The sequence below is a fragment of the Pseudoalteromonas sp. T1lg75 genome (assembly GCF_002964705.1).
In the GTDB taxonomy this organism is placed as follows: domain Bacteria; phylum Pseudomonadota; class Gammaproteobacteria; order Enterobacterales; family Alteromonadaceae; genus Pseudoalteromonas.
In genome coordinates, this window is the sequence record NZ_PQCD01000036.1 from 57,672 (window position 1) to 102,794 (window position 45,123).

Consider the following 45,123-nt stretch of genomic DNA (forward strand, 5'->3'; position numbering starts at 1 on the left):
AGGGGAGTCCTATTACCAAGAGGCCGGCGACCTGGATTTTCACTACCGCATCATTAAGGGCTCGAAAAACGAGCACCTATTTAATTTGCTAATTCACGATTTATATCAGCTTATTCGCATGTACCGAGTGCAAATGGGGATGACGGGCCCTCGAGTTTCCAAAGCATTTGACGAGCATTTGGCTATTATTAACGCCATTGAAAATCGTGATGGCGAATTGGCTGAGATGTTGATGAAGCGACATATCAGCTATTCAATGAATAACATAGAAAACAAATTTAACGCGGCGCAATAACCGCAACAGTTCACAGAGCAGGAGTTTACAATGTCCGCAGGAAAAAAATTTAGAGACGCATTAACGGCCAATCAGCCATTGCAGATTGTTGGCACTATCAATGCTTATTGTGCCATGATGGCCAAACAACTAGGCCACCAAGCTATTTATCTGTCCGGCGGTGGCGTGGCCAACGCCTCATACGGTCTGCCTGACTTAGGCATGACTTCATTGAACGATGTGATTGCCGATGTACAGCGTATTACCTCGGCCTGCGACTTACCGCTAATGGTGGATATCGACACGGGTTGGGGCGGTGCATTTAATATTGCCAAGACCATCCGCGATATGGAAAAAGCCGGTGCCGCTGCGGTGCACATCGAAGATCAGGTGGCGCAAAAGCGTTGTGGTCACCGCCCAAATAAGGAAATCGTTCCCGTTGAAGAAATGGTCGACCGTATTAAAGCGGCGGTGGATGCCCGTACCGACTCAGACTTCTTCATCATGGCCCGTACCGACTCATTTGCCCAAGAAGGCTTAGAAGCCGCTATTGCACGTGCCAAGGCTTATGTGGCCGCCGGTGCCGACGGTATCTTTGCCGAAGCGGTACAAACCGAAGAGCATTACCGCGCCTTTGCCGACGCGTTAGACGTGCCAATTCTGGCCAACATCACCGAGTTCGGTAAAACCGAATTGTGGAACTGCAAAGAGCTAGGCGAGTGGGGCGTGGACATGGTGCTTTACCCATTGTCGGCATTCCGTGCCATGAATAAGGCGGCAGAAAATGTGTACAAATCGATTCTAGCGAACGGCGATCAAAAAGCCGTAATAGACACCATGCAAACTCGTATGGAGCTATACGATTATCTTGGCTATCACGAATACGAACAAAAACTCGATGCCCTTTTTGCCGAAGGCAAGAATAAGTAACCGAGTTTCAACAGGAAAAATTCAGGAGAATTATTATGGTAGATAAAGCATTAGGTGGCGCGGGTCTGCGCGGTCAAGAAGCGGGTCAAACAGCCCTTTGTACGGTAGGTAAAACAGGTTCGGGCCTAACCTATTGTGGTTACGACATCAGTGAACTGGCGGATAAAGTACAGTTCGAAGAAGTGGCCTTTTTACTTTCGCGCGGCGAGCTACCTACCGCGGGTGAGCTGGTTGAATACAAAGCCAAACTTAAATCATTGCGCGGCCTACCGGCGGCACTTAAAACCGTGCTAGAGGCCATTCCAAAAGATGCCCACCCAATGGATGTGATGCGTACCGGCTGTTCTATGCTAGGTAACCTGGAAATGGAAACCGACTTCGACCAGGCCAATGACGCCATCGACCGCATGGTTGCTATTTTCCCAAGCATCATCTGTTACTGGTACCGCTTTAGCCACGATGGCGTGCGCATCGAAGTTGAAACCGATGACGATTCGGTGGGCGCTCACTTCCTGCATCTGTTGCATGACAAAGCGCCATCGCAGTTGTTTGCCGATGTGATGAACGTGTCTTTGATTCTCTATGCAGAGCACGAGTTTAACGCCTCAACCTTCACCGCCCGCGTATGTGCGTCAACATTGTCTGACATTCATTCATGTGTAACCGGTGCTATCGGTTCACTGCGTGGTCCATTGCACGGTGGTGCCAACGAAGCAGCGATGGAACTGATTGAGCGCTTCAGCAATGCCGATGAAGCCGAGCAGGAGCTGATGGGCATGCTTGAGCGTAAAGAGAAGATCATGGGCTTCGGTCATGCGATTTACCGCGAAAGCGATCCGCGTAATGTGATCATCAAAAAATGGTCAGAGCGTTTGGCCCAAGAGGTAGGCGATGATGTGCTTTACCCTGTGTCTGTACGTTGTGAAGAAGTGATGTGGCGCGAGAAGAAGCTATTCTGTAATGCCGATTTCTTCCACGCGTCGGCCTATCACTTTATGGGCATTCCAACCAAATTGTTTACGCCTATCTTTGTAATGAGTCGCGTAACGGGCTGGACTGCACACGTGAAAGAGCAGCGTGCTAACAACCGTATTATCCGCCCAAGTGCGGGTTATATCGGCCCAGAAGCGCGTCCAGTGCCCGAGCTAAGCGAGCGCTAAGCTACGGCTTAGCCACCTTGCCTGTCGGTGCGGCACATTCGTTGGCGCACCACATCCATTCGCAATGTAGAGAAGATTATGAATACCCAATACCGTAAGACGCTGCCGGGCTCAGAGCTGGTTTATTACGATACCCGAGCGGCGGTTGATGCAATCGAGCCAGGTGCCTACGATGGCTTGCCTTACACCTCAAAAGTGCTTGCCGAGAACCTGGTTCGCCGTTGTAACCCAGAAGATTTAACGCAAAGCCTTGAGCAACTTATTTATCGCAAGCGCGAGCATGATTTCCCTTGGTTCCCGGCGCGCGTAGTTTGTCACGATATTCTTGGTCAAACGGCGCTGGTGGATCTTGCCGGTCTGCGTGATGCCATTGCTGCCAAAGGCGGCGATCCGGCCAAGGTAAACCCAGTAGTGCCAACTCAATTGATCGTTGACCACTCGTTGGCGGTCGAAGCACCGGGCTTTGACCCAGACGCGTTCGAAAAGAACCGTGCCATTGAAGACCGTCGCAACGAAGACAGATTCCACTTTATTAACTGGACAAAAACAGCGTTTAAAAACGTTGATGTGATCCCGCCGGGTAACGGCATCATGCACCAGATCAACCTGGAGAAGATGTCGCCGGTGATCCAGGTACGTGATGGCGTGGCCTTCCCGGATACCCTGGTAGGTACCGACAGTCATACCCCGCATGTTGATGCGCTGGGCGTAATCGCCGTGGGTGTGGGTGGTCTTGAAGCCGAAAGCGTGATGCTGGGTCGTGCCTCTTACATGCGCTTGCCGGATATTATCGGTGTTGAGTTGACGGGTAAGCCGCAGCCGGGCATTACCGCCACCGATATCGTACTGGCGTTAACCGAATTCCTACGTAAAGAGCGTGTGGTTTCCAGCTACCTTGAGTTCTATGGTGAGGGTGCCTCGCATCTGACCCTGGGCGATCGTGCCACCATCTCGAATATGACACCGGAATACGGTGCCACGGCGGCCATGTTCTATATCGATGAGCAAACCATCGACTATTTGAAACTGACCGGTCGTGAAGACGAGCAGGTTAAGCTGGTTGAACAGTACGCCAAAGAAACTGGTTTGTGGGCCGATGCCATGACGGGTGCGAAATACGAGCGCGTATTAAGCTTTGATTTGTCATCTGTGGGTCGTAACCTGGCCGGTCCATCAAATCCGCATGCTCGTTTGGCGACGGCGGACTTGCAAGCCCGTGGTATCGCCAAGCATGTTGAGCAAGAAGAAGGCCTGATGCCGGATGGCGCGGTTATTATCGCGGCGATTACCAGTTGTACCAACACCTCTAACCCGCGTAACGTGATTGCCGCAGGTTTATTAGCCCGTAACGCCAATAAGTTTGGCTTGGTGCGCAAGCCCTGGGTGAAAACCTCACTGGCGCCAGGTTCTAAAGCGGTGAAACTCTATTTAGAAGAAGCGAACCTATTGCCTGAACTGGAAGCCCTGGGCTTTGGTGTGGTGGGTTTTGCCTGTACTTCATGTAACGGCATGAGTGGCGCCCTGGACCCGAAAATTCAGCAAGAGGTGATTGAGCGCGATATGTATGCGACTGCGGTACTCTCTGGCAACCGTAACTTTGACGGCCGTATCCACCCCTATGCCAAACAAGCCTTCCTGGCCTCACCGCCATTGGTGGTGGCGTATGCCATTGCCGGTACCATACGTTTCGATATCGAAAAAGATGCCCTGGGCTACGATAAGCAAGGTCAGCCTATTACCCTGAAGGATCTATGGCCAAGCGACGAAGAAATCGATGCGGTTATTGCCAAGAGCGTGAAGCCTGAGCACTTCCGCCAGGTGTACGAACCCATGTTCGATTTAGACGTGGATTACGGTGAAAAGAACAACCCCTTGTACGACTGGCGCGAAATGAGCACCTATATTCGTCGTCCACCTTATTGGGAAGGGGCACTGGCGGCACCACGCACCATGAAAGACATGCGTCCGCTGGCGGTGCTGGGTGACAACATCACCACCGACCACTTGTCGCCGTCGAATGCGATTCTGGCCAGCAGTGCGGCGGGTGAATACTTGGCGAAAATGGGTCTGCCTGAAGAAGACTTTAACTCGTACGCCACGCACCGTGGTGACCACCTAACGGCGCAACGTGCAACCTTCGCTAACCCGAAGCTGTTTAACGAAATGGTGCGCGATGAAAACGGTGAGGTGAAGCAGGGCTCACTGGCGCGTATTGAGCCAGAAGGCCAGGTTACCCGCATGTGGGAAGCCATTGAAACCTATATGGAGCGTAAGCAGCCGTTATGTATCGTTGCCGGTGCCGACTATGGTCAGGGTTCAAGCCGTGACTGGGCAGCCAAAGGCGTTCGCCTAGCGGGGGTGGAAGTGATCATCGCCGAAGGTTTCGAGCGTATTCACCGTACCAACCTGATTGGTATGGGTGTGTTACCTCTGGAGTTTAAAGCGGGTGAAAACCGCAAGACCTTCAACCTCGATGGCAGCGAAACCTATACGGTGTTAGGCGAGCCAGCACCGGGTGCCGACATGCAAGTGCAGATCACCCGAGCCAATGGTGAGCAGCTGACCATTACCACTAAATGTCGCCTTGATACCCAAGAGGAATTGTCTATCTACAGTGCAGGCGGTGTATTACAGCGTTTTGCGCAGGACTTCCTTGAAGGCTCAGTATAAATTGCAAAAGGTGGGCTCCCATTAGTGATGGGATCTCACCTTTTTTTGAGGTTAATAATGACACAACAGCTAAAAATACCGGCAACCTATATGCGCGGTGGCACCAGTAAAGGGGTGTTCTTTGCGCTGCAAGATTTGCCAGCACAAGCGCAGCAGCCGGGCGCCTATCGCGATGCCTTGCTTTTGCGCGTCATCGGCAGCCCGGATCCCTACGGCAAACATACCGATGGCATGGGCGGGGCGACATCCAGTACCAGTAAAACGGTGATCTTATCGAAAAGCGATAAAGCGGATCATGACGTTGACTACCTGTTTGGCCAGGTCGCCATCGACAAGCCCTTTATTGATTGGAGCGGCAATTGTGGCAACCTAACCGCTGCGGTGGGTGCCTTTGCCATTAATAACGGCTTGGTGGATGCAGCACGCATTTGCGAAAACGGTATCACCGAAGTGCGGATCTGGCAGGCCAATATCCATAAAACCATCATCGCTCATGTGCCTATGCGCGATGGCATGGTGCAAGAGCTTGGTGACTTCGAACTCGATGGCGTGACCTTTCCGGCCGCCGAGGTCAAAGTCGACTTTTTATCGCCTGTCGGTGATGGTGCGGTCCTGCCAACGGGTAATCTGGTTGATACTCTAGTCGTGCCGGGCGAGGGCGAGCTACAAGCGACCTTTATCAATGCCGGTATCCCCACGATTTTCGTGAATGCTAGTGAACTGGGTTACACCGGGGCCGAGTTGCAAGACGATATCAATAATGATGAGCAGGCATTGGCACGCTTTGAGCGCATTCGTGCCTTTGGTGCGGTGCAAATGGGGCTGATCAGCGATATTGAAGAGGCGAAAACCCGTCAGCATACGCCGAAGATTGCTATGGTGGCACCGCCAAGCAGCTATGTGGCCTCCAGTGGCAAGCACATTGATAGAGCGGATATAGACGTGCAAATTCGTGCCCTGTCTATGGGCAAACTGCACCATGCCATGATGGGCACGGCCGCCGTTGCTATCGCCACCGCCGCCGCTATTGAAGGCACCTTGGTGAATCTTGCCGCCGGTGGTGTGGCTCGTCAGTCACTGACCTTTGGTCACCCTTCGGGCACATTGCAAGTGGGTGCCTCGGTGAATATGAATGCGGGGCAGGTTGAAGTGCACAGCGTCAGTATGAGCCGCAGTGCCCGCCGCTTAATGGAAGGCTGGGTGCGAGTACCAGAGCCTGAATTAGGCGAGTAGACATAAAAAAAGCCGCTCAAAGCGGCTTTTTTTATTAAAGCAGAAGATGAATTACACAACACCGCGCGGTAGGCGACAGTCGTGGTCTTTCTCTGCAAGCTCTTTAATCCAAAATTCTTCGGCAGTGAAACCTTCTTTGTTTTCACTTACGACAGTAAAGGCAGCTTTCTTTTCGGTAGGTTTTGCCGCAGGAGCTGCTTTTTTGGTTGTTGTTTTTTTGCTTGCTTTGGCAGGTGCCTTTTCTTCTGCTTTAGCGACCGTTTCTGTTTTACCAGAAGTGAGTTCTTCAGTGAGAGCAGCTACGTCAGCAAGGCGCATGTTTTTGCCGCCATCAATGCTGTACCAGCCAGGCTTGGTGGTGATTTCTGGCTTTTTGCCATTCGCCGCTTCATAAGCAGCTTCAAAAGCAGCTAACACTTCTGTTTTGTCTAGTTTACTCATCAAAAGATCCTAGTCGTTAACGCAGGTTAATTTTATTACAAGTTTATATTTATACCCATTTGTCCCAAGATTTTCAATTTTTTGTGGCGAAATTACTAATTTCCTTTATTTTTTCCGCCAATGACGGGAGAATTTAGGCCTAAATTAGGTGCATGAGGTGATTATGAAACGCAATGAGCTACTCGCTATTTTGAATGCCAAGCTGGCGCCGGAGCAGATCAAAGACTTTTGTCCCAATGGCTTGCAGGTGGAAGGCACTGAACAGATCAAAAAAATCGTCACCGGAGTGACCGCCAGTCAGGCCCTGGTGGACAAGGCGGTGGAGCTGCAAGCAGATGCGCTTTTGGTACACCATGGTTACTTTTGGAAGGGTGAGTCACAAACCATCAGTGGCATGAAAAAGCGCCGCATAAAAGCGCTGCTGGCGGCGGATATTAACCTGTTCGCCTACCACTTACCTTTGGATGTGCACCCTGAGTTAGGCAACAACGCTCAGCTCGCTAAGTTATTGGGCATCGAGATCCAGGGCGGCATGGAGCCGGGAGCGACCAGCGTGCCGGTGTGGGGCAAACTCACAACGCCGGTCAGCGGTGCTGAGTTTGCCAAGCGCATCGAAACCGTGCTCGGGCGCACGCCGCTCAGCTCAGTGGTGCGCTCGGATGTGATTGAAACCATCGGCCTGTGTACCGGCGGTGGTCAGGGGTATATCGACCTGGCGGCGGCGCAAGGTTTGGATGCCTACCTGACCGGCGAGGCTTCGGAGCAAACCATACATAGTTCCACCGAGCAGGGCATAGATTTCTTTGCCGCCGGGCACCACGCCACCGAGCGCTATGGTGCTAAGGCGTTGGGGGAATTCTTAGCGGATGAATTCGGCTTGGATGTAACCTTTATTGACATCGACAATCCGGTATAAAGATTATACCAATTCACTTAAATAGCTAATCACCCTAGCGGGCTAAATATCGTGCTAACTGTGTTGAAATTTTTCTATGTACGCCTACACGGATGTAGGCGGTAGAGCGGCGCAGGAGCCAAAGCCGAGAATAACTACATAAGAAAAATTCCGCCTTGTTATCACATCATTTATCCAGCGCTATATCTGATCACATACTTAACAGAATTGGTATTAAAAGGAGCAGAGGCTCCTTTTTTACTGTTGTTGCACTGGCTTATTTGCGGCTGTTATTTTGCTTACAGGTATTGAGGAAGTGACGATAAACCGGGTTATCCTTCATTTCTTTTTTCATCGCCAAATACATGGGGCGGTTCAATCCCAGGGCGCCTAAAGGAATTGACTTGATCAAGCCCTGGGCTTCATAGGGTGTCACCAACCAATCCGGCAGGGCGGCCACGCCCATGCCTGCACTGACCAATTGGAAAATCAACAAGCCCTGATCCACGGTTTTTAAGGTGCCATCAAAACGGGCATTTTGAATAAAGTGTTTGAAGATATCCTGGCGCTCCCGCGGAATAGGGTAGGAGATGATGGTCTCGTCTTTTAAATCCAAGGCGGTGACATAGGCCTTGTTGGCCAAGGGGTGGTCCGGTGCCACGATCAGCTTAAGCTTAAAATCGAACAAATGGGCAAATTCCAAGCGATCCGGCTCACGAATGTCCGAAGTCAGGACCAGATCTAAATCACCATCCAGCAACTCGGGAATGGCGTCATAACTAAACCCGCGTTCATAATCCACATGTATATCCGGCCAGAAATTATTGAACTCCTTAATGGTCGGCAGCAACCAGTGAAAACAGGCGTGGCATTCCACACTTAGGCGCAGTTGCGAAATAGGCTGATTTAAACTTTCTTTAAGGCGGCATTTGGTGGCTTCGACCTTAGGTAACACCTCTTGCGCCAGTTCCAATAGCAGCATGCCTTGAGGGGTAAAGCGCACCGGATGGGTTTTACGCTCAAACAGCTGACAATCCAGCTTGTTTTCCAAGTCTTTGATTTGATGTGATAAAGCTGACTGGGTTAGAAATAATTCACGGGCGGTATTCACTAAAGAACCGGTTTCTTTCAAGGTGGCTATGGTTTTAAGGTGTTTAATTTCAATCATCTTTAGTAAATCTCATAAAAGCCAGTCACATATCTCATAATGATTGCGACTAAACCGCGCTGGATAAATGTATAAAAGTCTAGATGGCTAAAAAATTATCACTTTTATACTCGGTTGGCTATTAAAAGATAAAATTCATTGTGAAAAATGTCTATTTTCTCTGTTTTTAAATTTATTCAGCGGTGAGTTAACGCGCTGATATGAATTTAATTCATTAGCAATGTGAGTAAGCTTCGTTTGTGTCCCCAAGATCTGAGAGGTAATGTTTGGCCATCTAAACAGCTAAACGGATATTTACATCATGGCACGTATACATAACTTAGGTTTTCCCCGTATCGGCAAACGCCGCGAATTGAAATTTGCTATCGAGGCCTACTGGGCCGGCGATATTACTCAGGAAGAGCTGCGCCAGCGCGGTGCGCAAATCCGCCAAGAAAATTGGGCAATGCAAAGCGAGGCCGGCATAGAGCTTGTGCCGGTAGGCGACTTTGCCTGGTACGATCAGGTTTTATCTACCTCTATGCTGGTAGGAGCCATTCCGGCGCGCCATCAAAGCGACAGCAGCAATGCACTGGACACCCTGTTCCGTATCGGCCGCGGTCGCGCGCCAACGGGCTGCGCCTGTGCCGCCAGTGAGATGACCAAATGGTTTAATACCAATTACCACTATATTGTGCCCGAGCTAAGTGCCGAGCAGCAGTTTGCGCTGAGCTTTAACGAACTTTTTGAGCAGGTAGAAGAAGCGCAGAATTTAGGGCATAAGGTCAAGCCCGTGCTGGTTGGCCCGGTGACTTATTTGTACCTGGCCAAGTGCGCCGGGGAAGAGTTCGATAAGCTGAGCTTGTTGGAACGTCTATTGCCAGTGTATCAACAGGTGCTGGCCAAGTTGGCGGCACAAGGAGTGGAGTGGGTACAAATAGATGAGCCAATTTTGGCCTTGGAGCTGGATGCCCACTACCGCAGCGCTTTAACTAAAAGCTTCGCCGCCTTGGCAAATCAGGGCGTGAAGCTGCTGTTGGCGACCTATTTTGATGAGGTGAGCGCCTATCTGGAAGATATCAGTGAGTATGCCATTGATGGCGCCCATTTCGACCTGGTGGCCACACCGCAGAATATCGAAGCACTGGATGCGGCGCTTGGCGAGCAGCGGGTGTTGTCTCTTGGGGTGATCAACGGCCGTAATATTTGGCGCGCCGATCTCAGTGCCATCTATGAGCGAGTGAAAGAGGTTGCTGAGCGTCGTGGCGATTCGCTGTGGCTGGCGCCATCTTGCTCTTTATTGCATACCCCGGTGGACTTGGATCAAGAGCAATTGCTGGACGGTGAATTGAAAAGCTGGCTGGCCTTTGCCAAGCAAAAAGGCGAAGAGCTTAATTTGCTGAAAGTGGCTTTGGAGCGCAGCAACACGCAAGATATCGACACTTATAGTGCACCGGTGAAAAACCGTCGTACTTCAAGCAGGGTAAACAACGCACAAGTGCAGCAGCGTGTGGCTCAGTTAAGTTTGGATCACGGTCAACGTCGCAGCGAATTTGCGCTGCGTGCCGAAACACAGAAATCGGCCTTGCAACTGCCCTTGTTGCCGACCACCACCATAGGCTCCTTCCCGCAGACGGCGGACATTCGTAAGGCCCGTCGCGACTTTAAGGCAGGCGATTTGAGTGCCGAGGCATATGAGCAGCAGATGCAGGAGCAAATTCAATATGCGGTGCGCGAGCAAGAAGCATTGGATATAGATGTATTGGTCCATGGTGAGGCGGAGCGTAACGACATGGTTGAATACTTCGGTGAATTGCTCGATGGTTTTGCCTTTAGCCAGTTTGGCTGGGTGCAAAGCTATGGTACCCGTTGTGTGAAGCCGCCTTTGATTTGGGGCGATGTGTCTCGTGCTGCCCCCATGACCTTGCAATGGACCCAGTATGCCCAGTCGCTGACTGACAAGCATATGAAGGGCATGCTGACCGGTCCTGTGACCATTTTGTTCTGGTCCTTTGTACGCGATGATCTGGATAAACCGACTATTGCCAAACAAATCGCCCTGGCGCTGCGCGACGAGGTGGTGGATCTGCAGGATGCGGGCATCAAGGTGATTCAAATAGATGAACCGGCATTTCGCGAGGGTATGCCACTGAAGGCATGCCAGTGGCAAACGTATCTTGATTGGGCGGCCTATGCGTTCCGTGTGTCGGCCAGTGGCGTAGATGACAGCACGCAAATTCACACCCATATGTGTTACAGCGAGTTTAACGACATTATTGGCGCCATCGCCGCCATGGATGCGGATGTGATCACCATAGAGACATCGCGCTCTAATATGGAACTGCTCGATGCCTTTGAGCACTTCGATTACCCTAATGATATTGGCCCTGGGGTGTATGATATCCATACTCCGAATGTGCCCGAGGTCACATGGATCAAGGAGTTGATCCACAAGGCCGCAGCGAAAGTACCGGTTGAGCGTCTGTGGGTTAACCCAGATTGCGGCTTGAAAACGCGAGCCTGGCCGGAAACTCGTGAGGCCTTGCAAAACATGGTCATTGCGACCAAGGAATTGCGCCAGGAGTTAAGTGCCTAGTAAAAAGAGTCATAAAAGAGCGGACGTTATAAATGTCCGCTCTTTTTTAAGCCTTTCTCACCCTTTACTTTCACTGTCTTCCCCCCTAAGATCACACAAAATTTCTAGTGGATAAGCGCAATGACACATACCCCGCAACGTATTACCCTTACTCGTCCTGATGATTGGCACATTCACCTTCGTGATGGCGAACAACTAAAAGACACGGTAAGAGACGCCAGCCGCTATATGGGCCGCGCCATTATTATGCCTAACCTGGTACCACCGGCGACCTGTACCGATACGGCGCTAGCTTATCGTGATCGCATTATGGCTGCGGGGCCACAGGCGCATTTTGAACCCCTGATGGTGCTCTACCTAACGGATAACACCACGGCGGATGAAATTCGCAAGGCCAAGGCATCGGGTAAAATCGTTGCGGCTAAGCTGTATCCTGCCGGCGCGACCACCAACTCGGACTCGGGTGTGACCGATATCGAAAACATCTACCCTGTGCTTGAAGCCATGCAGGAAGTGGGCATGCTGTTGTTGGTTCACGGTGAAGTGACCGATTCCAGCATCGATATCTTCGACCGTGAAAAGGTCTTTATCGAAACCAAATTGAAGAAGGTAGTGAAGGACTTCCCTGAGCTTAAAGTGGTGTTAGAACACATCACCACCAAGGATGCCGTTGAGTTTGTGAGTTCGGCGTCAGCCAATGTGGCGGCGACCATTACCGCGCATCACCTGCTTTATAACCGCAATCACATGCTTGCCGGTGGTATTCGTCCACACTACTACTGTTTGCCTATTCTTAAGCGCAATACTCACCAGGAAGCCCTGATTGCGGCTGCCACCAGTGGTAACAGCAAGTTCTTCCTAGGTACCGACTCGGCGCCACACCTTAAGGACAAAAAAGAAGCGGCCTGTGGCTGTGCCGGTGCATATACGGCGCACGCGTCGCTTGAGCTCTATGCCGAAGCCTTTGAGCAGGCCGGTGCCCTGGATAAGCTTGAAGCCTTTGCCAGCCACTTCGGCCCAGATTTTTACGGTATGCCCCGTAATACGGACACAGTGACCCTAGTACGTGAGCCTTGGCAAGTGCCGCAAAGCTATCCGTTGGCTGAAGACAAGGTCATTCCTATTTGTGCCGGTGAAATGCTGAACTGGCAGGTGAAGGACTAAGGTCTATCCCGCCATGGTAAAAAAGCCCGATGTTTTGTCGGGTTTTTTTATGCCCGTAAGAACTGACCTCTAGGGTGGGGATGGGGTGTTGATCTGCGTCAAGCGAGTCGCACAGTGCGGGCGCGAGCGGACAATTGTCCTTATGATATAGAGTGGCTTTGACTAAGCTCTGGCGCTAAAATTAAGCACAGTCAGTGCTTCTCGCGCTATAACAAACAGGTGAAATAACCATGCACTTACCGACAGTGGACTATCAATCGCCGAACGCGCCAGCCGAATTTGTCGAATCGCTTCGCAATACCGGTTTTGGAGTGTTAACCAACCATCCGATCCCACAATCGCTGGTGGAGTCAATTTATCAGGATTGGCAGGCTTTTTTTAACTCAGAGCAAAAGCATGAGTTTCTTTTTGATAAACAAACTCAGGACGGTTATTTCCCCCCTGAGGTCAGTGAAGTGGCCAAGGGCTTTAAGGTTAAAGACATCAAAGAATACTACCATGTCTATCCTAAGGGCCGAGTACCAGAGCAACTGGAAGCGAACATTCGCGAGTATTATCGCTTGGCCAACGAGTTTGCCAGTGAACTGCTAAGCTGGGTACAAGAGCATGCGCCGGCGGATGTGCAGGCGAAGTTCTCTATTGACCTAAAAGACATGATCAAGGACTCGGAGCAAACTCTGCTGCGCATTTTGCACTACCCACCGATGACGGGCGATGAAGAGCCGGGCGCTATTCGTGCCGCCGCTCATGGCGATATCAACCTGCTGACCGTTTTGCCTGCGGCGAACGAGCCGGGTTTACAGGTACAAACCAAAGAGGGTGGCTGGCTGGATGTCCCTAGCGACTTTGGTAACCTGATCATCAATATCGGCGATATGCTGCAAGAGGCTTCTGGTGGTTACTTCCCATCGACCATACACAGGGTTATTAACCCAACGGGTAAGGCCTCGACCAAGTCGCGCATCTCGTTACCTCTGTTTTTGCACCCACGTCCGGATGTGGTGTTGTCTGAGCGTTACACCGCCGACAGCTATTTGCAGGAGCGTTTGCGCGAACTCGGCGTAAAATAACGCCCATAGAACAACCACAAAAAAGCCCGTTAAAAACGGGCTTTTTTGTTTTGGACTTGAATGCTTAGTTTATCAGCAAGGCGCATTAAGGAGCAGGAGGTTCACATCCAGTTTCTTATTTGATACGGGTTATTACTCTAGACTAGTCGCCTTGTTGAGCAAGCCATGGAAATATTTGGATGGGTGTCCCGATTTTTTCTCAATGGGAAAGTGGCTATTTGTGTATGTAGCTGGAGTCGTCCAGTAGAGCTTCTTGCTTTTACCAATATTGGCTACTATAACACTTTAGTAACAAATTAACTGCCTGTTGAAAGTTAATGGTTGTAGGGTGTTCGCGGGTATTTGGAATCAAATAATCTCAAGGATGATGATTAAATGTTTAATCTTGCACGCCTATATACTGTCTTAATTTTTCTCTTGTTTTCTTCTATTTCTCTTGCAGTTGCTGCGGAAGATGATTTGGAAGTTAACGTGGATTACACGGCTTTTCTAATTGAAGATTCTAGTGAGACAATTTATGTATCTCAGCTCGTAGACACCAATAATGAATACAAATATATTGATCATATTAACGTTGCACCTACAAATGGGGTCATTTTAATTGATCCAATCTACAAGCTACACATTACTTATACTCCTAATGCCGGATTTTGTGGCATTGATTCTAGCACTGTAGTGATAGAGGCATATGATGGCTCTGGCCCCTACAGCTCAATAGGAAACACAAATAACGACCCGAGTGTACAGGCAAAACCCCCCGTTATTATTGGCCCTTATCCAATACCAACATACAAACGGATTGAGTTTAATGTCGAATGCACAAACGATGCGCCAACAATTAGTCATATCGAGAATCAGAGCATCAATGAAGACAATAGTATTTCTGTAAGCTTTACAGTCGGTGATGAAGAAACCAGTGCTAATGACTTGGTCGTTTCGGCTGTAAATAGTTCGAATACTGAATTATTGCCTCTCGGAGCGGTAATTCTTGAAGGTAGTGGCTCGACACGCTCAATCTCGTTGACTCCAACGGCAAATCAATTTGGCTCATCGGATATTACCTTACGGGTTTCAGATGGTGAAGGATCTTTTCAGGATACGAGTTTTCGTTTAGATGTTACCAGCGTCAATGATGCCCCAGTAATAGTCGGCCCCAATTCAACTGAGTTGGCAATCAATGCACAAACCACACTAGATTTCCAACTGGATGATGTTGACTCGCCAATTGCGTCATTGTCTGGTTCAGTGAGTTCTTACAACGCGGCGCTGTTTGAGGCTCTTGAAGTTGCAGTCGCAGATGGAACCGCGCAGTTGAATATAGCCGCAGGTGCGTCTGAAGGTAGCACTAATATTTATTTAAATATCAGTGATCAAGACGGGCTTACGACTACTAAATCAATATTCGTACAAATACAAAGTGCGACTAACGAAGCCGCCGAAACCACTACTCAAGTACCAAATGATGCTGCCTTCGTGAATACATCGGCCCCTACTGTTAACTCTGTGGGTGCAATAAAAGGCTCAGCCAGTGTGAGTGGTGGTGCAGCAAAGTATCACATTCCTATTGCGACTCCCCCTGGGCGAGCGGGCATGCAGCCTCAGGTTTCTCTTAACTATTCATCTCGAAATGGCAATGGCGTAGCGGGAGTGGGTTGGGGGTTGTCAGCGGGATCCTCAATCACGCGATGCGCAGCTACAAACGCTCAAGATGGCTATTCCCACAACCCTAATTATGACGCCACTAAAGACCGCCTGTGCCTTGATGGAAGCCGGCTTATGGTTGCAACTGGAACATATGGCGCTTCAGGTGCAACCTATCGCACGGAAGTCGACTCGTTCGTACGGATTACTCAATATGGTTCGCTTAATAGCAGTTCAACGTGGTTTAAAGCCGAGTATAAGAATGGTCGTACAGCTTCTTATGGTAAGTCGTCCAACTCCCGTGTTGTTCACGGGGGGCAATCAGCCTCTTACGCCTGGCTGGTAGCGTTTGAGCACGATGCTACAGTGAAAAATTATATTCACTATGAATACCAAACTTACGGCCTTGGGGAGGTGTTACTCAAAGATATCACTTATACGGGCTATAGCGAAGTTGCTAAGGGGTGGCGAAAGGTTGTCTTTGAGTATGAAGCTCGTCCAGATATCCGCGGGAGTTATATTGCTCAAGGCCGAGTGTTAAATACCCAGCGTTTAGCAAGTATAGTGGCGCAGCACGCAAGCGACATACTTTATACATACACCCTGAGTTATGGCGACACCAGTTTATCAACTGAGCGGTCTTTGCTTAGGGAAATTGAGCAGTGCGCTCCCGGTGGGGCTTGTCTTCCCATTACCACCTTGAACTGGAATGAAGCACAAACGAAATACAGTTTTGAACCTATTGAGTTTAACAACAATGGCCAACAGCACGCGCCTGCCAATCGCCCATTTGTGGCTGACTTGGTGCCTCGTGGTGACATCAATGGTGATGGAACCCGAGATTGGCCGGCTTATGATGGAAATCAGGGTTTTTCAGCTAATGCTGAAGGGAATATCACCCACTTCACAACTGAGGAGTCGGGTTACTGCTTTAGGCCGCTGGTACAACGTGCCTGTCTGCTGATTTCAACCTTGATGGCAAAAGCGATCTCTTCACACTACCCGGCGGGTGGGGCGCGGAGAATTATTTACAAATAAAATTATCAGGGCAAAGCAATTGGATAACGACACCCATTTCGAAATCGACTTATCGAGAAGAGCCCATTGCTCTAGCTGATTTCAACGGTGATGGTTGGCCAGACTTTGTATATAGGCACCATGATGGTAGTGAATGGCAAACTAAAATCACTATCTTTTTCCATACGCAGAACCCGAGTGCACCATATAGCTTGAGTCAAACCCATGAGTTGATCGCAAATGCGGGATGGACTGGTGCAGGGTCTGTTTATAACTTTGTGAACTTACAATCGCTTGGCGACATGGATGGAAATGGCACAAATGACTTCGTGTTGTTCTCATCTGCGGGTAAGCGTACAGCATCTGTCCCGGATAAGTTGCTCTTAATTAGCCCTGACGGTCAAGGTGGGATAAATGTTAATGAGCAATCGTTTACGGGGCACTTCAATCACAATGACGCTGTGGCATACGGAAACATTGGTTTTTTCCATGACACCAATGGAGACGGGCTTCTTGATTGGATGAGTATAAATAATATCGGCAACCTGGCAGTGCGGATGAATACCGGTGGGGTTTTCGACCCAACGTGGCATGATTTAGGTATAAAACTACCCATGTACTTAAAAGGCTATTTGGCCTATCAGAACGAGCCAGACACAGTCATGTACCCCGTGTTAAGTCGAACATTTGCAATGGACTACAACTCTGATGGCGTACAGGAGCTAATGGTGGGTCGGGATGTTGTGGCCTCGGCGTGTTCACAGCAAAAACACTGGCGCTTGGAAGGCGGGCAGCAAATTTTAGCCAATGACTGGTTTTGTGATAATCAGCTCTGGAGTTTGGTACAAGGGCAGTACGACGCCTATATGTTGACAACCTTGCCAGGTGATGAGTTGGATGTGTCTGCGCGCCAATTTGAAGCGATTTCCTTCACTACAAACGCAAACTTAGTTCCATCGGCGCAAACTTTACAAACAGACATTATTGCAGCGGCCGGTCAGCATGCAGCCGTGGATGCAACGGGGGATGGATTGGTTGATGTGGTCACCACGTTTGAGTGTCAGCGCCCGAATTGTGTTTGGAATTTAGACACTGAAGGACTATCTAGCTCTACAGTACAAAATAGCAGCATTGAAAATGTACCTTACATTAACCGTAATTTAGGCAGTTGGCAGGGCGCTGCCAAAACGGCAAACCAGAACAACTATCAGAGCATTGACACCCTTTCCTCGGTGACAAATGGGGTGGGCTTTACTTCATCATGGAAACTTAAACCTTTGGCTTCCGGTAGGGCAGGGGCCGCGGGCTTTGCGCTATATGCAGTTGAGTCAGAAAATATCTCAGGGAGTGAGTTCAAGTTTTCTTCCAGCATGCTGGTAGTGAATGAATTTACGCAAGCCAATGGCATTGGCGGTGTTAAGACCACTAAATATTCATACAGAGATGCTGTGTTTAACCCTGAGGGTCGTGGTTTTATGGGCTTCAAAAGCATCATGGTCGAAGATGTAGACCGCGCTTTGGTAACGCAAACGGACTTTAAACAATCGTTCCCGTTCCAAGGCAAGCCTTATCGTCAAGCTGTGTTTAAACGCAGTGAGTTTAGTAATGGAGCACTGGGCGATAAAGCCACGGAGTGGAATGCCATAAACTACAGTCAGTTCGATTGGCAATTAAATGCGAGCAACCTAAATCACGTTTATCTATCCGGCAAGGAATCCCTTACCCGAGACTTAGCATCAAAAAACGAGTTGAGTCGTATTGTTGAATCTGTGTCGGCAATAGACCAGTACGGGAATGTGACCGAGAGAGCTCAAACTGTTTATGATGAGACGGGCGATACAACGACAACAACCAGCAAGGTATTTACATCCAACTTCACTACCTGGTGGCTCGACAAGTTAGATAGCGCAACGGTGGTAACCAGTGCGTTAAGTAACAGAGCCGTAAACGATCCGTTTAATGTTGTGGGGTTACCCGAATTAGATACAAAAACCTCGATCACCAATGACTATTCGCAGTATCACCCGAACAGAAAACCTCAAAGTATCGTTTTAACTGCGTCATCAGGTCGTGGCAATACAACATCATTGGCGTTTAATGACTACGGACTGCCGACAAGTAAAACTGTGAGTGCACAAGTGCGTGGCAGCGACGGTATTTGGGTACAAAGTAGCCGTAATTCGGAGCAATACACGTACTCAACCAATGGCACCACAGAGTCAGCCGATGGGTATTTTCCTTATAAGCTCCAAAATGCCAAAGGCCATATACGCTATCAACATACAGACCCTAAAACGGGCTTTGTTACAAAAACGCGAATTCAACTGCAAGGCTCTACATATCTAGAAACAACCAACACCCTGGACGCCTATTATCGCCCCTACAGCAGTGTTACTGATGGCCAACCGGTGGTGTACACTGCGGTACAATTGCCGGATGCTCAGGCGCCAAGTAACACTGCTCAGCAAATACTTAAGGTTTCCTCAGGGCAACCGACTCAAAAAGTCTATCAGGACAAACTTGGGCGGACCTTGCGGGTAGCAGTAGAAAGCTTTGACGGCAGCTGGGTGTTGACCGACACCGACTTTGATGGCCTTGGGCGCACGGTATTTGAATCGCAACCCTATTACAGTGACAGCACTCGCTACGGTGTAAGCTATTCTGGGTTTGACTCCCTCGACCGACCAACACAAAAAGTCACCAACCGCAGCTGCGGCGATATGACAACTACCTATGACTATGTCGATTTAGTTACGGATATTAATGTGCAAGAGGGGTGTTATGGGGCCGGTATTACAATGTCGCGCACTTATAACAGTCGTAAGCAACTCATTGAAACCATCGATGCAAAGCTTGGGATTACTCGCTACTCATACAATGGCCAAGGACTGCCTATTGTTATCGAAGATGCGAATCAGAATAGAATCACAGCCAAATATAATGCCTTTGGCCGCAAAGTGTGGGTGGACGACCCTAACCAAGGCACCTCCTCCTTCGCCTATAATGGCTTCGGTGAATTGCAATTAGAAACGCAGAGCACAGGCAAAGTGGTGAGCTACGTGACAGATGAGTTGGGGCGGGTAGTTAGCCGCTCAGCAACAGCCGAAGGAACGCTTAGTTATACCTACGACTTAGCCGCGTATGGCCTTGGCCAATTGCATTCTGAATCAGGCAATGGTGTAACCCGTACATATAGCTATGATGCGTTTGGAAGACCAACCACAACCCAGATATCCGGCGACGGTAAGAGTTACACTCTCACTAGTTTCTACGACGGTAATTATGGCCGCGTCAAAGCGCTTCGCTATCCTAATAACCTGACAATTGAGTATGGTTTTAAGGACAACGGTTACATCCAAAGCGTTAGCAACGCTGCAAACGGCTATGCATTCAGAACTGTGACCGCGCAAGATGTGTTTGGCAACATTGCTGCTGCTACCTTAGGGAATGGCCTATCTGAAAATAGCTTCCACTACAGCCAAGATAGCGCTATGGGTACCAAACAGGTAACTAAGGGTGGCAGTAATGTAATGCACCTGAATTACAGCGATTACGATGGGTTTGGAAATTTGCGTGCTGTGGATGTAACAACGGGCGCCATTGGTAACCAGCATACCTTTAATGAGAGATACGTTTACGATGACCTACATCGCCTAACATCCAATAGCGTCAATGGTATTGAAATAACTTCCTATGGCTATGACGCAATAGGTAATTTCACCAGTAAAAGTGATTATGCCAATCAGTATGACTACGTAAATGGTGCAAGTGGTGGCCCCAATGCGGTGAAACGTGTATTTAAAAATGGCGTGTGGGAGAACTTTAGCTACGACAACCGCGGCAATATGCTCAGTGGTGACACCCTAAGCTCAGCTTTGTACAACAGTTTGGATAAGCCAACACAGTTAGTGAAAAACGGCATAACCAGCAGCTTCGTGTACGGTCCTGACCACATGCGCTTTAAGCAATCCAACGGCAGCCGAGATACTTATTACGTTGATAAGCTTTATGAAGAAGAGGTCGAGGGCACTAAAACAACTTGGCGTGCTTACGTGGCCGATATTGCCATCGTTAGCCAGGCAACGAATGAAAGCGCTAAGGTTAGATACACCCACGCGGATAGATTGGGCTCAAACCGCCTATTTACCGATGGCAATGGTAACGTGCTTGCTGAGCGAAACTACGATCCATTTGGTAAGCCACGACAGCCAAGTGGTGGCCTTAAAACGCAAGCACGATTCAATGATATTGACGATGCTACCACCTATCGCGGCTTTACCGACCACGAGCACTTAGACGAGCAAGAGTTAATCCATATGAACGGTCGGGTGTACGATTATAACCTCGGCCGGTTCTTGAGTGTTGATCCGTTTATTCAAGGGCCAGGAAATACTCAATCAATAAATCCTTATTCTTACATATTAAACAATCCTATGGCAGGAATTGATCCAACTGGGTATTTGAGAGTTTGTGATACATTTTTAGTCTGCTCTACAGAGCAAATTAAAGATGAAAACTATAATAAGACAATTACGATTGGTGGCTCGAAAAATACTTCAAATGGTGAGCAAAACAGTAGTAGGAGCAATAAAAATACTGAGACGATGGACATCGGTTCTCCTCAAGACAAAAGTAATATAGAAGAATCACCCGGCCTGTACCATGTTGAGTGGAACACTGAATTAGATGCATGGGGAAATCCAGTTCCGGTAGATGAAGTGACAACGGAATATGCAGCAATTAATGGGATGCTTAACAATTTGGATCGTGCAAAAAGTTTAATGGGTGAGCATGTTAGACATGCCTACGGCAAAGATATCAATGAGTTCACTTTATTTCATAATCCGACAAAAGGGTTGGTGGCTGATAGCTGGGAAGCTTTGCGGGATAAAGTTGGCTTGACTACCGACATAACTAAACAGTTTTCTAGTGTTTTAGGCAAAACTCAAGCAAGTGGAATGAAAGTAAATTGGGTCGCCCATAGCCAAGGAGGGATAATATTTTCCGAAGCTGTTAGGTACAATGAGGGGAACTTATCAAATATGAGAGTTGCCTTTCATGCTGGTGGAAATAACAGATGGGTTACTAATCGGATACTAAAAAGTGCTAACGTATCAAATAAAGGATATTTGGATCACCCATATGATCCAGTGCCAGCGATTGGTGGTTTTAATACTTTAAACCCTATCAGAATTATTGGCTCTATTATGCAGTTGTACAATGTTGGGTATGGAACTCAACAAGAAAGCCCACATACGTTACCTTATAAGAAAGGAATCTATGAAAAATAGTTAGGAGGAGATTATGTATAGAATACTATGTTTATTTAGCCTAGCTATATCGTCATTTATAGGAGTTGCTATGGCAAGTACAATCGAGTGGAGAGAAACCAGAGTTGAATTTGATCGATATTCTCTTCAGATAGATTTACCAAATCGTGAAAGTAAGGACTTTCCTAGAAAGGAAGAGTTAGGTTCAATTAAAATTGGAGATAAAAGGTTCGATGAGGGGGCAAACTCCATAACTGCAATAGACAAGTATTGGGATTTTAATGGAGGTATTTTCAAAGCCGTGGATGGTACTCTGAACATTAAAATTAGGTTTAGAAAAGTTCCTACGAACAAAAAAATTGATGCAACTAACCATCATGAATTAGGTCACTTACTGCTGGAAATGCTTGCCGCTTCAGGGGTTACCATCCCTGACAATACAACAAATGAGTTCATTAATGATAATAAGTGGGTTTCATATAGACTTTCTGGGAAGCAAGACTTCTTAGTTTATGTTTATCCACTTAATAACCAATACTATCTGCAAGTCCAAGCTAATTTTATTAGTAATACGAAAGGTGAAAGTTCAAGTTGGCGTCATGAAGCTGAAGATATGTTTAATGCAGTATTAAACTCAGTAAAAATTGGTAGAAACTGATATAGCTGACTTATTATCTGTAGTATTCGTTTTCAAGAAACCAGAGTCGGCTGGTTTGCTTTGAGGTCAAAGCTAGAACCGATTGAAATACAACTCGATTGGCAGCAATATAGTCTTTATGTGTACTAGCTCAAATCTAAACTGACAGTCACCGATTGAAAAACGGGTAACTGTCAGATCTAGTCGGAACTAATTCACATGAGGCACAAATATTCTGACGAGAGAAAGTGTTTATTTTTTGGGAACCCCTTACAATAGGCTTTAGTATGCCCTTAGTTTAGGGAAGATTTACAGCTCCTTTTAGATTTTTAGGCTACCAGCAAGGCACGGGCCGTGAGGCCGATACCCAGGGTGATCACCACGCTGAGTAGAGTCCCCAACATCACGTATTCGGTGAGCTGCTTATCCTTGGCGTTGGTTAAATCGCCAAAGCGAAAGACCGACTTGGCGGCAAGCACAAATCCCACGCCAGCCAACTCGTCGATAATGATAAAGGTCAGCATAAGCAGCCGCTCCAACAGGCCTATGCTGTGCCCTGCCTGTGGCAGCGTTGTTGTCTTATCACCGGCGATGCTGGCAGGCAGGTGCCAGCGCTCAAGCAGCATACGAATGGCCACGGAGCTGGGATTAAGCACCAATAAATAGGCGAGCAGGAGCACATAGGTGTTGCTGTGCATTAGCTGAGCGCTAAACCATTGGCCGAGGAGTTCGGTGTCCGTTAGGTAACAGCTGAGCGCCACCAGAATCAGAATATGCGCCCCTTGATCGATAATAAAGGGCACAAAACCATGCTTGCTGTAGGATTTTGCGACATCAATCAACCAGTGACTCGCCATGATAATTGCCGTGGCCGCCAGGACGGGGAGCCATTCACCCAGGCCATAATAACACTCCCACACCCACAATAAGGCGCCGCTCAGCGCGCCGTGCACCAACATATGTAGCGCTAACTTAGGGGATTTAAAATGGCGTTCATTGCGCTGCATCACCCAGCTTAAGGGCTGCAAATAGAAATCAGCGATTACATGGGCCAACAACAGCGCTAACAGCAGCGCAATTTGTTCATTCATGCGTGTGCTCCTTGGCGGCGACCGCGAGAAATTCATCGAGCAAATGATATTGCCCGGCATTGAGTAATTTAGTGACATTGGCCCGTGAGCTGCCCATTTGAGCAGCGATGGCGGCATGATCTTGGTGTTCCAGCCAGTGATACCAGTACAGGGCCTGGGCCTGCTTTTGGCTGGTGTGGCTAACCAGGTGGTCAACGAAGCGGATGTTTAAGGCAAAGCTGGCGCTCAGGGGCTCCTCATAGAGGCTCAGGCTCAGGCGCTTGTTTTTAATCGTATCCAGCCCCTTGCCGGAGAGCAGCAGAGCGGCCCCTGTGGCGGTTTTTACATCCTGGCGGTAGTTATCAATTGGCCCCCGCGCCTCGCTAATGCGGGCATCTAGCCCATGGCTGCGTAGATAAAGGCGTAACATTAGTGTCGCCTGCAAAGGAACCGGAGTCTTGCCGAGAATACATTGAAACGCATCGCCACGGTAAATATTGAAGTGCCCATCGAAGCGCTCGCACAGGGCCCGCAAGCCTTGCTCCAGGGTATAAAGCAGGCCGTCATATTCTGGCCCCGCCTGCTTGCTGGAGCCGACAATATCGCCGCTTAGTACTGTGTAGTGCGTTGTGGACATAGGTTTCCATACAGTTTGGTTACTTGATTAAAAGTAACTTAAAATGGTTACATTTAATTTTGTAACTGAATATAGTTACTTAACCTTGAAAGTACAAGCTTTGCCTTATTTTTGCCAGGGACGTCTGTATTTTAGGTGCTTTTTGCCAGGCGCTTATAATTAGCTAATAACAAAGATATCAGATAGTTATACCCCTAAGGGGAATTTTGTTGGGAAATTTCAAAAAAGTTAATGACAACGCTGTCATTAATTGGGTAACATAATTTCAACATGATTCAGTAGGTGGTTACCGGCAAAGTGGCGTCAGCGATACTTTATCCCGGTTAAGTAAGGAATAGAGGTCTGGTAATGAGGGTAGACGCGACAACGCAGGAGCAGCTATTTATCGGTATTGACGGTGGGGGAACCAAATGCCGGGCGACCATCTATAGCCCCACTCAAGGAGTCTTGGGCACGGGGTTGGGTGGGCCTGCCAATCCCTTACATGGATTGGAGCGGACCCTGGAGTCGATCATGGTGTCGACTCAGCAGGCGCTGCGCGATGCCGGTATGAGCTTGCACCGTGTTCATGAGCTGGTGGCCGGTTTAGGCCTGGCCGGGGTCAACTTGCCAAGTCTGTATGAGCAAATCAGTGATTGGCAGCATCCCTTTAAAAAAATGTACCTGACCACGGATTTACACACCGCCTGTATTGGCGCCCATGAAGGGCAGGATGGGGCGGTGATCATTACCGGCACTGGTTCATGCGGCTTTGTCACCGTCCAGGGCAAGAGCAAAAGCTATGGAGGCCATGGGTTTGCCCAGGGCGATAAGGGCAGTGGTGCCTGGCTGGGGCTTGAAGCCCTTAAGGCGGTTTTGCTCGACCTCGATGGCCTGGGGCCACATACCCAACTTACGGCTATGTTTACCTTACACTTTAATACGCAGTCGGCGATGGCGATTGCCGAACAAATGGCAGGCCAACCCTCGAGTAGTTATGCTAAATTGGCACGTATGGTCCTCGATGCGGCGCAACAGGGCGATGCTCTGGCGAGTGCGATAGTTAAAGATGGAGCCCGTTATATCAGCATGATGGCCAAGCGCTTGTTGGCGTTTGAGCCGCCGCGTTTATCCATGATAGGCGGTTTGGCAGAGCCCTTACAGCCGTGGCTGGATGCGGACCTTGCCGCGCGCGTCGCACCGCCAAAACAGCCTCCGGAACTAGGAGCTGTCTATTTTGCGCAGCAATCATTAGCACAAGAATAACCTGGAACGAGTCACTTACAAATAAGAGTAACTGGTTACCACAAAGCCTAAGGGTATCAATACCATGAACACAAGCTACCATGCCCAGCGTTTATTTGATGGTGAACGCTTTTTGACTAACGTCTACTTTCAGGTGCGTGCGGGGAAAGTGCATTTTTTAACGCAGCCGCAAGAGCAGGCTGTCCGGCTTGAGGGCTTGGTTGCGCCCGGTTTTATCGATGTTCAGGTCAACGGCGGGGGCGGGGCGTTTTTTAATGCCGAGCCCAACCTAGCCTGTCTCCAGCAAATGGTACAGGCCCACGGTCAATATGGCACCACGGCCATGATGCCGACGCTGATCACCGATGATATTAAGGTGATGGGGGCGGCGGCCGATGCCGTTGCTCAGGCTATCAGCGCTCAGGTGCCGGGCATTGCCGGCGTGCATTTTGAAGGCCCACATTTAAGCCTGCCCAAAAAAGGCACCCACAGTGAACAATTTATTCGTGCGATCAGCACCGCAGAAATGGCCATTTATGAGCGCGACGATCTGGGCCTGAAAATGCTGACCCTGGCGCCGGAGAATGTCAGTACCGCCGACATCAAACGCCTGGTTGCCATGAAGGTTAAGGTCTCTCTGGGTCATACCAATGCGGATTACGCTACCACCATGGCGGCTCTTGATGCCGGCGCCGATGGCTTCACTCATTTATTTAATGCCATGTCTCCCTTTACCTCCCGTGAGCCGGGCGTGGTGGGCGCGGCTTTGTGGCATGACAACAGCTGGTGCGGGCTAATCGTGGATGGTCATCATCTTCACCCGGACTCCGCCAAGTTGGCTATTCGGACCAAGCAACGCGGCAAAATCATGCTGGTGACCGATGCCATGCCGCCGGTCGGTACCGACGCCACCGAGTTTGATTTCTTTGATGGTCGCAAGGTGTACCGCACCGGCGATCGTTTGAATTCCAGCACAGGTGAGCTGGCGGGCAGTGTGCTTGATATGGCCAGCGCCGTGCGCAATACGGTCAATACCCTGGATATCAGCCTGGGCGAAGCGCTGCGAATGGCCTCCCTTTATCCAGCGCACTACTTGGGTTTGCAGCGTACCAAGGGACGTCTGTTAGAAGGCTTTGATGCCGACTTTGTGGTGCTTGACGAGCACCTGCAGGCACAGGTGACCTACCTGGGCGGGCAATTAGCTTAACATTTCCTCCCTAAGACCCCGCATGCGGTAGCGCGGGGGCTTTTTACCGAGTATTTAATTGCCCCTGGCAAGTAGTGAGAAGATATGGCGACAACTGACACGGTTAAAAAGAAGCAACGCCTGGCCTCTTTGGATGCCTTACGCGGCTTTGATATGTTTTGGATCCTCGGCGGTCAGGGCATTTTCGCCGCACTTTTGGTGTTAACGGGTTGGCAAGGCTGGAAAGCATTCGAGGCGCATACGCTGCACTCTTCCTGGCATGGCTTCACCTTTTACGATCTGATTTTTCCGCTCTTTATATTTTTATCGGGCGTGGCCATGGGCTTAAGCCCTAAACGCATCGACCATTTACCCGTTAATGAGCGACGACCCTATTACCAAAAGGCTCTCAAACGACTCATCATGCTGTGTGCTTTTGGCGTGCTCTATAACCATGGTTGGGGCACCGGCATGCCTATGGCGCTGGATGAAATCCGCTATGCCAGCGTGCTTGGACGCATTGCCATTGCCTGGTTTATTGCCGCCATGCTAGTCTGGCACACCTCTATGCGCACTCAGGTGATGGTGGTCGTTGGCATCTTAGTGGGTTATTGGCTTTGGCTTTGTTTTATTCCCGTGCCCGGCGGGGTTGCCGGTGATCTAAGTGCGCCGGGCAGCTGGAACGCCTGGGTTGACCAACGCCTGTTACCGGGAATTACTTATCAAAATAGGCCGGTTGATCCTGAGGGACTATTGTCGAATATTCCCGCGGTGGCCAACGCCATGCTGGGAGTCTTTGCCGGGCGTCTGATTGCTCAAGCGCAAGAGCGTGGGCAGTGGCGAATTACCGCTATATTGCTGGGCTGCGGGCTTGTTAGCCTGCTCTTGGGCTGGCTATGGGACGGTATTTTTCCTGTTAACAAAGAGCTTTGGACCAGCTCCTTTGTGCTGGTGACCGTGGGCTGGAGTGCCGTGTTGCTGGCGGTATTCTACGCCTTGGTTGATGTCCTGGGTCTTCAACGGTGGGCTTATCCCTTTGCGATTATCGGCGCTAATTCCATCATTATTTACCTGGCCTCAAGCCTGGTGAGCTGGAGCCATGTATCGAAAAGCCTGTTTGGCGGCGTGATACGTGCCGTCCCTGAGCCTTGGCAGCCCTTGGTTGGTGTAATAGCGCTGCTGGGCGTACAGTTGCTGGTGCTACACTGGATGTATCGACGCAAGATCTTTGTCAGTGTCTAAGCCTTTATCCAGAGTAGGTAACAGCGAACAAAGCTAAAACAAAAATCCATGCCTGTTTCGTCGCTTTGGCTTTACAAGGGGAAATGAAAAAGGTAAAAATGACAGCGTTGTCATAATGGTGTGACCTAATAACCATCCCTATTAGGCGCTGATCTATGGTCAGGGGCCAATTGCACGGAGCGCTTGACCATAGATACCATTTTTTTCAACTTTAACAACGAGCTAGACATGCAAATTGTGATTCTAAAAGACGCGGCGGCGGTTGCTCACTATGGCTGTGAGCTGTTTGCGGCGCAGTTAAACAAACAGCCTGCCTCGGTATTGGGTTTAGCGACCGGTTCAACGCCCGTGGCCTTGTATCAAAACCTGATCAAGCTAAACCAGCAAGGGGATATAAGCTTTGCCCAGGCGCAGAGTTTTAACCTCGATGAATACCTGGGCTTGCCCGGTGAACATCCGCAAAGTTACCGCTACTTTATGAATCAGCAGTTGTTTAATCATATTGATATCGATATTAACAACACCCATGTGCCGCCAGGCAATGCGGACGATCCATTGACCGCGTGCGAGCAGTACGAGCGGCAAATAGCCGAGGCAGGTGGGATTGATTTGCAACTGCTTGGCATAGGTCGCAACGGCCATATTGGCTTTAATGAACCCTCGTCCGGCTTGACCTCACGTACCCGGGTAAAAACCCTGACCAAAGCAACCATTGCCGATAATGCGCGCTTCTTTGCCGAGGGCGAATACCAGCCCCATTTATCCATCACCATGGGTATAGGCACCATATTGGATGCCAAAAAGGTGGTATTACTGGCAACTGGCGAGAGTAAGGCTGCGGCCATTGCCGCCACGGTCGAAGGGCCGCTCAGTGCCGCTTGCCCGGCATCGGCGCTGCAAATGCATCAAAATGCGGTGCTGGTGATAGATGAAGCAGCGGCAAGTAAGTTGGCGGATGTGGATTTCTACAAACATATTGAAGCCGAAAACCAAAAGCTGTTAAAGCGCCTTGGCAAAAGATAACTTCTTCATTAGCTAGATTAAAAAGCCCTAATTAGGGCTTTTTTTGTCGCTGTCGATAGGCCGCAAATATGCTAGGGTAGAGGCATTCGATTTTTTGGCCCGTGTTTAGATTTAGATGTTGCAATACTCCCAGTTGCCCCTCGACCGTCACTCCAGTGACCGCAAAGACCCAAATTGGCTTATTAACAAGCGCCAAGGTGGGCGTTATGTGCTTATCAATAACGACCATAATTTGTTTGTTCCAGACTCACCCATCGCTGCTTTTGTCGATTATCAAGCCGTAAAAGAGTTTGATGTGGATAATGCCATCTATCTGGGCGAGCACGAGCAGCAGCATTACTTCGCCCTGGATGTCAGTGCACCGCTGGCCGAGATAAAGCAGTTCGCCGGCCATGAATTCGTTGATATCCGCAAGTATGGACCCGTGGTTGATGCCCATGATGCGGCCATTTTAGTGCTGGCTCGGGGCCTGTGCCACTGGCATAAAACTCACACATTTTGTGGTCGCTGCGGCACCCAAAACTTTGTCGCCGAGGCCGGTCATGCGCGTAAATGCAGCAATAAGAACTGTCGCCACTTAACCTTCCCAAGAACCGACCCTGCGGTGATCATGTTGGTTCATTATCCCTTTAGCGATGGTATTGAGCGTTGCTTATTGGGCCGTCAGGCGAGTTGGCCTCAAGGCGTTTATTCTACCTTGGCCGGATTTGTAGACCCGGGTGAAACGCTCGAAGCCGCCGTGGCCCGTGAGGTGATGGAAGAGGCGGGGGTGGAGGTGGAAAACCCCAGGTATATCGCCTCTCAGCCGTGGCCTTTTCCCAGCTCTTTAATGCTCGGCTATATGGCCAAAGCAAAAAGCACAGATATCTTTGTTGACCAGGACGAGCTCAGCGAGGCGAGATGGTTTTCCCGTCAGGAGCTGCGCGATTTTGGTAACTGGGGGGACGAGGGCGAGCATTTCAAATTGCCCCGTCAGGACTCTATCTCACGGTTTTTGATCGACTCTTGGATAGCACAGAATGAGGACCAGGAATGAAAAAAGAAACGCAGCTGATCGCCGCCGGGCGCAGTAAAAAGTACACTCAGGGGGGTGTGAACCCTGTATTGCAGCGGGCATCCACCGTGGTATTCGACAGCGTGGCCGAATTTAAAGAAGCGGCTAAAAATTGCGGTAATCGCGCCTTATTTTACGGTCGTCGCGGCACCAATACCCATTTTGCCCTGCAAGAAGCCATTGCCGAGCTAGAAGGCGGCGCCGGCTGTGCCTTGTATCCAAGCGGCGCGGCAGCCATTGCCAATACGCTGTTGTCATTTGTGAAGGCCGGGGATCATATCCTGATGATGGATACCGCTTATGAGCCAACCCGTGACTTTTGCAATAAGGTTCTGAGCGGACTAGGCGTAAGCACTACCTATTACGATCCCATGATAGGCGCAGGCATAAGCGAACTAATTCAGGACAACACCCGAGTGCTGTTTATGGAGTCTCCCGGGTCCATCACCATGGAGGTACAGGATGTGCCGGCCCTGGTTAAGGTGGCCAAGGAGCATGGCTTAATTACCATGCTCGATAATACGTACGGCAATGGCCTGCAGTTTCGCCCCTTGGATCACGGCGTCGATATTAGTATCCAGGCCGCCACCAAATATATTGTTGGCCACAGCGATGTGATGATGGGTGTCAGTGTTGCCAACGAGCGCTACTGGCCCACCTTGCGTGAGCAATCCTACCTGCTTGGTCAGTGCTGCAGCGCCGACGATGCTTATATGGCGCTGCGCGGTTTGCGCACCATGGCGGTGCGTTTGGCACAGCATGAGCAGGCGGCGCTAACGGTGGCAAACTGGATAAGCACCCACCCGCTGGTTGACCATGTGCGTCATCCGGCGTTACCAAGCTGTCCTGGGCATGAGCACTTTAAGCGTGATTTTCACGGCAGCAATGGTTTGTTCTCCGTGGTAATGAAAAAGGGCAATCAGCAGGCGCTGGATGCTTTGGTTGAAGCCTTGCATCACTTTAAAATGGGCTTTTCCTGGGGCGGGTATGAGAGTTTGATCACCACGGGGCTGACCATGGCGCCGCTGCGCAGCGTGACCGGTTGGGCGCATGGGCCGATTATTCGCCTGCATATTGGCTTAGAGAATGTGGATGACCTGATAGAGGATCTGAGTCAGGGTCTGGATGTGTATGCTAAGGTTTGTGCTCAGGCTTAGCCCACAAGCCGTAGACTTTACTGAAACATCTTTTTACAAGCGCTCATACTTTTGAGCGCTTTTTTCATTTATAGTGGTAAGCAACTAATAATACCAATTGCATTAAATAGATGGTCTATTATGGCGTCAGATAAATGGCCCAATGACAAGGCGAAAATTTCAGTATGTAGTTGTTCTACATCTGTAATTTTAAACGATGTAAGTGGGTTATTTAGCTCGCAAGAATGATAAGAACTTTAATAAAATTGGTATAATAATAAGGATAACGCCATGGACCCTGTGCGTATCGGCAAGCTTATGCAGTTTGAGCTAGCGCGGCATTTTTTAACTAAGAAAGCCTGGCTGGCACTGTTGGCCTTTGCCCTGGTGTGGCTGATGATTTACCGCTATGGCGTGTATGAAGCGGTGAATATCTTGGCTCAGCCGGAGTTTGAGCAGTTTATTTTAGCCGTGTTTGGCAACCTAGGTCTGCAAAGCCTGTTGCATTGGCCCGATGCCGAGATGGCGGTGTATTGCCTAATCGCCATGATCACCTTTCCGCCCTTTATCATCTATTTGTGCAGCGATCAGTTTGTCAGTGACCGTGAGCGCGGCACTCTGCGCTTTATTGCCTTGCGGGCCACACGCCTGGAAATAGTACTGGGACGTTTTTTCGGTCATGCCCTCAGTACCGCATTCTTAATTGCCATTAGTTTGTGTGGGGCGCTTATTTTGGTGGCGCTGCGCGATATCAGTATTCTTCCACAAGCGCTTTGGCATGCCTTGCAGTTTGAACTTCTGCTGCTGGTGAATTTAATGCCCTTTATTGCCCTGATGTCCTTGCTCAATACCGTGGCACGCTCATCGCGAATGGCGCTGATTTACGTGATTTTACTCTACACCCTGGGCTTACTGATCTTATCCATCTTGCAGGTGAAACTGGGTGTGCCCGAGGCGCTGGATTATTTGTTCCCCGGTGAGCCGCTCGACCAAATTGCCACCTTACGCCCGCCTTTAATGAGTGCGGTGTTGTGGCCGTTAGTGCAAACGGGGCTCTTCCTGGGGCTTGGCTTTTATAAATTTCAGCGAGGCAGTTTATGAGTTTGCTAATAGAAGCGAAGGGCATCAGTCATTTTTTTGGTGCCAAGCAAGCGCTGCAAGATGTGAATATCGAGTTGGCGGCGGGCAAACCTATAGCCCTGGTCGGCCCTAATGGTGCCGGTAAGACCACCTTGTTCAGCATGATATGCGGTTATTTGCAACCAAGCCAGGGGGAGATCCGAGTGCTTGGCCATAAGCCGGGCAGTGCGGCTCTGTTCGGCCAGCTTTCGGCGCTGCCACAAGATGCTTTACTCAGTCCGGATTTTAGCGTTGGTGAACAGCTAGGTCTGTTTGCGCGGCTGCAAGGGTTTAGTCGTGCCAAGGCGCGCAGCGAATGCGAGCGGGTATTGGAACTGGTGAACCTGTCCGAGACCCTCAATAACCGCCCCAATGAACTGTCACACGGCATGAAAAAGCGCATCTGTATCGCTCAGGCGCTGATCGGCTCACCTAAACTGGTGATGCTCGATGAAGCCACCGCCGGTCTCGATCCGGTCAATGCCAGGGCTATTCGCGAGTTGGTGAGTATGCACAGCGACCACACCACCTTTGTGCTCAGTTCTCATGATTTGTCCGAGCTCGAACGTTTGTGTGACCGCGTCTTGTATTTACGCCAGGGGCAACTGGCAACTCACGAACTTAATCAAGGCGGTGCGCAGCTTCGCTATCTTACCCTGCAATTGCGTGAACAAGATGAGCAGGTGTTAGCGCACCTGAACGCCCTTGATCAAGTTGTTGAGGTGAGTAATAGTCAACGTAATGAATTTGTGATTGGCTACAAACATCTGGCTGACACCGAGGCCATGGATATTCAGGTGCTAAGATTATGTCATCAGCAAGGATGGCAATACCGGGCGCTGGTCAATGGCCACACACTCGAAAACCAACTTTTTGCAACAGGAGCCTAATATGGGACTTTTAAGTGGATTAATGGGAAATGCCAGTGAAGTGGACGGCGAGGAGCTGGAAGCCCTGCTCGAAGAAATTCTGGCTCCGGGAGAGAACCTGGAAAAGGCTTACAAGGTGATCCGTGATTTATTCTTGTTTACCAACAAACGCTTAATCTTGGTGGACAAACAAGGGATGACGGGATCAAAAATGGAGGTGCTCAGCATTCCTTACGGGAAGATCACCAAGTTCAGTAAAGAAAGCGCCGGCCACTTTGATATGGATGCGGAGCTGAAGATCTGGATAGGCTCGGATAAGGAGCCGTTGACAAAGAACTTTAAGGCCGGTGACAACATTAATGAGGTTTATCGAATATTGTCACGCTACGCTTTGTAAGAATTTGTACCTATATCTAACAATACCTAACATTTATTTAAAACAATCAAATGGTTAGTTAAGTTATAATTCAGTTCAGCGGCGCTAGAGTGGCGCTGCTTTATTTAGATATAGGGAAATCTATTATGAAAAAACTAACTGTTGCCATCGCATCTGTACTTTTCTCAGGCGCTGCATTCGCCCAATCTTATCAGTCGATCACCGACCTTGAATACGTTAACTTCGACTCTGATGACTTTGTTTCTTTAAGCTCTAAGTACTATTTCGCGCCTAAGCAAGTACTTGGCCCGCTGGATCAGTTTGAATACATCAACAAAACAACCAATGTATATGGCGGTCTTGCTGATAGTGACTTTGCCACTAGCTACAATGTAGGCGGTGAATACTTCTACAATAGCTTTGTATTTGGCGCATCATACATCACCACTGACTACGACGACTTCGGTGACATCGATGGTTACACACTAAGCCTGGGTTACCTGGTAAACGACAACCTGTTGTTCAAGGTTGAGCGTGAAGATTATGAACAGGCAAGCGACGTTTTCTACTTTTCAGGTCAATACAATCACCAGCTAAACGCTACCGATTACATCGGTTTCACTGCAAAAGTTGATGACGGATTCGATCATCGTGAAGTAAGTGCAAAATACTTTAAAGATCTGCAGCATGGTAACTACCTAACGATTGAAGGGACATTTATCGATATTGAAGATGGAGACAGCTACTGGCAGCTTGGCTCTAGCTACTACTTCAGCAAAGCAACCTCTGCATTCGTTCAGTTTGATGAAGAAGACAACTATGGCTTCGGTGCTAAGCACTTCTTCACTACCAACTTTGCTGTGACTGCCGGTTATGGTAATAACTGGGATGACTCAGACCTAGATCAGTACTACCTAAAAGCGACGGCGCAGTTCTAATCTGCTCGGGATTCTAGGAATAAAAAAAGCCGCGATTATCGCGGCTTTTTTGTTATTTAACAGTAGCTTATTACCAGCCGCACTGACGGCCTTTGTTTTGCTCATCAAGGTAAGCTTGAAGCGGGGCAAAGTAATCAAGGATGGCTGTGGCATCCATTTCTTCTTTACCCGTCACGCTGGCCAGGGCTTCTTGCCATGGGCGGCTTGAACCCATCTCTAGCATGGCATTGAGCTTTTCACCTGCTTCTTTTGAGTTATAGACCGAACAGCGGTGAATCGCTTCTTTATTTCCGGCGATTTCGCACAGACTACGATGGAAATCGAACTGCAGAATATGCGCTAGGAAATAGCGAGTGTAGGGCGTATTGCCAGGAACATGGTATTTCGCACCGGGATCAAAGTCGGCTTCTGAGCGGGCGATAGGCGCTTGCACACCTTGGTATTTCTCACGCAGTTCCCACCAGGCTTTGTTGTACTCGGCAGGTGTAATTTCACCTGAGAATACCTTCCAGCGCCATTGGTCTACTAACAGACCGAAAGGAATAAAGGCAACCTTATCCAGCGCCATTTTCATCAGCAGGCCGATGTCTTTCGACTCATCTGGCACTTCATCAAGCAGGCCAATTTCTTTTAGGTAAGCCGGAGTTACGGATAGCGCGATGGTGTCACCAATGGCCTCGTGGAAACCATCGTTGGCGCTTTCCTGGTAGTACAGCGGCTGCGTATTATAGGCGCGTTGATAGAAGTTGTGGCCTAGCTCGTGGTGAATAACTGAGAATTCTTCACCGGTGCGCTGAATACACATCTTAATACGCAAATCGTCCTTGCTGTCGATGTTCCAGGCCGAGGCATGACATTGTACATCGCGGTCCTGCGGCTTAGTAAATAAGGAGCGCTCGTAGAAGGTTTGTGGTAGCGGTGCAAAGCCCATAGAAGTGAAGAACTTCTCCGCACCTTTGACCATCTTGATCTCGTCATAGTTGTGCTTGGCGAGTAGCTCGGTGACATCATAACCTGGATCGGCATTTTCCGGTGCAACCACATCATAAATGTTGCCCCAGGTTTGCGCCCACATATTACCTAGTAGGTGAGCTGGGATGGGTTGATCTTGCGGTACCTTGTCTTCGCCGTACTTTTCGCCCAATTTGGCGCGCACATGGCAGTGCAGTGAATCATAGAGCGGCTTTACCTGGCCCCATATGCGATCCAGCTCTTTGGCGAAGTCATCGGCCGGCATATCGTATTTGCTACGCCACATGGCGCCGGTATCGGCATAACCCAGCTCCTGGGCGCCTTCGTTGGTAAGCGCCACTTGCTGCTCGTAAAGAGGGCGCATGGGTCTAGAGACCTGACGCCAGCCTTGCCATAAATCCAGCAGCTCGTTGTAATCACGGCTGGTGGCCATGGTGGCGGTCATCTCGCCCAGACTTAAACAGGTACCGTCTTCTTTACAATATTTGCCTTTGCCATATAAACCGCCTAACTCGGCGACTAACTGCGACAGCTTAGCCGTTTTCTCGGCGTCCTGCGGAGCAGGCAGGGTTAAGGCGAGTTTCAGCTTGTCGAGCTTACGACGCGCATCGTAGTCGAGCTCTAAGTCATCAAACTTGGCCGCTTCATTGGCAAGGCGCACCACGGTTTCGGTCATCTTACGGTTTACTTCGGCAGAAAGCTCGGCGGTATCATGGGTAATGAAGTTGGCGTAAATCCACTCGGCGCGGCTTGACTCCAGATAGAGTGCCGCTAGGTCCTGCTCGGTTTTTTCTAAGAAACGCTCGGCATCGGCGGCACTAACCTGAGTCTGGGCAACACCTTGTTGTTTTGTTTCTGCGGTGTTGGCTTCTGAGCAGGCAGTTAGGCCTAACGCTGCACAGACAACCAAGGCGCTTAAGCTTGGTTTAAATGGCAATATGGTCATGAAGATTCCTCTTGTTGTTAGACCCGGGTTCATTAACCCGGTTAAAGCAGCAGAATAATAGCAGTGCGTTGCGAATTGGTACAATGCAGATGTCGCAAATGATTGTAAATCTTGATAGTTCGTCCCATACTGAGGGCTAAGATCGAGTATCAAGGAACAAAGCGATGAGTTGGTTATTTATCCTTATTTTGGTCGCCATTATTGTGGTGTTTGGGGTGCGTGATATTCGTATGAATATTATTACCCGGCCGGTGTTTAAATGGTTTAAAAAAGCGTTGCCGCCGTTATCGCAAACCGAGCGCGATGCCATGGAAGCGGGGGATATCTGGTGGGATGGCGAACTCTTTCGCGGCAATCCCAACTGGCATACCCTACACCAATATGCCACCACCAAACTCTCCAGCGAAGAGCGTGAGTTTATCGACAATCAGGTAGCCACCCTGTGCGGTATGCTCAATGACGATGAGATCACCCAAAACCAGGATTTAAGTGAACCCGTCTGGCAATACCTTAAAGACCAAGGTTTTTTTGCCCTGATCATTCCAAAAGAGCACGGTGGCCATGAATTTTCTGCCTTAGCGAACTCCACCATAGTGGCAAAAATTGCCACCAAAAGCTTAAGTGCAGCAGTGACCGTGATGGTGCCCAATAGTTTAGGACCAGCGGAGCTGTTACTGCACTACGGCACCCTGGATCAGCAGAACCATTGGCTACCCAAGCTGGCCAAGGGCGAGGAGTTGCCTTGTTTTGCCCTGACCGCGCCTGATGCGGGTTCAGATGCCGGGGCCATCCCGGATACGGGTATTGTTTGTAAAGGCGACTACCAGGGCGAAGAAGTAATTGGCTTAAGGTTAAATTGGTCAAAACGCTATATCACCTTGGCACCCAAGGCCACGGTATTGGGGCTGGCATTTAAGATGTTTGACCCGGATGGCCTTTTGGGACACACCAAAAATATCGGCATTACCTGCGCCCTGATCCCCACAGAGCATCCGGGCGTGAAGACTGGTATGCGTCATAAGCCGATGAATATGGGGTTTCTTAATGGCACCACCACGGGTGAGGACGTATTTATTCCCCTTGATTGGATTATTGGCGGTGAAGTGCAAGCCGGCAACGGTTGGCGCATGTTGGTCGAGTGCTTATCCGCAGGACGGGGCATTTCCCTACCTGCACTTAGCACGGCTACCGGGCATTTATGCGCCCGTACCAGTGGTGCTTACGCGGCGCTGCGCCAACAATTTGGTGTGGCCATCGGTGAGTTTGAAGGGGTGCAAGAAGCGCTTGCACGTATTGGTGGCTTAACCTATCAACTGGAGGCTGCTCGTGTCTTGACCGCGACGGCTATAGACCAGAAGCTCAGCCCAGCGGTGATCACCGCCATCGCCAAATACCATATGACGGAAATGGGCCGTCAGGTCATTAATGATGCCCTGGATATTCATGCCGGTAAGGGTATTCAAATGGGGCCAACGAACTATTTGGCGCACTGCTATATGGGTACGCCGGTGTCGATCACCGTAGAGGGCGCGAATATTCTCACGCGTAACCTGATGATCTTCGGTCAGGGTGCTATCCGCTGCCACCCTTATGTACTTGATGAAATGGCCGCCGCCGCAAACGAAGACGGTGAAAAAGGGGTGAAGGAGTTCGATCCCCTGTTGTGCCAACATATCCTCTATAGCGCTGGCAACGGGGCCATGGCCTTTGTTCATGCACTGAGTTGCAGCTATTTCGCAAGTACGCCTGTCGGTGGCGCGACGGCTCACTATTATCGCTATTTAGGTCGCTTCTCACGGGCGCTGGCATTTTGTGCCGACATCGCCATGCTGCGCTTTGGCGGTGAACTCAAGCGTAAAGAAATGCTCTCGGCCCGGTTGGGCGATGTATTGAGCCATCTCTACCTGGCCTCGGCGGTATTAAAGCGTTTTGAAGATGAGGGACATCAGCATGCCGACCTGCCTTTTGTTCAATACTCTGTGGAGCGTAGCCTGTATCTCTGTGCTAAGGCCTTCGATGAGTTTATTGCTAATGCCGGTGGATTGGCGCTGCGAGGCCTGCTGCGCCTAGTGGTTTTCCCGTTGGGCAATCATTTTAAAATGCCCAAAGACGAGGTCGCCAAAACGGTGGCTAAGCATATGACTCAGGTGGGGGTGGTGCGCGAGCGCTTAACCCACTTGTGTATGGTGGATGAAAATAATGGCACCGGCGTGCTTGAGGCGGCACTCGAAGCCCAGCATCAGGCGGCGTCGGCCTATAAGGCGTTTAATAAACTACGCAAAGAAAAAGAAATCCGTGGTTTAACCGTGGCGCAACAGCTTGACGATGCAGCCGAGAAAAATAAGCTCAGCGCCGAACAGTTAGCGCTCTTAAGACGGGCGGAGGAACTGAGGCAGCAGGTGATAGCCGTTGATGTTTTTGCCGCAGATGAATTTGTATAACGAAAAAGGGCCGAAAGGCCCTATTTTTATAAGTTTTTTCTCGTTGTTTTTGTTGGCCTAGCGGCCATAGGGGTCGGGGATAACTTCTGTCACCACCCAGGATATTCCGTCTCTGCTTAATTTTACACTGCGCATATCGTCGACCTTCTTACCCTGAAAGTCACCGGTGAACACCAGGTTGATGGTGGCATGATCCCCGTATTGCTCACGCACGCTCATTTCGGTGCGGTCGAGCTCAATACTAACCTGGTCAAATTGCATATTGAGCACGCTGCGGGTGAATTGCTCGGCGCTGCCATAGGCATACATGATACGGGTTAGTTTGGGGGCTGCGTGCTCGCTGGCTCGTTCCAGGCTATCGTGGTTAAAGAGAGCGAAAAAGTATTGACTGGCTACATAACCCGGGGAGTTAGGGTCGCCACTTATCTTGTCTTCTTGACCGCAGGCACTTAAAAGTACCAGTAACGAGGAGAATATAATGCGCTTCATACACTAGAGGTAAGATTGCTAAAAACTAAACGAAAGTGTGAAGTGCGGCGGTAGATAAGTAAAGAAAAAGGCGCCTAAGCGCCTTTTAATTACGAATAAAGAACCAGAACTTACGTTACTGTACCAATTCCTGGTCGCTAAACTCATCGGCAAACAGAGCACTGGATAGATAACGCTCAGCGGAGCTAGGTAAAATCACCACAATGTTTTTACCTGCGTTTTCCGGGCGCTCGGCAATGCGCTTGGCGGCCACTACGGCGGCGCCTGATGAAATGCCGGCAAGAATACCTTCGCGCTTCATCAGCTCATGGGCCATATCCATGGAGTCTTCATTGCTCACTTGTTCAACGCCATCGATCAATTCTAAATCCAGGTTTCCTGGAATAAAGCCGGCACCGATCCCCTGAATTTTATGGGGGCCAGGTTTAAGCTCTTCACCGGCCATGGTTTGGCTGATCACCGGTGAGTCGCTTGGTTCAACGGCGATAGACTTCACATCCAAGCCTTTTTCCTGCTTCAAATAGCGGCTCACACCCGTGATGGTACCACCGGTACCCACACCAGCGACAAAGAAGTCGATTTTGCCATCAAGGGCATCGTAGATTTCTGGGCCTGTGGTTTCGAAATGGATTTTTGGGTTCGCTGGGTTGTCGAACTGTTGCAATAAAATATATTTCGCAGGATCGCTATCGCGAATTTCTTTGGCTTTTTCGATAGCACCTTTCATGCCTTTAGCGCCATCGGTTAATACCAGGTTCGCACCGAGTGCTTTAAGCAGCTTGCGACGCTCTAAACTCATGGTGTTAGGCATGGTGAGAGTCAGCTTATAGCCACGAGAAGCGGCAACGAAGGCCAGGGCGATGCCCGTGTTACCCGAGGTAGGCTCAATCAGTTCTTTGTCTTTGGTTAGTTCGCCCGATTTTTCGGCTTCCCAAATCATGGACGCACCGATACGGCATTTAACACTAAAGCTGGGGTTACGCGCTTCGATTTTGGCGTAGACGTTGCCAGAGGTGACGCGGTTAAGTTTTACTAACGGGGTGTTTCCAATTGAAAGCGAATTATCTTCATAAATCTTTGACATATTCAGTACCTAGCTAAATGTGACCGTCTATTCGGTAATGCCTTCACTTTACTCTTTGAAGCGCAAAACTAAAGGAAAGATTAGCTATATCATATAGCCAATCGGTTATAACAGCAGGGTATAAAAATGACGCTTTATATATCTGATGTTATTGTGCTCTTTGCTTAACCCTAACGGGATTGAGCAATTTAATTCTGGCGCATGGGTTGGGGTTTCGCCAGTGGCTTGCGGTGGCACTTGTGAGGTATTTGAGGGCTTAAGTATACGGGCCTGCCTTTCCAGCCAAGGATAACAGGTACGAATTTGTCTAATTCTTACCCACCTAAAGAGTAATTGAACCGATTTATGCGTACATAAGTGTTAAAAGATGGTAAAACATTGGCATTGTTAAATTAGATTCTAATGTTATGAAGCTTATTGTTAAATTAATAGCCGGTATCCTTTTGGGGATTATTATTGGTGCCTTCGCACCAGAGGCGGTTGCACGGGTGTTGTATACGCTTAAAACCCTGATCGGCGAGCTGATTGGTTTTACCATTCCTTTGATTATCCTCTTCTATATCTGCTCGGGTATTGCCGGACTTCCCCGTGGAGCAAACCATTTGCTAGGTAAAACCGTGGGGTTTGCCTACGGTTCAACGGTGATTGCCGGTACTTGGCAACCCTGGTGATGATCTGGGCGGCGCCGCACCTAAGTGGCAGCATTAATTTTTCTGGCTCAGAAGAGAGCGCCCTAAAAAGCTTTATCGACATTAAAATTCCGCCCTTGTTGGGTGTGATGACGGCACTGGCCACCGCGTTCACCTTTGGTATTGCCATCAGCCAACGTCAGTTACGTGAGCTGCAAACGGTTGTTGACCAGGGACGTGAAGTGATTGATGCGCTGCTGGCCCGAGTAATTATTCCGGCACTCCCCTTTTATATTGCCGGTGTCTTTGCCGATATGACGGTAGCCGGTACCGTGGCCTCGACCTTGCAAACCTTTGCCGTGGTGTTGGCCATTGCCTTGATCATGCACTGGTTATGGTTAACCGTTTTGTATGTGGGTACCGGCATTCTGCTTGGCCGCTCGCCGCTAGAACTCATTAAGAACATGTTGCCAGCGTATTTAACCGCCTTAGGTACCATGTCCAGTGCAGCCACCATCCCAGTGTCGCTACAGGCAAGCAAAAACAATGGCGTGAAAGAAAATATAGCCAACTTCAGTGTGCCTCTGTGTGCCACCATCCACCTTTCAGGCTCGACCATCACCATAGTAACCTGTGCCATGGCGGTGATGGCGTTGTCGCCGGGTATGAGCGTGGGCGGGTTAACCGATATGCTGCCCTTTGTCTTTATGCTTGGTATCGTGATGATTGCAGCGCCAGGTGCACCAGGTGGTGCTGTAATGTCGGCATTGGGTCTGCTAACGAGCATGTTGGGCTTTAATGATGCGGCGATTGCGCTTATGATTGCCCTGTATTTAGCTCAAGACAGTTTTGGCACCGCCTGTAATGTAACCGGCGATGGCATCATAGCATTGTGGGTCGACCGTTTTTCTGTTAAAACAGAGGCTTGAGTAAGGTGTTTACAGGGACGCTCGGGCAACAAGGAGTCGCTTGAGCGTAGCTAAAGAGGGTAATCCCGTTGATTAATGTGTTACTAGTAGATGATCATGAACTGGTACGTACTGGCATTAGACGTATTCTTGATGATGTTCGTGGCTTTAAGGTAATAGGCGAAGCCAAGACCGGCGAAGAAGCGGTGCAGTTTTGCCGTCAGAATGCGCCTGATATTGTCTTAATGGATATGAATATGCCGGGTATTGGTGGCTTGGAAGCGACCAAGAAAATTTGCCGGTATTGCCCCGATGTGAAGGTCATCGTATTGACCGTGCACTGTGAAGACCCTTTCCCAAGCAAAGTGATGCAAATTGGTGCTCATGGTTACCTAACCAAGGGCGCCGGCCCGGAAGAGGTTATCAATGCGATCCGTGCCGTAAACTCGGGACAACGTTATATTGCCCCGGAAATTGCCCAGCAGATAGCCTTGGCACAGTTTAGCGGTCGCACCGATGAGAACCCGTTCCAAACCCTGTCAGATCGTGAGCTGCAAATTATGCTGATGATCACTAAGGGAGATAAGGCGCAAAGCATTGCCGAGCGCTTAAATTTGAGCTCTAAAACCGTCAACAGTTACCGTTATCGTATTTTCGAAAAACTCGCGGTAAATGGTGATGTAGAGCTGACACACTTGGCTATTCGCCATAAAATGATCGATATCGACAGCGATCACTGATCAAACCCTATGACCTTTGCTGCTGACCAGTTTCTTAAAACGGTCTCTGAAGAACCCGGCGTATACCGAATGCTCGATAAAGAAGAGCAGGTGATATACGTCGGTAAAGCGAAAAACCTAAAAAAGCGTCTTTCCAGTTATTTTCGTAAAACCGGTCTAGACACCAAGACCCAAGTTTTGGTGCGCAATATTTGCGATATTCAGGTCACCCTGACCAATACCGAAACCGAGGCCTTGCTGCTTGAAAATAACCTGATAAAAAAATATCAGCCGCGTTATAACATTCTGCTGCGTGACGACAAGTCGTACCCCTATATTCTGCTGACCAAGCATCAACACCCACGCTTAGCATTCCACCGCGGGGCTCGCAAAATAAAGGGCGAGTACTTTGGCCCATTTCCCAGTAGCAGTGCGGTGTCCGACAGCCTCAGGTTAATGCAAAAGTTGTTTCCTGTACGCCAGTGTGAAGATAGTTATTATAAGGCCCGCAGTCGGCCTTGTTTACAGTATCAACTAAAGCGCTGCAGTGCCCCCTGTGTGGGAAAAGTCAGTGATGAAGAATACGATGCCCAGGTAAACTTTGTACGTAAGTTTTTAGGCGGTAAATCTCAAGAGGTGATCGCCGAGTTGGTAGCGAAAATGGAGCAGGCCAGTGAGCAACTAGCCTTTGAAAAGGCGGCCAAGTATCGCGACCAAATTCAGTTGCTGCGCAAGGTGCAAGAACAACAATCTGTTTCGGGCAAGCATGCCGAGCTCGATGCCATCGGTTATTATTCTCATAATGGTTTGATTGCTATCCACATTCTAATGGTGCGCGATCACAAGGTATTGGGTAGTAAAACCCTTTATCCCAAGGTGCCTAAGGACAGCAGTGATGATGAAGTTTTGACCTCTTTCATTGCTCAGTACTACTGCACCCCCGGTGCCAGTGGACGCATCGCCAAGGAGCTGATCTTGCCCTTTGCCATCAATGAGCAAACCCAATTGGCAGCGGCCATGAGTGAACTCAAGTCCGCAATGGTTAAGCTGGTGACGGTGCAAAGGGGAGAGCGAGCCCAGTATCTACAGCTGGCCAATAAAAATGCCCGCAGTAGTCTGGAGGTTAAGCAAAGCACTCAGGATTCCATAAACAAACGCTATGCGCTGTTAAAAGATGCTCTGAATCTCGATGATATAACCCGTATGGAATGTTTCGACATCAGCCATACCATGGGTGAGAACACCGTAGCTTCGTGTGTGGTCTTTGACGCACAAGGGCCAAATAAGTCGCAATATCGCCGCTTTAACGTGACCGATATCACTCCCGGAGACGATTACGCGGCCATGGCCTTTGCCTTGAAAAAACGCTACTCCAAGCTAGTGGATGAAACCAAAATCCCCGATGTGATCTTTATCGATGGTGGTAAGGGACAGTTGAATCAGGCCGTAGAGTTCTTTAGTGATTGGCCGTTTGACAAGGAGCCCTTGCTTGTGGGAGTGGCCAAAGGCACTAGCCGCAAGCCTGGGTTGGAAACCTTATTAATCGATGCTGGGCGTAAAACCGTGAATCTAAGCAGTGATTCGCCGGCCTTACACCTAATTCAGCATATACGGGATGAGTCCCACCGTTTTGCCATCGCCGGGCATCGCAATAAGCGCCAGAAGCAACGTACTCGTTCGGTGCTCGAAGAGATCAGTGGTGTGGGCCAAAAACGGCGCCAGGCGCTGCTCAAATACCTAGGAGGAATGCAGGGAGTTAAGAATGCAACAAGGGAGCAGTTAAGCCAAGCTCCAGGGATCAGCCAAGCCATGGCTGAAAAGATATTTAACCATTTGCATGACAAGGCATAGCCCTTCGTGCGAATATTAATAAAAAGAAGACGCTAAGAACGCCTAGTAGTTATGTGGAACATTCCCAATACGTTAACAACCTTCAGGTTGTGCCTTATTCCGATTTTTTTAGTTATTTTTTATTTACCTTACCAATGGGCGTTTTTTGCAGCGGCATTTGTATTTTGGTTGGCATCGATCACCGATATTCTCGATGGATATTTGGCGCGACGTTTGAATCAATCCACTCCTTTTGGGGCTTTTCTTGACCCAGTGGCCGATAAGGTGATGGTGAGTGTCGCGTTAGTCGCTTTAGTGAGTCATTATCAAAGCGTCTGGATGACGGTGCCGGCGATCATTATCGTTTCGCGGGAAATTGTGATTTCGGCACTGCGTGAATGGATGGCCGAGCAGGGGAAACGTGGACAAGTCGCCGTATCCCAGCTTGGAAAAATCAAAACCGCAGCGCAGATGCTGGCCATTATTGGCTTAATTTGGCAGTTCCAGCCTTGGATGGTGAGTTTAAGCTATGTGCTGTTATACATTGCCACCTTGTTGACCTTCGGCTCCATGGTGCAATATTTAATGGCCGCACGTCATAGTTTATTGGCCAATAACGGCTAAATGTATAATTACACACCGTTTTAGATAAAATTTAAGCAAACGATTCAAAACTGACATTTTTTGTATTGACGCGTTTAATAATCTCTGTAGAATGCGTCGGTGTTGAGAGGGCGCTAGCCCAATCAAAGTAAAGCAGAAACCAAGTTTTTGCTGGGTGAGAGTTTCTCACCATAGGATGCGAGTATAGCTCAGCTGGTAGAGCGCAACCTTGCCAAGGTTGAGGTCACGAGTTCGAACCTCGTTACTCGCTCCAAACTTTGATGGCGGAATGGCAGAGTGGCCATGCAGCGGATTGCAAATCCGTCTACCTCGGTTCGACTCCGGGTTCCGCCTCCATTTTCTCAACATTTCCACATGCGCAAGCAACCCGATGCCCGGGTGGTGGAATTGGTAGACACAAGGGATTTAAAATCCCTCGCTGGTAACAGCGTGCCGGTTCAAGTCCGGCCCCGGGCACCATTT

General features: G+C 49.4%; 33 protein-coding genes, 3 tRNA genes and 1 pseudogene (1 of these 37 cut by a window edge). 30 read left to right on the forward strand and 7 right to left on the reverse strand.

What is annotated here, in order from left to right:
* The 5 genes from C2M36_RS09865 to prpF all read left to right on the forward strand — a co-directional run.
* Window positions 1–295: the end of a GntR family transcriptional regulator gene (locus tag C2M36_RS09865; RefSeq protein WP_234399146.1), read on the forward strand. The gene continues 389 nt to the left of window position 1, outside the view; only the last 295 of its 684 coding nucleotides appear in the window; its start codon lies off the left edge, out of view; its stop codon occupies window positions 293–295.
* Between the two features lie 30 nt (window positions 296–325).
* Entirely contained in the window at window positions 326–1,204 is an 879-nt protein-coding gene (gene prpB / locus C2M36_RS09870; RefSeq protein WP_105254775.1) for a methylisocitrate lyase, read from the forward strand.
* Window positions 1,205–1,239: 35 nt separating this feature from the next.
* A complete protein-coding gene (prpC, locus tag C2M36_RS09875; protein ID WP_105190724.1) occupies window positions 1,240–2,364 on the forward strand; it encodes a bifunctional 2-methylcitrate synthase/citrate synthase in 1,125 nt (374 codons plus the stop codon).
* Window positions 2,365–2,442: 78 nt separating this feature from the next.
* Entirely contained in the window at window positions 2,443–5,034 is a 2,592-nt protein-coding gene (gene acnD / locus C2M36_RS09880; RefSeq protein WP_105254776.1) for a Fe/S-dependent 2-methylisocitrate dehydratase AcnD, read from the forward strand.
* Between the two features lie 57 nt (window positions 5,035–5,091).
* Window positions 5,092–6,267: a 2-methylaconitate cis-trans isomerase PrpF gene (gene prpF, locus C2M36_RS09885; RefSeq protein ID WP_442792649.1), complete on the forward strand. Its 1,176-nt coding sequence runs from the start codon at window positions 5,092–5,094 to the stop codon at window positions 6,265–6,267.
* 51 nt (window positions 6,268–6,318) lie between these two features.
* Here prpF and C2M36_RS09890 read toward each other — a convergent pair whose 3' ends face one another.
* The gene (locus C2M36_RS09890) at window positions 6,319–6,708 is read right to left on the reverse strand and encodes a hypothetical protein (RefSeq protein ID WP_105254777.1); all 390 of its coding nucleotides are present in this window, start codon (window positions 6,706–6,708) and stop codon (window positions 6,319–6,321) included.
* A gap of 163 nt (window positions 6,709–6,871) precedes the next feature.
* Between C2M36_RS09890 and C2M36_RS09895 the strand changes: the two genes are divergently transcribed.
* Entirely contained in the window at window positions 6,872–7,624 is a 753-nt protein-coding gene (locus C2M36_RS09895) for a Nif3-like dinuclear metal center hexameric protein (RefSeq protein WP_105254778.1), read from the forward strand.
* A gap of 256 nt (window positions 7,625–7,880) precedes the next feature.
* Here the strand turns inward: C2M36_RS09895 and C2M36_RS09900 are convergent, their stop codons facing one another.
* Complete coding sequence (locus C2M36_RS09900) at window positions 7,881–8,771, reverse strand: LysR substrate-binding domain-containing protein (RefSeq protein ID WP_105254779.1); 891 nt, start codon at window positions 8,769–8,771, stop codon at window positions 7,881–7,883.
* A gap of 301 nt (window positions 8,772–9,072) precedes the next feature.
* On the opposite strand from C2M36_RS09900, the gene metE reads away from it, so the two are divergent.
* From metE to C2M36_RS09930, 6 genes are all read left to right on the forward strand, one after another.
* Window positions 9,073–11,346, forward strand: a complete 2,274-nt coding sequence (gene metE, locus C2M36_RS09905) for a 5-methyltetrahydropteroyltriglutamate--homocysteine S-methyltransferase (protein WP_105254780.1) — start codon at window positions 9,073–9,075, stop codon at window positions 11,344–11,346.
* 120 nt (window positions 11,347–11,466) lie between these two features.
* The gene (gene pyrC / locus C2M36_RS09910) at window positions 11,467–12,510 is read left to right on the forward strand and encodes a dihydroorotase (RefSeq protein ID WP_105254781.1); all 1,044 of its coding nucleotides are present in this window, start codon (window positions 11,467–11,469) and stop codon (window positions 12,508–12,510) included.
* Window positions 12,511–12,740: 230 nt separating this feature from the next.
* Complete coding sequence (locus C2M36_RS09915; protein WP_105254782.1) at window positions 12,741–13,580, forward strand: isopenicillin N synthase family dioxygenase; 840 nt, start codon at window positions 12,741–12,743, stop codon at window positions 13,578–13,580.
* A gap of 375 nt (window positions 13,581–13,955) precedes the next feature.
* Window positions 13,956–16,259 carry a SpvB/TcaC N-terminal domain-containing protein gene (locus C2M36_RS09920; RefSeq protein WP_105254783.1) on the forward strand — a complete coding sequence of 768 codons (2,304 nt, stop codon included), beginning with the start codon at window positions 13,956–13,958 and terminating at the stop codon, window positions 16,257–16,259.
* Window positions 16,175–21,529 carry an RHS repeat-associated core domain-containing protein gene (locus C2M36_RS09925; RefSeq protein WP_442792650.1) on the forward strand — a complete coding sequence of 1,785 codons (5,355 nt, stop codon included), beginning with the start codon at window positions 16,175–16,177 and terminating at the stop codon, window positions 21,527–21,529. Before C2M36_RS09920 ends, C2M36_RS09925 begins: the two co-directional genes overlap by 85 nt.
* A gap of 70 nt (window positions 21,530–21,599) precedes the next feature.
* A complete protein-coding gene (locus tag C2M36_RS09930) occupies window positions 21,600–22,166 on the forward strand; it encodes a hypothetical protein (protein WP_105254785.1) in 567 nt (188 codons plus the stop codon).
* 308 nt (window positions 22,167–22,474) lie between these two features.
* Here C2M36_RS09930 and C2M36_RS09935 read toward each other — a convergent pair whose 3' ends face one another.
* On the reverse strand, window positions 22,475–23,236 hold the full coding sequence (locus C2M36_RS09935; RefSeq protein WP_105254786.1) for a DUF3307 domain-containing protein: 762 nt from the start codon (window positions 23,234–23,236) through the stop codon (window positions 22,475–22,477).
* The gene (locus C2M36_RS09940) at window positions 23,229–23,852 is read right to left on the reverse strand and encodes a hypothetical protein (RefSeq protein WP_105254787.1); all 624 of its coding nucleotides are present in this window, start codon (window positions 23,850–23,852) and stop codon (window positions 23,229–23,231) included. Before C2M36_RS09940 ends, C2M36_RS09935 begins: the two co-directional genes overlap by 8 nt.
* 348 nt (window positions 23,853–24,200) lie before the next feature.
* On the opposite strand from C2M36_RS09940, the gene nagK reads away from it, so the two are divergent.
* The 10 genes from nagK to C2M36_RS09990 all read left to right on the forward strand — a co-directional run bounded on the left by nagK (window position 24,201) and on the right by C2M36_RS09990 (window position 34,019).
* Window positions 24,201–25,097 carry an N-acetylglucosamine kinase gene (gene nagK, locus C2M36_RS09945; protein WP_105254788.1) on the forward strand — a complete coding sequence of 299 codons (897 nt, stop codon included), beginning with the start codon at window positions 24,201–24,203 and terminating at the stop codon, window positions 25,095–25,097.
* A gap of 64 nt (window positions 25,098–25,161) precedes the next feature.
* On the forward strand, window positions 25,162–26,283 hold the full coding sequence (gene nagA, locus C2M36_RS09950; protein ID WP_105254789.1) for an N-acetylglucosamine-6-phosphate deacetylase: 1,122 nt from the start codon (window positions 25,162–25,164) through the stop codon (window positions 26,281–26,283).
* An 84-nt stretch (window positions 26,284–26,367) separates the two neighbouring features.
* Window positions 26,368–27,504, forward strand: a complete 1,137-nt coding sequence (nagX, locus tag C2M36_RS09955; protein WP_105254790.1) for a transmembrane glucosamine N-acetyltransferase NagX — start codon at window positions 26,368–26,370, stop codon at window positions 27,502–27,504.
* A gap of 228 nt (window positions 27,505–27,732) precedes the next feature.
* Window positions 27,733–28,527: a glucosamine-6-phosphate deaminase gene (gene nagB / locus C2M36_RS09960; RefSeq protein WP_105254810.1), complete on the forward strand. Its 795-nt coding sequence runs from the start codon at window positions 27,733–27,735 to the stop codon at window positions 28,525–28,527.
* 115 nt (window positions 28,528–28,642) lie between these two features.
* The gene (gene nudC / locus C2M36_RS09965) at window positions 28,643–29,563 is read left to right on the forward strand and encodes an NAD(+) diphosphatase (RefSeq protein ID WP_105254791.1); all 921 of its coding nucleotides are present in this window, start codon (window positions 28,643–28,645) and stop codon (window positions 29,561–29,563) included.
* A complete protein-coding gene (locus C2M36_RS09970; RefSeq protein ID WP_105254792.1) occupies window positions 29,560–30,738 on the forward strand; it encodes a cystathionine beta-lyase in 1,179 nt (392 codons plus the stop codon). The genes nudC and C2M36_RS09970 overlap by 4 nt, the downstream gene beginning before the upstream one ends.
* Before the next feature lie 270 nt (window positions 30,739–31,008).
* Complete coding sequence (locus C2M36_RS09975) at window positions 31,009–31,818, forward strand: ABC transporter permease (RefSeq protein WP_105190708.1); 810 nt, start codon at window positions 31,009–31,011, stop codon at window positions 31,816–31,818.
* The gene (locus tag C2M36_RS09980) at window positions 31,815–32,726 is read left to right on the forward strand and encodes an ABC transporter ATP-binding protein (RefSeq protein ID WP_105254793.1); all 912 of its coding nucleotides are present in this window, start codon (window positions 31,815–31,817) and stop codon (window positions 32,724–32,726) included. Before C2M36_RS09975 ends, C2M36_RS09980 begins: the two co-directional genes overlap by 4 nt.
* Before the next feature lies 1 nt (window position 32,727).
* The gene (locus C2M36_RS09985; protein ID WP_105254794.1) at window positions 32,728–33,102 is read left to right on the forward strand and encodes a PH domain-containing protein; all 375 of its coding nucleotides are present in this window, start codon (window positions 32,728–32,730) and stop codon (window positions 33,100–33,102) included.
* A gap of 125 nt (window positions 33,103–33,227) precedes the next feature.
* Complete coding sequence (locus tag C2M36_RS09990; protein ID WP_105254795.1) at window positions 33,228–34,019, forward strand: putative porin; 792 nt, start codon at window positions 33,228–33,230, stop codon at window positions 34,017–34,019.
* Between the two features lie 70 nt (window positions 34,020–34,089).
* Here C2M36_RS09990 and C2M36_RS09995 read toward each other — a convergent pair whose 3' ends face one another.
* Window positions 34,090–35,937 (reverse strand): M2 family metallopeptidase, encoded by a 1,848-nt coding sequence (locus C2M36_RS09995; protein ID WP_199774896.1) that lies wholly within the window; start codon window positions 35,935–35,937, stop codon window positions 34,090–34,092.
* 164 nt (window positions 35,938–36,101) lie between these two features.
* Here C2M36_RS09995 and C2M36_RS10000 point away from each other — a divergent pair, with 164 nt between their 5' ends.
* Window positions 36,102–38,378, forward strand: coding sequence for an acyl-CoA dehydrogenase (locus C2M36_RS10000; protein ID WP_105254796.1), 2,277 nt, complete (start codon window positions 36,102–36,104; stop codon window positions 38,376–38,378).
* A 57-nt stretch (window positions 38,379–38,435) separates the two neighbouring features.
* Here the strand turns inward: C2M36_RS10000 and C2M36_RS10005 are convergent, their stop codons facing one another.
* Window positions 38,436–38,867: a hypothetical protein gene (locus tag C2M36_RS10005; RefSeq protein WP_105254797.1), complete on the reverse strand. Its 432-nt coding sequence runs from the start codon at window positions 38,865–38,867 to the stop codon at window positions 38,436–38,438.
* A gap of 115 nt (window positions 38,868–38,982) precedes the next feature.
* Window positions 38,983–39,951 (reverse strand): cysteine synthase A, encoded by a 969-nt coding sequence (gene cysK / locus C2M36_RS10010; protein ID WP_105254798.1) that lies wholly within the window; start codon window positions 39,949–39,951, stop codon window positions 38,983–38,985.
* Between the two features lie 407 nt (window positions 39,952–40,358).
* Here cysK and C2M36_RS10015 point away from each other — a divergent pair.
* From C2M36_RS10015 to C2M36_RS10045, 7 genes and pseudogenes are all read left to right on the forward strand, one after another.
* Window positions 40,359–41,509, forward strand: a pseudogene (locus C2M36_RS10015) (dicarboxylate/amino acid:cation symporter).
* 68 nt (window positions 41,510–41,577) lie between these two features.
* Window positions 41,578–42,228 carry a UvrY/SirA/GacA family response regulator transcription factor gene (gene uvrY / locus C2M36_RS10020; RefSeq protein WP_105254799.1) on the forward strand — a complete coding sequence of 217 codons (651 nt, stop codon included), beginning with the start codon at window positions 41,578–41,580 and terminating at the stop codon, window positions 42,226–42,228.
* Between the two features lie 9 nt (window positions 42,229–42,237).
* Window positions 42,238–44,058 carry an excinuclease ABC subunit UvrC gene (uvrC, locus tag C2M36_RS10025; protein WP_105254800.1) on the forward strand — a complete coding sequence of 607 codons (1,821 nt, stop codon included), beginning with the start codon at window positions 42,238–42,240 and terminating at the stop codon, window positions 44,056–44,058.
* A gap of 51 nt (window positions 44,059–44,109) precedes the next feature.
* On the forward strand, window positions 44,110–44,661 hold the full coding sequence (gene pgsA / locus C2M36_RS10030) for a CDP-diacylglycerol--glycerol-3-phosphate 3-phosphatidyltransferase (protein WP_105254801.1): 552 nt from the start codon (window positions 44,110–44,112) through the stop codon (window positions 44,659–44,661).
* Between the two features lie 177 nt (window positions 44,662–44,838).
* A tRNA-Gly gene (locus tag C2M36_RS10035) sits at window positions 44,839–44,914 on the forward strand.
* 9 nt (window positions 44,915–44,923) lie between these two features.
* Window positions 44,924–44,997 (forward strand) — tRNA-Cys (locus C2M36_RS10040).
* Window positions 44,998–45,033: 36 nt separating this feature from the next.
* Window positions 45,034–45,120, forward strand: a tRNA-Leu gene (locus C2M36_RS10045).
* The last annotated feature ends 3 nt before the right edge of the window (window positions 45,121–45,123 follow it).

Coding starts and splice junctions, on each gene's coding strand:
- C2M36_RS09915 (WP_105254782.1), top strand. CDS start 12,741: ATGCACTTACCGACAGTGGACTATCAATCGCCGAACGCGCCAGCCGAA.
- prpF (WP_442792649.1), top strand. CDS start 5,092: ATGACACAACAGCTAAAAATACCGGCAACCTATATGCGCGGTGGCACC.
- C2M36_RS10005 (WP_105254797.1), bottom strand. CDS start 38,867: ATGAAGCGCATTATATTCTCCTCGTTACTGGTACTTTTAAGTGCCTGC.
- C2M36_RS09990 (WP_105254795.1), top strand. CDS start 33,228: ATGAAAAAACTAACTGTTGCCATCGCATCTGTACTTTTCTCAGGCGCT.
- C2M36_RS09890 (WP_105254777.1), bottom strand. CDS start 6,708: ATGAGTAAACTAGACAAAACAGAAGTGTTAGCTGCTTTTGAAGCTGCT.
- C2M36_RS09985 (WP_105254794.1), top strand. CDS start 32,728: ATGGGACTTTTAAGTGGATTAATGGGAAATGCCAGTGAAGTGGACGGC.
- C2M36_RS09995 (WP_199774896.1), bottom strand. CDS start 35,937: ATGACCATATTGCCATTTAAACCAAGCTTAAGCGCCTTGGTTGTCTGT.
- nagB (WP_105254810.1), top strand. CDS start 27,733: ATGCAAATTGTGATTCTAAAAGACGCGGCGGCGGTTGCTCACTATGGC.
- acnD (WP_105254776.1), top strand. CDS start 2,443: ATGAATACCCAATACCGTAAGACGCTGCCGGGCTCAGAGCTGGTTTAT.
- C2M36_RS10000 (WP_105254796.1), top strand. CDS start 36,102: ATGAGTTGGTTATTTATCCTTATTTTGGTCGCCATTATTGTGGTGTTT.
- C2M36_RS09900 (WP_105254779.1), bottom strand. CDS start 8,771: ATGATTGAAATTAAACACCTTAAAACCATAGCCACCTTGAAAGAAACC.
- C2M36_RS09895 (WP_105254778.1), top strand. CDS start 6,872: ATGAAACGCAATGAGCTACTCGCTATTTTGAATGCCAAGCTGGCGCCG.
- C2M36_RS09970 (WP_105254792.1), top strand. CDS start 29,560: ATGAAAAAAGAAACGCAGCTGATCGCCGCCGGGCGCAGTAAAAAGTAC.
- nagK (WP_105254788.1), top strand. CDS start 24,201: ATGAGGGTAGACGCGACAACGCAGGAGCAGCTATTTATCGGTATTGAC.
- C2M36_RS09920 (WP_105254783.1), top strand. CDS start 13,956: ATGTTTAATCTTGCACGCCTATATACTGTCTTAATTTTTCTCTTGTTT.
- nagX (WP_105254790.1), top strand. CDS start 26,368: ATGGCGACAACTGACACGGTTAAAAAGAAGCAACGCCTGGCCTCTTTG.
- C2M36_RS09930 (WP_105254785.1), top strand. CDS start 21,600: ATGGCAAGTACAATCGAGTGGAGAGAAACCAGAGTTGAATTTGATCGA.
- prpC (WP_105190724.1), top strand. CDS start 1,240: ATGGTAGATAAAGCATTAGGTGGCGCGGGTCTGCGCGGTCAAGAAGCG.
- C2M36_RS09975 (WP_105190708.1), top strand. CDS start 31,009: ATGGACCCTGTGCGTATCGGCAAGCTTATGCAGTTTGAGCTAGCGCGG.
- C2M36_RS09935 (WP_105254786.1), bottom strand. CDS start 23,236: ATGAATGAACAAATTGCGCTGCTGTTAGCGCTGTTGTTGGCCCATGTA.
- uvrC (WP_105254800.1), top strand. CDS start 42,238: ATGACCTTTGCTGCTGACCAGTTTCTTAAAACGGTCTCTGAAGAACCC.
- nagA (WP_105254789.1), top strand. CDS start 25,162: ATGAACACAAGCTACCATGCCCAGCGTTTATTTGATGGTGAACGCTTT.
- pgsA (WP_105254801.1), top strand. CDS start 44,110: ATGTGGAACATTCCCAATACGTTAACAACCTTCAGGTTGTGCCTTATT.
- nudC (WP_105254791.1), top strand. CDS start 28,643: ATGTTGCAATACTCCCAGTTGCCCCTCGACCGTCACTCCAGTGACCGC.
- C2M36_RS09940 (WP_105254787.1), bottom strand. CDS start 23,852: ATGTCCACAACGCACTACACAGTACTAAGCGGCGATATTGTCGGCTCC.
- prpB (WP_105254775.1), top strand. CDS start 326: ATGTCCGCAGGAAAAAAATTTAGAGACGCATTAACGGCCAATCAGCCA.
- C2M36_RS09980 (WP_105254793.1), top strand. CDS start 31,815: ATGAGTTTGCTAATAGAAGCGAAGGGCATCAGTCATTTTTTTGGTGCC.
- pyrC (WP_105254781.1), top strand. CDS start 11,467: ATGACACATACCCCGCAACGTATTACCCTTACTCGTCCTGATGATTGG.
- cysK (WP_105254798.1), bottom strand. CDS start 39,951: ATGTCAAAGATTTATGAAGATAATTCGCTTTCAATTGGAAACACCCCG.
- metE (WP_105254780.1), top strand. CDS start 9,073: ATGGCACGTATACATAACTTAGGTTTTCCCCGTATCGGCAAACGCCGC.